We start from the raw sequence: 56,636 nt of genomic DNA, 5'->3' as shown, positions 1-56,636 counted from the left end.
GTTCCGCACCGGCGACGACCTGATGCGCCAGTGCCGCGAACACGGCCTGTCGATCGCCGAACTGATGCTGCGCAACGAAAGCGCGCTGCGTCCGGCCGACGAGGTGCGCGCCGGGCTGCTCGCGATCTGGCGCACGATGGCCGCGTGCGTGGAGCGCGGCTGCAAGGTCGAAGGCGAACTGCCGGGCCCGATGCGCGTGAAGCGCCGCGCGGCCGAACTGAACGGCCGCCTGCGCGCGCGTTCGGAGGAGTCGCTGCGCGATCCGCTGTCGATGCTCGACTGGGTCAACCTGTATGCGATGGCCGTCAACGAAGAGAACGCCGCGGGCGGCCGCGTCGTCACCGCGCCCACCAACGGCGCGGCCGGCGTGATTCCCGCCGTGCTGCACTACTACGTGAAATTCGTGCCGGGCTCGGGCGAGGCCGGGATCGTCGAATTCCTGCTGACGGCCGCGGCGATCGGGATCATCTACAAGGAAACCGCGTCGATCTCCGGTGCGGAAGTCGGTTGCCAGGGCGAAGTGGGCGTCGCGTGCTCGATGGCCGCCGCCGCGCTCGCCGCGGTGATGGGCGGCACGCCCGACCAGGTCGAGAACGCCGCCGAGATCGGCATGGAACACAACCTCGGCATGACCTGCGACCCGGTCGGCGGGCTCGTGCAGATCCCGTGCATCGAACGCAACGCGATGGGCGCGATCAAGGCGCTGAACGCGTCGCGCATGGCGCTCAAGGGTAACGGCCAGCACTACGTTTCGCTCGATTCGGTGATCAAGACGATGCGCGAGACGGGTGCCGACATGAAGACGAAATACAAGGAAACGTCGCGCGGCGGTCTTGCCGTGAACGTCATCGAATGCTAACGAAGGATCACTAACATGAGCCGCTACTCGATATTCAGCCTGTTCCGCAACGGCCTCTCGTATCACGAGAACTGGGAAAAGCAGTGGAAGAGCCCGGAACCGAAGAAGGAATACGACGTCGTGATCGTCGGCGGCGGCGGCCACGGCCTCGCGACCGCGTATTACCTCGCGAAGGAGCACGGGATCACGAACGTCGCGATCCTCGAGAAGGGCTGGATCGGCGGCGGCAACACCGCGCGCAACACGACGATCGTGCGCTCGAACTACCTGTGGGACGAATCGGCCGCGCTGTACGAGAAGGCGATGAAGCTGTGGGAAGGGCTGTCGCAGGATCTCAACTACAACGTGATGTTCAGCCAGCGCGGCGTGATGAACCTCGCGCACACGCTGCAGGACGTGCGTGACACCGAGCGTCGCGTGAACGCGAACCGGCTGAACGGCGTCGACGCCGAATTCCTGACGCCCGCGCAGATCAAGGAAATCGAGCCGACCATCAACCTGAACAGCCGCTACCCGGTGCTCGGCGCATCGATCCAGCGCCGTGCGGGCGTCGCGCGTCACGACGCGGTGGCCTGGGGCTTCGCGCGCGGCGCCGATCGCGCCGGCGTCGACATCATCCAGAACTGCCAGGTGACGGGCATTCGCCGCGAAGGCGGCGCGGTGGTCGGCGTCGATACGGTGAAGGGCTTCATCAAGGCGAAGAAGGTCGCGGTGGTCGCGGCCGGCAACACGACGACGCTCGCCGACATGGCCGGCGTGCGCCTGCCGATCGAAAGCCACCCGCTGCAGGCGCTGGTGTCCGAGCCGATCAAGCCGGTGGTCAACTCCGTGATCATGTCGAACGCGGTGCACGCGTACATCAGCCAGTCCGACAAGGGCGACCTCGTGATCGGCGCGGGTATCGACCAGTACACGGGCTTCGGCCAGCGCGGCAGCTTCCACATCATCGAAAGCACGCTGCAGGCGATCGTCGAAATGTTCCCGGTGTTCTCGCGCGTGCGGATGAACCGCCAGTGGGGCGGCATCGTCGACGTGTCGCCGGACGCCTGCCCGATCATCACCAAGACCGACGTGAAGGGCCTGTATTTCAACTGCGGCTGGGGTACCGGCGGCTTCAAGGCGACGCCGGGCTCGGGCTGGGTGTTCGCGCACACGATCGCCCGCGACGAACCGCATCCGCTGAACGCCCCGTTTGCACTCGACCGCTTCTACACCGGCCACCTGATCGACGAACACGGCGCTGCCGCGGTCGCGCACTAACCCCCGCACTGAAGGAGAAAGAAACATGTTGCTGATCGAATGTCCGTGGTGCGGGCCGCGCGCCGAATCCGAGTTCACGTGCGGCGGTGAAGCCGACATCGTGCGCCCGGTTGCGAACGAGACCATGACCGACCGCGAATGGGGCGAGTACGTGTTCATGCGCGAGAACAAGCGCGGGCTGCACAAGGAGCAATGGCTGCACACGCAGGGTTGCCGCCGCTGGTTCAAGGTGACGCGCGACACGGTCACCTACGATATCAAGGGCTACGAAAAGTTCGGCGGGGCTGCCATCGGCGCCGCTGCCGGCAACGCACACGAAGAGGGCACGAGCAAATGAGCCAGAAAGACCGCCTCGGCACCGGTGGCCGCATCAATCGCGCGATTCCGCTGACGTTCACGTTCAACGGCCGCACGTATCAGGGCTTCCAGGGCGACACGCTCGCGTCCGCGCTGCTCGCGAACGGCGTGCACTTCGTCGCGCGCAGCTTCAAGTACCACCGTCCGCGCGGGATCGTGACGGCGGACGTCGCGGAACCGAATGCCGTCGTGCAGCTCGAAACCGGCCCGTATACGGTGCCGAACGCGCGCGCGACCGAGATCGAGCTGTACCAGGGCCTCGTCGCGACGAGCGTGAACGCCGAACCGTCGCTCGAGAACGACAAGTACGCGATCAACCAGAAGCTGTCGCGCTTCATGCCGGCGGGCTTCTACTACAAGACGTTCATGTGGCCGCGCAACATGTGGCCGAAGTACGAAGAGAAGATCCGCGAGGCCGCCGGCCTCGGCAAGGCGCCTGAAGCGCTCGACGCCGATCGCTACGACAAGTGTTACGCGCACTGCGACGTGCTCGTGGTCGGAGGCGGCCCGTCGGGCCTCGCCGCCGCGCATGCGGCCGCCACGGCGGGCGCGCGCGTGATCCTCGTCGACGACCAGCGCGAACTCGGCGGCAGCCTGCTGTCGTGCCGCGCGGAAATCGACGCGAAGCCGGCGCAGCAGTGGGTCGAGAAGATCGAAGCCGAACTGCGCAAGCTGCCCGACGTGACGATCCTGTCGCGCAGCACCGCGTTCGGCTACCAGGACCACAACCTCGTGACGGTCACGCAACGCCTGACCGATCACCAGCCGGTGTCGATGCGCAAGGGGACGCGCGAACTGCTGTGGAAGATCCGCGCGAAGCGCGTGATCCTCGCGACCGGCGCGCACGAGCGTCCGATCGTGTTCGGCAACAACGACCTGCCGGGCGTGATGCTCGCGGGCGCGGTGTCCACCTACATCCATCGCTTCGGTGTGCTGCCGGGCCGCAACGCGGTCGTGTTCACGAACAACGATCGCGCGTACCAGACGGCGCTCGACCTGAAGGCATGCGGTGCGAAGGTGACGGTCGTCGATTCGCGCGCATCGTCGAACGGTGCGCTGCCGGCGGCGGCAAAGCGGCAGGGCGTGACGGTGATGAGCGGTGCGGTCATCACCGCGGCTTCGGGCAAGTGGCGCGTATCGTCGGTCGACGTCGCGTCCTACTCGAACGGCAAGACGGGCGGCAAGATGCAATCGCTGCCGTGCGATCTCGTCGCGATGTCGGGCGGCTTCAGCCCGGTGCTGCACCTGTTCGCGCAGTCGGGCGGCAAGGCGTGCTGGAACGACGAGAAGGCGTGCTTCCTGCCGGGCAAGCCCGTGCAGGCCGAGGCGAGCGTCGGCGCGGCCGCGGGCGAGTTCGGTCTTGCCCGTGCGCTGCGGCTCGCGCTCGACGCGGGCGCCGAAGCGGCGAAGGCCGCGGGCTACACGGCCGCGCAGCGCCCCGTCGCGCCGCAGGTCGCTGAAACCGTCGAAGGCGCGCTGCAGCCGTTGTGGCTGGTCGGCAGCCGCGAGGCCGCGCCGCGCGGGCCGAAGCAGTTCGTCGACTTCCAGAACGACGTGGCCGCCGCCGACATCCTGCTGGCCGCTCGCGAAGGTTTCGAGTCGGTCGAGCACGTGAAGCGCTACACGGCGATGGGCTTCGGCACCGATCAGGGCAAGCTCGGCAACATCAACGGGATGGCGATCCTCGCGCAGGCGCTCGGCAAGACGATTCCGGAAACGGGCACGACGACGTTCCGCCCGAACTACACGCCGGTGTCGTTCGGTACGTTCGCCGGTCGCGAAACGGGCGACTTCCTCGACCCGATCCGCAAGACGGCCGTGCATGAATGGCACGTCGAGCACGGTGCGATGTTCGAAGACGTCGGCAACTGGAAGCGGCCCTGGTATTTCCCGAAGAACGGGGAGGATCTCCATGCGGCCGTGAAGCGCGAATGCCTCGCGGTGCGCAACAGCGTCGGCATTCTCGACGCGTCGACGCTCGGCAAGATCGACATCCAGGGTCCGGACGCGGTGAAGCTGCTGAACTGGATGTACACGAACCCGTGGAACAAGCTCGAAGTGGGCAAGTGCCGCTACGGGCTGATGCTCGACGAAAACGGCATGGTGTTCGACGACGGCGTGACGGTGCGCCTCGCCGACCAGCATTTCATGATGACGACCACCACCGGCGGCGCGGCGCGCGTGCTGACGTGGCTCGAGCGCTGGCTGCAGACCGAATGGCCCGACATGAAGGTGCGGCTCGCGTCCGTCACCGATCACTGGGCGACGTTCGCGGTGGTCGGCCCGAAGAGCCGCAAGGTCGTGCAGAAGGTGTGCCAGGACATCGACTTCGGTAACGAAGCGTTCCCGTTCATGAGCTACCGCAACGGCACCGTCGCAGGCGCGAAGGCGCGCGTGATGCGGATCAGCTTCTCGGGCGAACTGGCCTATGAAGTGAACGTGCCGGCCAATGCGGGCCGCGCGGTGTGGGAAGCGCTGATGGCGGCCGGTGCCGAGTTCGACATCACGCCGTACGGCACCGAGACGATGCACGTGCTGCGCGCGGAGAAGGGCTACATCATCGTCGGCCAGGATACCGACGGGTCGATCACGCCGTACGACCTCGGGATGGGCGGCGTCGTCGCGAAGTCGAAGGACTTCCTCGGCAAGCGCTCGCTGTCGCGCTCGGATACGTCGAAGGAAGGCCGCAAGCAGTTCGTCGGCCTGTTGACCGAAGACGAACAGTTCGTGCTGCCGGAAGGCGCGCAGATCATCGCGAAGGACACGCAGGTGTCGGCGACCGATCCGACGCCGATGCTCGGCCACGTGACGTCGAGCTATTACAGCCCGATCCTGAAGCGCTCGATTGCGCTGGCCGTGGTGAAGGGCGGTCTGAACAAGATGGGTGAGAGCGTCGTGATTCCGCTGGCCAACGGCCGCCGCATCACCGCGAAGATCTCGAGCCCGGTTTTCTACGATACGGAAGGGGTGCGCCAGCATGTGGAATGAAACGAGAAACCAGACGCCGGTGGCGGGCGCGGGCGTGACGCTTGAATCGCCGTTCGTCGGCGCGGCCGATGTGCTGAAGCAGCACCAGGCGCGCGTATCGAAGAAGTTCACGCTGCGCGAGCGGCCGTTCCTCGATCTCGTGAACGTGCGCGGCGAGCCGAGCGATCCGGCCTTCGTCAGCGCGTTCGAGCGCGTGGTCGGCTGCCGGCCGCCCGCCGCGCCGAACACGGTGGCGCGCGGCGCGGAGTACGACGTGCTGTGGCTCGGTCCGGACGAGTGGCTCGTGCGCTCGAACGGGCCGGTGCAGGCCGGCGTGCTCGAAGGCCAACTCGCGGAGGCCGTGCAGGGTCTGTATGCGGCGGCCGTCGACGTCGGCAGCGGCTACACGGTGGTGGAAATCAGCGGCGAACGCGTGCGCGACGTGATTGCGCGCGGCTGCCCGCTCGATCTGCATCCGCGCGTGCTCAAGCCGGGCCAGTGCGCGCAGTCGCACTACTTCAAGTCGCCGATCACGCTGATCCCGACCGGCGACGAGTCGTTCGAGATCGTCCTGCGTCGCAGCTTCGCCGACTATTTCGTGCGCATCATGCTCGACGCCGCGGCGCCGCTCGCATCATGAAGCCGTTCGACGAACCGTTCGTGGCGATCGAATCGCCGCGCCTGCGCGGGCGCGGCTGGAGCGTGTTCGTCGACGAATTGAAGGTGCCCGCGCGGATCGGCATCCATGCTCACGAGCACGAGGCGCCTCAGCCGATCGTGATCGATGCGCGGCTCGGGTATCGCTGCGAGCCGAGCGAGCAGGGCGAGTGGATCGACTACGACGGCTACTGCGCGCGTCTCGCGTCGTTCCTGTCGCACAAGCCGCATACGCGGCTGCTCGAAACGCTGGTTGCCGACATCGCGGTGCTGTCGTTTCGCGAATGGCCGGCGCTGGAGTCGCTGACGCTGTCGGTGTACAAGCCGAAGATCCGGCCGGGCACGAAGCGCGTCGGCGTGTCGCTCGACTGGACGCGCGGGGATTACCTGCGATGGACGGGGGCGGCGGGGCAGTTGTAGGCAGAGGGGGCCGGATCGGTGCAGGTGATCCGGCAACCGGGCGGACACGGCGGCGCGGATGCGCCGCCGTGTTCGTTTATAGTTCCTGAAATATGCGATCAATAGGTTGTTGCTGCCTGTTCGGGTATTTGTTCCTGAAATAGCAGAATTATCGACGGCCGGGCTTGCGAGCCACTATAATTCCGATATTCTCGCAACTATGCCGGTCGCCCGCTGGCGTCGGCGCTTTGTTCCTGAAACTCCGGAATTATGGCCCGTACCTTACCGCAACCCATCGCCACCCCCGATCCGCTCGCCTCCGACCTGGCCGCACTCGGCGCGCTCGTGCGCAACCGGCGCGCGCAGGCCCGGATGCGGATCGACGATGCTGCCGATATGCTCGGCGTGTCGAAGGATGTGCTGTCGCGGCTCGAAAACGGCCGCGCGGTGAGTCTCGACAAGCTGTTCAAGGTACTGGACGGCTTCGGCCTCAATCTGCTTGTCGTGCCGAAACGCGATGTACAGACGGCGCGCAGCGTATTGCACGATCAGGCGACGATACGCGCCGGCTCGTCCGGGGGCGCGTGATGATTCATCGCCTGTGCATTTCGGCCGACGGCTCGCCGGTCGGGCAGTTGACTTACGATGCCCGCCGCAACGACTACGGTTTCTCGTACGATCCGGCGTGGCTGGCGCGCGGCGATGCGTTTGCGTTGTCGCCGAGCATTCCGCTTGACGTCGGTACGCCGCCGGAGGGGGCAATCCAGCGCTTCGTGGGCAACCTGCTTCCCGAGGGCCGCGCACTCGACGTGGCCGCATCGATGTATCAGATATCGAAGGACAACGTCTTCGGCCTGATCCGGATGCTCGGCAAGGAGCCCGTCGGCGCGTTGAGCTTCGTCCCGGCCGACGGCTCGTCCGTGCGAGCGCCTGACACCCTCGAACCCGTACGGCGACCGATCTCGGCGGAAGAGTTGACCGACCGTATCCGCAAGCGCGATGCGATTCCGTTTTCCGTCTGGGACGATCGGGTACGCCTGTCGATCGCCGGCCATCAGGACAAGCTGCAGGTGCTCGTCGAAGGGGAGCGGTATGCGCTTGTCGACGGGGCGCTCAGCAGCTCGCATATTCTGAAGCCGGAATCGCGCAGCCCGAATGCGCCGTTCATGGTGGCCAACGAGCATTTCTGCATGACGCTGGCGCGCCACATGGGAATGCCGGTCGCGCATGTCGAGATCCGGCGCATTCCCGAACCGATTCTGCTGATCGAACGATTCGACCGGCTCGTGACGACCGAACCGGGCGATCCGCAGCGCGTGAGCGCGGTGCGGCGATTGCATGTCATTGATGGATGCCAGGCCCTCGACTTGCCGGCGACGCTCAAATACGAACGCAATCTTGGCAACAACGAGGATGTCCGCAATATCCGCGAAGGCGTGAGCTTCGAGAAACTGTTTTCGCTGACACCGTCGCTCGAGACGCCCGCCGCCGCACGTTCAATGATGTTGCGCTGGGCGCTGTTGCAACTGCTGATCGGCAACAGCGATGCACACGGCAAGAACATTTCGTTTTTCGTCAGCAGCGGCGGGCTCGATCCGGCGCCGCTTTACGATCTGGTGTGCGTGAACGTATACGGCGCCGCTTACGTGCAGGACATGGCGATGGCCTATGGGGATGTGTTTCGCATCGAGGAACTCACCGCTTTCGCGCTCGCGGACTTCGCGCATCGTGCGCAGATCCGGCCGGCGCTCGTTGCGCGTGAAATGACGCGGATGGCGGCGCTGGCTGCGAAACTGGCACCCGGGCTGGCGGAGTCGGATGTTTATGCAGGCGACGAGCGTGCGTGGGTGCATCGTATTTCGGAATACGTCCGTGCTCAGGCCGAGCGAATCCTTCGCATTGCGCCCATGGTACCCAAGGTCGACGTCGCGCTGCTCTGATCTCGCGCTTCGCCGACCCTCGCCGCGGCACCGATCCGGCAGGTCACGGCGAGGGCCCTGAGGCATGCCGTCAGCCCGCGGCCGCGCCGCTCAACGCCGGGGAGTCGATATACGTGCGCGCATCGTCGCCGAAGAACGTGTCGCGCGGCGCATCGTTCAGCGGCGCGCCCGTCTTCACGCGCGTCACGGAATCCGGATCGGCGAGCGCCATCTGGCCGCACGCTTCGAGATCGGCCGCACCGGACGCTACGTCCGCACCGATCGCGACCCGTGCGCGATTATCGATCGACCCGCCGTATTCGTCGCTGCGCGTCCATGCGATGACGGAAACGCGGCTGAGGTCTGCGAAGATGCGGACTTCATCGGGTTTCTGCGCGCGCATTTCACGCGCGAATGAAGGGGAGGCTCTTCGTCCCGCTGCTCAGGGCGACGCGTCCAGTTGCGCTTCCCACTTCTTCAGGATGCGCACGCGCGCGTCGCTGAAATCGACCCGGCAGTTCATCCACGCATCGTCCGGCATCATCCGCTGCGGATTCGCGGCTTTCACGTAATCGCAGGTGTCGCCGGCGAAGCGGGTCCAGCTCGTCTGCGATTTCGCGAGTCGGCTGGCCGCATCGGGGTTGCGTCGCTGGAGCTTGCGCTGGAGCGACCGGTACGCCCGGTCGACTTGCTGTTCGCGCGCGTCGAGCACGCAGCGGCGCACGGCGTCCATCGTCGGCCCCTGTTGTTCGCAGTCGACGGCGGCGAATGCCGCGACGGCATGAGCCGTCAGCGCGGCGATGACGAGCAGGCGGACAGGGTGGCGCACGGGCGAGTGAACAGGAAAGCGGCGCTTACTTCACGTTGCGGGCCGTGGCGGGCGTCGCGGTCGACGGATCGCTGACCGGCACCAGATGCGCTCTGCCGTCGCCTGCATGTTGCGTGCCGTCTTCGGCGTCGAGCACGAACCGGAACGTGTCGACGCGCTGCAGCACCTTCGCCGCATACGCATTCGATCCGCCGTAGCTCTTCAACCCGGCCTGCACGTTGCCGCCGGCCGCCCGCACGTAGCCTGACAGGATCGCGGAACCGGCCTCGACGTTGGCGTTCGGCTCGGTCAGATCCTTCACGTTGCGCAGCAGGCCGCGGTGCGCGGCCGGCACGACCTGCATCAGCCCGGTCGCGCCATGCTGGCCGCGCGCCTTCTCCTGGAAGCGCGATTCGATCGAGATGATGGCGTAAACGAGTGCCGGAGGCAGCGAGTATTTCGTCGCAGTGACGCTCACGATATCGGCGAGCTTCGCAGCCCGCTCTTTTGCGACGCCGAATTTCTTCGTCAGGTAGGACGTGATGCGACGGTTTGCTTCGTTCGGCTGATCGTTCGCGACCGGTGCGGATGCATCGATCGGCGCCGATGCGATCGCTCCCGGGGCGGGCGCAGGCAACACGGCCGCCTGCTGCGCGGAGGCCTGCTGCGCAATGCCGAGCGAAAGCACGATCAGCCAGAAAAACCGTCGTCGCATGGTGAAGGGCAGGGAAATGGGAGGCGCATAGTATATCGGCCAATCACGGCGCGCGTTCGAGCGCGGCTTCGAATGAAAGCGCGATGTAGGCTTGTGACGCACCGCGCCATGCCGGGCGGGGCGTTGCGCGCAGTCGTTGCACAAACACGCATCGGAGTCCGGACGAACCCGCATGATCGAATTTCCGCCCCGATCCTCATTTCCGCGCCCGAGCGTCCGCGGCTGCACGGCGCGCACGCCGCCGGTCGATCTTTTTTACGTGTGCCGCGCGCTCGCCATTCGCGCAAGCGCGCCGATCGCATCGCTGACCAGCACCGCGAGCAGCCCGACGATCACGCCGCCCTGCAGCACGAACGCGGTGTTCGACGTCTGCAGCCCCGCGATGATCACGTCGCCGAGCCCGCGTGCGGCGACCGTCGAGCCGATCGTCGCGGTGCCGAGATTGATCACGACCGCGAGCCGGATGCCGTTCACGATCACCGGGAACGCGAGCGGCAGCTCGACCGACACCAGTTGCTGCCAGCCGCTCATCCCCATCCCGCGTGCGGCTTCGACGACGTCGCGCGGCACGTCCTCGAGCCCCGCGATCGTGCTCTCGAAAATCGGCAGGAGCCCGTACAGAACGAGCGCGATCAGCACGGGCTTCAGTCCGAAGCCGACGGCCGGCACCGCGAGTGCGAGCACGGCGACCGGCGGAAAGGTCTGGCCGATGTCGACGACGCTGCGCGCGACCGGCAGAAAATCCGCACCGGACGGCCGCGTGACGGCAATGCCGGCCGCGACCGCGAGCAGCGTGCCGATCAGGCTCGACAGTGCGACGGTGCCGAGATGCGCGAGCGTGAGGTCGAGCAGGCTCGCGCGGTCGTAGATGACCGGCGCGCCGTTGTCCGCGAACGGCGCGAATACGCCCTGCAGCCATGCGGGGCGCAACAGCAGCACGAGCAGCAGCGCAACCGCGGCCGCGCGCGCCACATAGGCGGGCAGCCGCCGGGGCAGCGACGGTCGTGCAGCGTGCGCCGTCATGCGGGCTTCCTCGCATGCGCGCGGATCGCGTCGAGCGTGATGCGGCGCGTGCCGCGCCCGTGGCCGTCGTCGACGGGCAGTGCATCCGTCCCGCGCCACAGCAGCTCGGACACCGCATCGCGCAGCGTGCGGGTCGCGGCGATCGGCTCGCCGTCCGCGAGGCCGGGTTCGGCCACCGCGTCGATCGGCGTCAGCGCGAGCAGGCGCAGCGGCCGGTCGACGCCGGCGACGAGCTGTTCGACGACGCCCGCCGCCGGCTTGCCGAGAATCTCGGCGGGCGACGCGACCTGCAGCAGCCGGCCGCGGTCCATCACCGCGATCGTGTCGCCGAGCTTCAGCGCTTCCTCGATATCGTGCGTGACGATCACGACCGTGATGCCGAGGCGGCGCTGCAGCGCGTACAGATCGTCCTGCGCCTTGTTGCGGATGATCGGATCGAGCGCGCCGAACGGCTCGTCCATCAGCAGCATCGCGGGCTCCGCCGCGAGCGCACGCGCGACGCCGACGCGCTGCTGCTGGCCGCCCGACAGTTCGTGCGGCAGCTTGTCCGCGAATTCGGACGGCGCGAGGTGAAACAGTTCGAGCAGTTCGCGCACGCGCGCGTCGATGCGCGCGGCCGGCCAGCCGAGCAGGCGCGGCACGGTCGCGATGTTGCGCGCGACGCTCCAGTGCGGAAACAGGCCGTGCCCCTGGATCACGTAGCCGATGCGCCGCCGCAGTTGCTCGGGCGGCACGCTGGCGGTGTCCACGCCGTCGATGCGGATCGTGCCGCTCGTCGGCGCGATCAGCCGGTTGATCATCCGCAGCAACGTCGACTTGCCGCTGCCCGACGCGCCGACGAGCGCGGTGATCGTGCCTTGCTGCATCGTCAGCGACACGTCGTCGACGGCGGCGACGTCGCCGAAGCGTTTGCCGATGCGTTCGATCTCGATCATGCGGTGCGTCCCTTCGCGAGCGTGGTCGCGGCTTCGAACACGACGGCGGCCGCCAGCGCGAGCGCGATCGTCGGGATCGCGCCGAGCAGCACGAGATCGGCGGCCGATTGCCCGATCCCCTGGAAGATGAAAGTGCCGAACCCGCCGCCGCCGATCAGCGCGGCGACCGCGGTCAGCCCGATGTTCTGCACGAGCACGATGCGCACGCCGCTCAGGATCACCGGCAGCGCGAGCACGAGGTCGACGCGCAGCAGCCGCTGCGCGCGCGTCATGCCCATCGCGCGCGCCGCTTCGCTCACGTGCTCCGGCACCTGCGCGAGCCCGACCACGACGCTCGACGCGATCGGCAGCAGCGAATAGAGGAACAGCGCGAGCGCGGCCGGCGCGACGCCGATGCCGCGGATGCCGAGCGCGGCCGCGAGCGGCACGCGCGCGGCGAGCAGGCCGAGCGGCGCCATCATCAGCCCGTACATCGCGATGCTCGGGATCGTCTGCACGATATTGAGCACCGGCATCACGACGGTGCGCACCGGCGCGACGCGCGCGCAGGCGATGCCGAGCGGCAGGCCCGCGACGAGCGCGGCCGCGACCGAGCCGCCCGCGAGCGACACGTGGCGGATCGCTTCGCGCCAGAAGTCGTCGCTGCGCACCGCGTATTCGCGCATCACGGAAAGGCCGTCCCACCCGCCGCTCGCCAGCGGCACCGAAATCGCCGCGATCGCGACGACGAGCGCGGCAAGCCGGCGCCACGGGCCGAACGCGAGCCGCGCGAGCGCATCCGCGACGAGCACGGCCCATGCGAACAGCAGCAGCCACACGCCAGCGGCGGGCGACACGCGCGCGAGCATGTCGTCGGGCGCGACGACGTGCGCCGCCGCCGCGCCGACGGCATACGCAAGCGTCGCGAGCCATGCGCAGCCGGCCGCGAGCCGCCACGCGGGGCGGCTCGCCGTCATCGCCCACAGCGCGCCGGCGATCCACAGCGCGGCGAGCGCGGCGCCGTGCACCGCGGGCAGCGCGGCGAACACCGACAGCCCGGTGCCGGCCGCGATGCGGTTCGGGCGCAGCACCATGAACGGCAGGCCGAACACCGCGACGATCGTCAGCACGCCGATCAGGATGCCGACCTTGTCGAGCGTCACGCGCCGCGCGGACACCGCCGCGCGATCCGTCATCGAATGAAGCCCTTCGACTTCAGGTAGCTCTTGGCCACGCCGGCCGCGGGCTCGCCGTTGATCTGGATGCGCGCGTTCAACGTCTGCAGCGTCTTCAGGTCGAGGCTGGCGAACACCGGCTTCAGATAGTCGGCGATTTGCGGATGCGCCTTCAGCACGGCTTCGCGAATCACCGGCGTCGGCGCATAGACGGGCTGCACGTGCTTGTCGTCGTCGAGCACGACGAGGCCGCTCGATGCGATGCCGCCGTCGGTGCCGTACACCATCGCCGCGTTCACGCCGTCGGTCTGGTTCGCGGCGGCCTTGATCGTCGCGGCCGTGTCGCCGCCCGACAGCACGACGAGCTGGTCGGGCTTCAGCTTGAAGCCGTAGGCCTTCTCGAACGACGGCAGCGCGGACGCGCTGTTCACGAATTCGGCCGATGCCGCGAGCTTCACCTTGCCGCCGCCCGCCACCCACTTGCCGAAGTCGGAGAAGGTCTTCAGATGCTGCGACTGCGCAACCGGCGCGAGCACGGCGACGCCCCATGTGTTGTTCGCGGGCGCCGGTGCGAGCCACACGAGATGGTTCGCCGCGTAGTCGAGCTTCTTCGCGGTGTCGTAGCCCTGGGCCGCGTTCTTCCACACGGGATCGTCGGCCTTGTTGAAGAAGAACGCGGCGTTGCCGGTGTATTCGGGGTAGATGTCGATCTCGCCGCTCGTGAGCGCCTTGCGCATGATCGGCGTCGTGCCGAGCGCGATCTTTTCGGTGACGGGGATGCCGTGGGCCTTCAGCACCTGTGCGATGACGTTGCCGAGCAGGTTGCCTTCGGTGTCGATCTTCGACGACACCACGACGGGCGTGTCGGCGTGCGCGCCGGGTGCCACGACAGCGGCGGCGAACGCGAGGCCCAGGATCCGGGCGGGCAGGGCGAGCTTCATCGGGGCCAATCTCCAGAACGGGGACGTACGCCGAAAGTTACTTGACTGAGTCGGCTTTGGCAAACCGCGTGAGGCCGCGCGTCCACAGTGCGTGTGGGGGTAACCCGCGTGCGTCACGCGCCGTTGTTACACTGGCACGCATTCCCGCCTGCGGACATTTCCTGACATGAAACCCGAGTTGCTGGTCCTCATCGCATTGCGCGGCGACGCGCATCGCCTGATCGCCGCGTCATACGACGTGCACTACGCGCCGACCGCCGACGAACGCGAGCGCGCGATCGCCGCACACGGCGGCACCGTTCGCGCGGTGCTGACCAACGGCAGCACGGGCCTGGCCGCCGCCGACATCGATCGCCTGCTGCAACTCACGTTCGTCAGCGCGCTCGGCGCGGGCTACGAGCACATCGACGTCGCGCACGCGAAGGCGCGCGGCATCACCGTGGTCACGGGCGCGGGCACCAACGACGATTGCGTCGCCGATCACGCCTTCGCGCTGCTGCTCGCCGCCGTGCGCGGGGTGGTGCGGCTCGATGCGGCGACGCGCGACGGCGTGTGGCGCGATGCGCTGCAGATGCCGCCGAACGTGTCGGGCAAGAAGCTCGGGATCGTCGGCCTCGGCAAGATCGGCGAGAAATGCGCGCGTCGCGCGGCCGGCTTCGACATCGAGATCGGCTATCACAACCGCTCCGCAAAGCCCGTGCCTTACCGCTTCTTCGACCGGCTCGACGCGCTCGCGCAGTGGGCCGATTTCCTGATCGTGGCGACGCCCGGCGGCGCGGGCACGCGCCACCTGATCGACCGCGCGGTGCTCGATGCGCTCGGGCCCGGCGGGTTTCTCGTCAACGTGTCGCGCGGCAGCGTTGTCGATACCGCTGCTTTGGCGGATGCGCTGCGCGAGCGGCGCATCGCGGGCGCCGGGCTCGACGTGTACGAAGGCGAACCGGAGCCGCCGCGCGCGTTGATCGAGCTCGACAACATCGTGCTGACCCCGCACATGGGCGGCTGGTCGCCGGAGGCGCTCGATCGCTCGGTGCGGCAGTTTCTCGACAACGCCGCGCGGCACTTCGCCGGGGAGCCGGTGCTGACGCCGGTGTAAGCAGGGGCCGTGCGCGTCGTCGCGGGGTGGGCCGGCGACGAACGCGATCTGATACGCATGTGTCGCGGCCGGCCCGCGAAGATGAGAAAAAATTGCATCGAAGCGGTCAATTGAGAGCCGAAATATCGATCGGCCTGAAATAACATTTCACTCCATCAAGCCCGGCAATCGGCCGGGCGCGTGCCGCGCATGGAGACGATCGATGAAACCCCCCGCAGGACAGCAGCCGGCGCTCGCGCTGGATGGCGCACTTCTTCTCGACCAACTGCGACGACTTGGCGACATCGGCGTCGACGCCGACGCGGGTGGCCGCACGCGGATCGCGCTGACGGATGACGAGCGGGCCGGGCGCGATCTCGTCGTCGAATGGATGCGCGAGCTGGATCTCGACATCCAGGTCGACCGCATCGGCAATATTTTCGGCACGCTGCGCTCGGCAGCCGACGACGGCAGCGAACGCCCGCTGATGATGGGCTCGCATATCGACACCGTGAAAAACGCCGGCGCGCTCGACGGGTGCTACGGCGTGCTCGCGGGCCTCGCCGTCGCGCGGGCCTTTCGCGATGCAGGGATCAAGCCGCGCCGCTCGATCACGGTCGGGGCATTCACCAACGAAGAGGGCATCCGATACCAGCCGGACATGATGGGCTCGCTGGTTCATGCCGGCGGCATGTCGGTCGACGCGGCACTGGATACGGTCGGCATCGACGGCACGCGCCTGGGTGACGAACTTGCCCGGATCGGCTATGCCGGCGCACTCGAACCCGGCGCAATCGTGCCGCATGAATATCTCGAACTGCACATCGAACAGGGGCCGATTCTCGAGGCCGAGCGCATCCGCATCGGCGTGGTCGAGAACCTGCAGGGCATTTCGTGGCAACAGGTCACCGTGCAGGGCAATGCGAACCATGCCGGCACGACGCCGACGCATCTGCGGCACGACGCCGGCTGGGCCGCCGCCGCGATCGCGACTTTCCTGCGCGAGCTGACCGTGACGAGCGGCACGACGCTGGCGACGATCGGCATGCTGCGCATCGAGCCGAACGTGATCAACGTGATTCCGCGCAAGGCCGTGTTCACGGTCGACCTGCGCGATCCGGACGAACTGCGCCTGCAGGACGCGGAGAAGCGCCTCGCCGAATTTCTCGACAAGGTGGCCGGGCAAGAGGGCGTGCGGATCACGACCGAGCGCCTCGTCCGTTTCGAGCCGGTCGTATTCGATGCGGGCCTGGCTGCCGAAATCGAGGCGTCGGCCACGCGGATGGGCTTCTCGAACCGCCGCATGACGTCGGGCGCCGGCCACGACGCGCAAATGATCGCGCGCATCGCGCCGGCCGCGATGATCTTCGTGCCGAGCCGCGGCGGGATCAGCCACAACCCGCGCGAACATACCGACGACGACCAGCTCGTCGATGGCGCGAAGGTCCTGCTGGACGTCGTGCTCAGGCGCCTCGCCGCGGACTGAGCGTCCGTTTGATCGATTCCGTTTTCCCGCTTATCTCTGCCCTGGAGCACCCTGGTCATGTTGACTGCCAATCCGCGCGCGACGCGTACGTCCTATCCTGCCGAACTGAAGCGCATCCTGAGCATCGATGCCGCCGAGGAAAGCCGCAAGTGGCTGTCCTGCTGGGACAAGATCGAGCCGCAGGCTACGCCGCTGCTCGACCTTCCCGGCGTAGCCAGTAAAATTGGCATTGCCGATCTTTATGTCAAGGACGAGTCGAAACGTTCCGTGCTCGGAAGTTTCAAGGCGCTCGGCGCCCCGATTGCGCTGGTGCGGCTGATCCTGCGGATGTGGCCCGGCCACGATCTCGATCCGGCTGCGCTGTTCCAGGGCCGCTATCGCGATCTGCTCGCGCATTTCACCGTGATCAGCGCGACCGACGGCAACCACGGGAAGGGGCTGGCCGCTGCCGCGCAGACGCTCGGCTGCCGCTGCGTGATCGTGCTGCATGCCAACGTCAGCGTCGAACGCGAGCAGGCGATCGCGGCGTATGGCGCGGAGATCGTCCGGATCGCCGGCAACTACGACGAGTCGGTCGAGGAGGCCGCGCGGCGCGCGGCCGCCAACGGCTGGCATGTCGTGTCGGATACGTCGTACGACGGTTACGAGGACATTCCGCGCGACGTGATGCAAGGCTATGGCACGATCGCGGCCGAAGTGGTCGAGCAGCGCGATAGCCGGCCCGACCGGTGCGCGTTCACGCACGTCTTCCTGCAGGGCGGCGTGGGCGGGATGGCGGCCGGCCTTGCCAGCTATCTGTGGGAATTCCACGGCGCGCATCGTCCGCGCTTCGTCGTCGTGGAGCCGCAACAGGCCGACTGCCTGTACCAGAGCGCGCTGGCCGGCCGGCCCGCGCGCGCGACGGGCTCGGTCGATTCCGTGATGGCCGGGCTCGCATGCGGCGAAACGTCTCCGCTCGCGTGGAAGATCCTCGAACCCGTCATCGACGATTTCATGACCATTTCGGATGACGATGCGGTACAGGCGATGCGGGTGCTCGCATCGGGCAGCGAAGGCGACGAGCCGATCGTCGCCGGCGAATCGGGCGTGGCCGGGCTGGCCGGTCTCGCGGTGCTGCTGCAACATCCCGATCTCGCCCGGCGGGTCGGGATCGACGGCACGTCCCGCGTGCTGCTGGTCAATACCGAAGGCGCGACCGCGCCGGCGACCTACCGCGAACTCGTCGGCGAAACGGCCGAGGCGGTGCTGGCGCGGCAGTCCGCGTGGCGCGCCAGCGCGGCCCGCTGACCGTCGCCCGTCGCCCGTTCGTCGCCGGGCGCATGAGTCCGGCGACGGCATTCCTCTTTCCGGCATCGCGCTCGTGTTCATGTTCTTCTTTCGCGGCTGGGGCACGCTGGCCGTCGTGATTTCGGTCGCGACGGTCATCTCGTTCCTGACCGGGCCGGTGAGCGTGATGGCGCTGCGCACGCATGCGGCCGATCTGCCGCGACCGCTGCGCGTCGCGTGCATGCCGGTCGTCGCGCCGTTCGCGTTCGTCTGCGCGTCGCTGGTGCTGTACCGGGCGTGCTGGCCGTTGACGGGGCAGATCATCCTGCTGATCGGCGTCGTGCTTATTACCAGTCGAAGAACGGTTGGGCCGACTTCCGCGCGGCACTGCGCCCGGCGCGTGGTGGCTGGTGGCGTACCTGCTGGTCATGGCGTTGCTGTCGCGATGCGGCGGGCGCGAGTTCGGCGGGTACGGGTTCATCGCCGACGGATGGGATCCGGTCGCGGTGGTGATCGTTGCGCTCGCGTTCTATCGCTGGGGTGTCGCCAGCGGGTGGCACAGGCGCACGACGTATCTGCGCGAATACGCGACGGAGCGGCCGGCGGCTGCGGCGGATGACGCGATACCGCTGCCGGCGACACACGCCGGCTGACGCGCGGCGGCACGCGGCGCGGTGTCGTGTACGTGCGCGTGCGGTCGTTTTCGACCGCACGCGCATCATCCGGAAACGTGCACCGCGTGCGCGGTTTCGATCAGGACGACACCAGCGGCACCGTGACCGACGTGCCGGCCGGATCGAGTGCGAGCCCCGTGCCCGGCGTCGGCCGCAGCGTCGCCTCGTTGTCGCTCGACAGCACGACGAGGCCCAGCCGATGGCCGGCTTCGAGCGTGTAGTCGCGTGGCATGAACGTCAGCTTCAGGTCGTACGGCATGCCCGGAAGCACCGGCTGCGACAGCCAGTCGGACACGCGGTTGCGCGGATCGGTCCAGGCGCGCGTGACGATCGTCGCCGTGCCGTCCGGCGCGCGATCGACCAGCAGCGCGGTCACGTTCGCGGCGCCGCTGAAGGTCAGGCGCACGCGTGCGGTCGCACTGCCCGAGAGGCGCGTTGCGGCCGTGAGCGGGGCGGTTTCGAAGCGGCTGCGATGCGCGCCGGTCGCCGTGTTGGCCAGCGTGAGCGCGGGGATCCGTGCGTCGTCGGTGAAGCGCGCGAGCGGGCCGCCGCTCGGCATCCGCAGCAGCGTGCCGGTGCCCGCGCCGTCGCCGCCCGCGAAGTAGGCAACCGGCGTCGCGTGCCGCGCGGCCCAGTCCGCTTCCTTCAGCAACGTGCCGTCCGCCTGCTCGATCACCGCGCGCGGATCGCGTTCGACGCCGTTGTCATAGCCGACCAGATAGCGCGTGAACCAGCGGTTCACCTCGGCGGTCCACGCATCGGCCATCGCCGGCACGCGGGTCGGGTCGGTGTGCTTCAGGCGATGCAGCCACAGCTGCGTCGGCACGCCCTGGCGCCGCATCGCGAGATGCCATGACGTCGACTGGTCGACGCGCACGTTGTCGTCGGTCAGCCCCTGCGCAACGAGTGCCGGCGCGACCGCGCGCGCGGTCGGGATGTCGCGTGCGGCCCAGAACGGCGAATAGTCGCCCGTCGTGCGGTCTTCCTTCTGCAAGGCCTCGTCGATCAGGTGCGTGCAGCGCTCCGGATGCGCGTTCGTGAGCAGCGCCTTGATGTAGACGTCGACGTCCTCGCCCTGATAGCCCTCCGGCGCGCGAACGAGGCCGCCCGAGCGGTAATAGCCGTACATGTTCGACAGCCCGGCGACCGGCACGATCGCATCGAGCCCGCGCGTGCGCAGGCTCGCGACCATCTTCGGCAGCGTGCCGTCGTACGACACGCCGTACATGCCGACGTGGCCCGTCGACCAGCTCGCGACGATGTTCTTGCCGTTTGCATCCTTCGCCGTCGCATCGCGGCCGAGCCAGCGGATCACCGACGCCATCGCGACCGATTCGTCGCGCGTGAGGATAGTCGGGCAGCCGTCGGAACCGGCGGTGCCGAGCGAATCCGCGTAGACGATCGTGAAGCCGCGCGGCACGAAGTAGGTTTCGATCCATGAACGGCCGGCGGCGGCCGCTTCGAGCTGCTGCTGAATGCGGACCTGCGGCGCGGCGGCCATGATGTGCGCGGACGCAGCGCCCTCGGCGGCTGCCGCGGCATGCGGCGTGCCGTCGAGTTCGACGTCGACGTCATGGTCCGGACTGTCGGCGAGCCCCGCGTAGTAGGGGCTTGCGAGCACGATCACGGGCGTGCGCGCGCCGTTGGCGGTTTCGGCCGGACGCACGATGCGCACGTGAATGCGATCGCGTTTGCCGTCGCCGTCGGAGTCGACCGGCGTGTCGACCCACGCGTTGTCCTCGATCGTGCCGCCCGACAGCGACGGCTGTACCTGACCGTTGTCGATCACGGGCCGATAACGTCCGCCGCTGGCCGGGTTTGCATACGGGACGCCGGAAGGAGAAATACGCGACGCGAGCGATGGGGCACTGGCTGCCGCAGCGGCCGCTTCGTCCTGCTGGCCTTGTGCGAGCGCGGATACGCCCGCGACGCTGCCGCCATCGTCACCGCCGCATGCGGCGAGCGTTGCGGCTGCAACGAGCGCGGGTAGCCATGCGCGGCGCGCGCCGATTCGATGAAAGTTCAATGTCGACCTCGTTTCTTGTGATTGTCCGGAACCGGCCGACCGCGATATGCCCCCTGCGGCCCGGCCGGGTGCTGCATCGGATGAAGCGGAACTGCACCATCAAAGGCGCGGGCGAGATGCCCGCGTGTCACGGCAATCGCGTTGCTGTCGGGCGGCACTCGTTACCGCGGCGGCGGTGCGATCAGAGAAAAGGAGTGCGAATCAAATACGAGCATGCCTGGGCGACCTTCAGGTTTCGGATGAAACGGAACGGCACGATGCGATGAGGCGGGGATGTTGCGAACGGCGGTGCTGCAACGGCAGGAAAGCGCGACGCGAGTCGGCATGGCTGGCCGGATTGCTTTCCGGAAGCTTGCGCAAAAGTTATCTCAGTGAAATGTTCGTGTCAAACTTTTTTAGTCTCGATCAAACAATGTTTCCTTCAGACGCCAACACGGACGCTCAACTTTCCCGGAATCGATCCGTAAACAAATAAAAATAATCTGAAAGGAGAGAGGGCAATGACGATGTCGGTCACGGCGGCAGGCAGCCTGTCGCTCGCGCAGATGGCGCAGGCGGCGCTCGACGGGCGCCGGGAAACGGGCGCGGCGGCGTCCGGGGCACCGCAGGACGCGCCGCTGACGGTCCGGGAGCTGGATCCCGTGGCGATGCAGGCGGCGTTGATGAAGCAGTTCTCGATGGTCGGCGATCTGACGATGAAGCTGCGTGGCGTGGCCGACTCGCTTGCGACGAGCATGCAGGAAATCATCGCGAAGCGCCCGGATCTGGCGGACGCGCAATTCGACTTCATGACCGACAACGGCCAGATCAAGGTCGTGTCGAAGACCATGAAGGACAGCGATCGCGCGTGGGTCGAGTCGACGCTGAATGCGAACGCGGGCCTCGTGCGCGCGACACGCGATTTTCACAAGCAGGCGGTCGATCTCGCCGCGCAGGGCGCGGCCGTGCGCGGCGAGACGTTCACGGACGACGATCGCGCGGCGGTCAGCCGCGGCGCCGATGCGCGCTATCAGTTCATGAGCATGCTCAACACGTCCGTCGCACGCAATCAACCGCTGTTCTCCGGCCAACGCGTCGTCGCGCAGGATGGCACGCTGCTGAAGGTCGAAGCGTCGGCCGGCACCGCGAGCGGCACGCTCTCGCTGCTGAATACCGTGCATCAATTGTCGTCGGGCGCGGCGATCGTCGTCGACAAATCCGGCCACAAGACGTACGGCATGCGTGTGGAACTCGTCGGCCTCAATTTCGACGTGCTTGCCGATTACACGCCTGATGGTAGCAACAGCATCGGTTTCCACGAGACTGCGTAACGGCGTGCTGCTTGCGCTACCTGTGCCGATTGCGCTTATTCGTCGCGCAGCGTTTCGGCCGGCCGCACGCGTGCGGCGCACCGGCTCGGGTATAGCGTCGCGACGCACGACATCAGGAATGCGGCCGCGGCGATCGCGATTACGTCGGCCGTAGCGAGTGTCGACGGCAGCGTGCTGACGAAATACGCGGACGGCGTCAGGAAGTGGATGCCGGGCAGCCGCGCACGGCCGGCAGCTATACGGTGCGGGTCGTCGACGATCACGGGCGCAGCGATCAGCGGCCGCTGGGGGTGGGGTTGGAGCAGTAGGCGGGGAGCGCGCCGTGACGGTTGCCGCCGCGTGACCGAGATGTCGCGGCTCGGTCGCGCGTGTTCGCCGATGTCGTTTGCGGACGATCGATCAGGCCGGCCCGTCCGCGCCGTCATCCCAACTCGAACGACGTCACGCCGAACACGCGATCGATCGCAATCGCGGGTGCGTGTTGCGTGTACATCCGCGCGGTTTCGAACACGCTCGTCATGCCGTGCCGTTCCGCCAGCGCGACGGCCGCGGGGTTCGCTTCCGGTACGTCGAGCACGACGACCTCGCCGGGCATGCGTGCCGCCAGCGCACGCAACAGCCCGGTCGCGACGTCTGCATCGTCGGCGAAGAGCGGGCCGATCTTGCAGCCCGCGTTGCAGCGGCGCACGACACCGTATCCGGCGACGCGGCCGGCATCGAGCGCCGCGAGCGCGACGGCGTCGGGCTGGGCGATCCACGCGGAGACGAAGCGCTCGCGCGCGGCGGGGAAACACTGGCGATCGTACGCAAGCAACTGCTCGAACGGCACGTCGGCCGCTGCCGCCACCTGCGCGCATCCGATGCCGCTGACATGCCCCTGATAGCGAATGTTGCGGTACGCGAGCCGGAAGCCGGACTTCCTGTAGTTCGCCTGCTGGGCCACGACGCCGTCGAGCCCAATGTTGCGATCGCCAAGGTAGCGCATGCCGTGCCGCCAGATTCGCATGCCCAGGCCTTTGCCGCGATACCCGGGTTTGACGATGTAAAGACCGAGGAAGCCGAAGTGTTCGTCGTACGCGACGGTGGCGATGCACGCGACCGGCTCGCCGCGCCACACGCCGACGAAGAAGCCGGCCGGATCCGCTTCCCTGAAACAGGGCGGGTCATGCCGGCCGGGGTTCCACCCTTCGGCCGCCGCCCATTCGACCGACATGGCGACGTCGTCCGCCGACATGGTGCGCACGATGAAGTCTTCGTCTCGATCCACGGTTCGCCCCGAGGCTGCTGACCGGACCATCATAGTCCCGGCGACGGGTATCGGCACGGTCATTTCGTGCAGTCATAGGTGCGCGCGTTGCCGGCCGGCGCGGACGGCGCTTCGTTCCCGCTGCACCGTCATCCGTCGTCCGCCTTCGCCTGCAGATCCTTCAATCCCTGAATCACGACCAGCAGCGCGCGGCCGTGCTCGTCCGAGCCGTCCCACGCGTCGACGATCGCGTCGCGCAGCAGGTCGTTGTAGCGGCGGCGCGTCGGCGCGGTATCGACGCCATAGAAACTGCATAGCTTGTTGAATGGCGCGCTGCGCCGCAGCCGATGCCCGTTCGACAACCGCAAACGCGACACGGTCGGCTGGCTGACGCCGGAAAGCCGCGCGATTTCGCTGGACGAGCGCGTGTCCGCCATCAAGCGGCGCAACAGGTCTTGAACAGGAAAATCGTGATCCGGGGCTTCCATGCGATGCATTATACCTATACAGTTACGGTTGTTGAATGGGCTTGCTGTCACCGGCGAGGCTGTATTCCGAGAAAGTTGATGACACTGAAACACCTCCCTCCCACCTTCTGCTGGACGAAGATCGGTACCGAGTCCGGCGAGGAACTGCCGACCGTCGTGCTCCGCAAGGAATGGGAGCGCCGGCTCGGGGGCGGGCGTTTTCTGTGGGGGATCAACCAGCCGCTCGGCAGCAGCGCGGAAGTCGCCGCGCATCGCACGGGCTCGCTGCTCGCGCTGTTTTCGCCGGTCGCGTCGCGCGCGCGGCCGGGCGAGCGCAAGCGCGAGGACGCGCTGCTGTGGAATGCATGGGTCGACGCAAGCGGCCAGGTGCGGCCGTTGCCGCCGCACACGTTCATCGCGAGCCGCTCGACGCTGCCGTCGGGCCGGCGTCGCGAACAGCACTACGCGCTGGTGTGCGCGTCATCCACCGCGCTGACGGTCGGCACGCAACTGCGCGTGTTCCCGGATCACCTGCGCAGCGTGAGCACGGGCAAGCCGCTCGGCGTCGCGCAGGGCGCGGCCGTGGTCGACTGCATCGGGCGTGCGAAGGAACAAACGGGAAAGAGCTATCCGCTTGCGCTGTCGGTCGAACTGGAGGCACCGTATTTCGTGCGGCTCGCACAGCCGTGCGTGCTGAAGGCGCGCGATCTCGCCGACGTGAACAAGGCGACGCGCGCCGGCGATTTCGATCGCTTCGTCGAACTGGTCGCGCGCCTGCGCGGCCGGTCACCGACGGATGCCGTGCGCGGCGTCACGCGCGATCTGTTCGACGTGCCGCCGATCGAAACGGCGGCCGCCTATGTCGCGCCCGCGCATGTGGCGCGGTTGCGCAGTCGGCCGGCTGCCGAGCACCCGCGCGAGCCCACCGGCGATCTGTTCGATCTGTCGTCCGGTGAAGCGGCGGCGTTCGGCGGCTTGACGCATCCGCGCATCGGGCGCGCATGACGTGTGCGCCGCTGAGGTGCGGCGTGTGCATCGGCAGCGAAACCGATGCGCATGCAACGCACGCGCCGGTGCGGCCGTCGTCACGGCGCGCGCAAGAATTTGTTGCAATCTCGCCATAGCGGATCCGCGAACCCGGAGCGACAATCGGCTCGAAGCACGCCGTGCGGCGGCCGATGCGCCGGCAGGCGGTTGGCGATCGTTCACGCCGTCGACATGCGCGCGACGCACACTGGGCGCCGGCTTGCTTCACACAGCAACCCTGAGGGAGAAGTGTCGATGTCGACCCATATCTGTTCGCAGGAAGCCCGGGCCGCGCAACGCTTCGTCGAAGCGACGCGCAATGTCGATCAGGCGTTTCGCGCCGTGCGCGGCGAAAGCGACGACGATATCTCGTCGGCCGAATATGCACGCGCGATGTCGCGCCTCGATCGCGCGCTCGACGAACTGGCGCAAGCGCAGGAATTTTTCGATCGCGTGGTGAGCGCCGACGCGGCACGCGGCAACTGAGTTCGCCGCCGCCGCCGCCGTCGCCGTTTTCGTTGCTCGCTTTTCGTTTTCTGTTTTTCGCCGCGTCGCCCGACGCGCACTGCCTTAGTTCATCCGCTCACCCGCTTGCCGGACGACACCGTCCGGCCCGTCAGTCGTACATCCTTCGCGCGCCTGCAATCGCGATCGCCGCATCATGCCGGCGGGCAGCGGGCATCCCGCTTCAATCTCCCGACGTCAAACCTTCCGCCCTTCGACTGGATAGCCGGGATCCGTATAACCGTGCGTCGACGCATGCCCGGGCGGCACCAGCGCGTCGACGAAGCGCTCGTCGTCGGGGCCGAGCTCGAGCGTCAGCGCATCGACGTAGCTGTCCCAGTGCGCCTCGGTGCGCGGGCCCGCGATCGTCGAGCTGACGATGCGGTTCTTCATCACCCAGGCGAGCGCGAACGCGACCGACGTCGTGCCGCGCGCAGCCGCATGCGCGGCCACCTGCTGCGCGATGTGCAACGATTCGGGCCGCCATTCCGTCTGCCGGATGCGCCGGTCGCCGCGGCCCGCGCGCGAATCGGCGGGCGGCTGCGCATCGGCCGCATATTTGCCGGTCAACACGCCGCGCGCGAGCGGGCTGTACGGCACGACGCCGATCCCGTAATGCGCGGCGGCCGGAAGCTGTTCGACCTCGGCCGTGCGATCGACGAGGTTGTACAGCGGTTCGCTCGCAACCGGCCGATCGATGCCGAGCTGATCCGCGAGTCGCACGATCTCGGCAATGCGCCAGCCCTTGAAGTTCGACAGTCCGATGTAGCGCACCTTGCCTTGCCGGATCAGGTCGGCCACCGCGCGCATCGCTTCGTCGAGCGGCGCGTCGGTCAGCGCGCGATGGAAATAGAGGATATCGATGTAATCGGTTCCGAGCCGCTTCAGGCTCGCGTCGACCGATTCGAAGATCCACTTGCGCGACTGGCCCTGACGGTTCGGCCCCGCGTCCGGTCCGGCCGGATAGCCGAATTTCGTCGCGACGACCCAACTGTCGCGATGTCGTGCGATCGCGCGGCCGACGATTTCTTCCGAGCGTCCGGCGTGATAGACGTCGGCCGTGTCGATGAAGTTGACGCCCTGGTCGAAGGCCTTGCCGATGATGCGCGCCGACGTCGCTTCGTCGGTTTCCCCGCCGAACATCATCGCGCCGAGACACAGCGGCGACACCTTGAGCGCGCTGCGCCCGAGATAGCGGTAATCCATATGCGGACTCCATGCGGACATACGCCCGCGTCGGTTCAAGTCGGTTGAACGGGAACGTGCCGGCCGTGCGTCGTGTTCACACGCCGGCTTCGTCGAAGATGCGTTGCGCGATCGGCAGCGCCGAGCTTGCGGTCGGCCAGCCGGAGTAGAACGCGAGGTGGGTGATCGCCTCGATCAGCTCGTCGCGGGTGAGGCCGTTGTCGAGCGCTTTCTTCAGATGGAACGGCAGCTCGTTCACGCGATACAGCGCGACGAGGCTCGCGACGGTGATCAGGCTGCGATCGCGCGGCGACAGGCCGGGGCGCTGCCACACGTCGCCGAACAGCACGTTGTCGGTGTAGTCGGCGAGGGCCGGCGCGATGGCGCCGAAGGCGCGGCGCGCGGGGGAAGTCGGTTCGGACATCGATGGCTCCGGATGACGTTGAAGACACCAACGATGGTAGCTACCGAAACGCTTATCGATAATCCCCAATAATTCGCATGCACTTATCGAGCGGGTTCATGAATGAGCCGGATGGCGCAGCGCGTCGACGATCAGCGCGAGCGCGCGCGACGACTGCCGCCGGCTCGCGTAGTACAGGTGATGACCGGGGAACGTCGGGCACCAGTCGTCGAGCACGCCGACGAGGCGGCCGGCATCGACATGCGGCGCGGCGAGTTCGGCCGGCACGTACGCGAGGCCGTAGCCGGCGAGCGCCGCGTCGAGCATTTCATAGGTGCCGTTGAACGTGACCTGGCCGTCGACGCGCACTTGCAGCGTGTCGTCGCCGCGCGCGAGTTCCCATGCGTACAGCGCGCCGTGCGTCGGCAGGCGCAGGTTGATGCAGTCGTGCGCGACGAGATCCTGCGGCGTCGTGGGCCGCTCGCGTTGCGCGAAATACGCGGGCGCGCCGACGATCGCCATTTTCAGGTCGGGCGAGATGCGCACCGCGATCATGTCCTTCGCGACCTGGTCGCCGAGCCGCACGCCGATGTCGAAGCGTTCCGCGACGATGTCGGACAGCCCGTAGTCGGTCACGAACTCGACCTTCAGGTCGCGATAGTCGCGCAGCATCGGCGACAGCTTCGGCCACAGCAACGTGCGGATCACGTAGTCCGTCGCATTGATGCGCACGGTGCCGGCCGGCTTGTCGCGCAGCTCGGCGAGCGCGGACAGCTCGGCCTCGATTTCGTCGAAGCGCGGCGCGAGGTTCAGCAGCAGGCGCTCGCCGGCTTCGGTCGGCGACACGCTGCGCGTCGTGCGCGTGAGCAGCCGCACGCCGAGACGCGTCTCGAGCGAGCGGATCGTATGGCTGAGTGCGGATTGCGATACGCCGAGCCGGGCGGCCGCGCGCGTGAAGCTGCGCTCGCGTGCGACGGCGATGAAGGCAAGCAGGTCCGCAAAGTTGTCGCGCGGCATGGGAAAACGTGGGTGGTCGATGCCAGCGCATCGTACCACCGGGTTCGCTGCACGGCAGTGCCGCGCGTCAGCCCGCGTGCGTCATGCCCGGCGCATGGGGCGCCGGATGGTAGGCATAGCCGCCGTGCTGGAACGACATCGCGAAGAACCGCATCTGGTAGCGGATCGCCTGCGCCCAGTAATCCCACGTGTGGCCGCCGGGACGTTCCGCATAGTCGTGCGGCACGCCGAGCGCGACGAGCCGCTCGTGCAGCGTGCGATTCGAGCCGACGAACGCGTCGTCGCGGCCGCAGTCGATCGTCAGGTCGAGATGCGCGCGGACGAACGCGCGTGCGCTTTCGACGATCGCGTTGCGGTTCCAGAACGACGAATGGCGGACGGGGTCGCCGAACACGTGGTCGATGCCCGGCTCGTCCTCGCAGCAGCGCGGGTCGACCGCGCCGCTGATGCTGCCGACCGCGCCGAACGTGTCGGGCCGGTCGAGCGCGATGCGCAGCGCGCCGAAGCCGCCCATGCTGAGCCCGGTGATCGCGCGCGCCGGTTTGGCGGCGATCGTCCTGAAGTGATCGTCGATATAGGACACGACTTCGTCGCCGACGAAGGTTTCGTAGCGGCTGCCCGAGTCGAACGGACTGTCGATGTACCAGCTCTCGTGCCCGCCGTCGGGCATCACGAGGATCGCGTGATAGCGGTCGGCGAGCGCGGCGATGTGCGTGTTGCTGGTCCAGTCGGTGTGGTCGCCGCCGGAGCCGTGCAGCAGGTAGACGACCGGAAAGCGTTCGACGCCGCGTTCGGCGCCGCTGTGTTGGCGTGCGTAGTCGTCGGGCAACACGACGGTCGCCTTCAGCGTTTCGCGCATCGCCGCGCTCGGGATTGCCACGACCCGCGTCTGGAACGCGAGGGCGGGGCCCGCAACGGCGAGCAGCAGGAGCAACCAGAATGCACGTACCAGGTTCATTGATCGTCGCATGTATCGCCTCCGTCCGGCGGTCGGGCGCCAGGACAACCCGGTTCGGCGACTCTAGCAACCGCGCCTTTCAACCATATTTCGGCGAAACCTACGGGTTGTCAGGCGGGCGGCGTGCAGCCGGCGGCTGCATGCGTCAGCCGAGACAGCGCGCGAGCGTGTCGCGAAACGCGGTCTCATGCGGCGACATCGCGATGTCGCGATCCATCAAGTGCGGGCCGGCGGGCGCCCATAAAGTTCGCTTCATGGTGGATGGCCAGCCGGACCGGGCCGCCACCTTCCGACGAACGACAGAACAGGGAAAACGCCCATGCAACCGATCTCCGTTGTGAAGAAGCAAGACATCGTCGCTGCCGACCGCTGGATGCAGCAACGGCCCGAAAGCGCGCTGACGCTGCCGTCGCGCTATTTCTATGACGATGCGGTGTTCGCGGCCGAGCGCGACCGCATCTTCATGTCGGCGTGGCACGTGATCGGCCACAAGTCGGAACTGAGCACGCCCGGGCAGTTCGTGATGACCGACGTGTTCGACCAGAGCGTGATCGCCGCATGCGGCCGCGACGGCCAGGTCCACGCGTTCCACAACGTTTGCCAGCATCGCGGCAACCGCCTCGTCGAAGCGCGGCGCGGCGTGCAGAAAGGGCTGTTCCGCTGCGCGTACCACTCGTGGTGCTATGGCGCCGACGGCAGCCTGCGCGGCGCGCCGCGCACCGATCGCATCGAGGGTTTCGATATTTCGGACTACAACATTCCGAAGGTGCGCGTCGAGGAACTCGGCGGGTTCTACTACTTCAACCTCGATCCGAATGCGCCGTCGATGCGCGACCAGTTCCCTGGCGCCGACGCGGAGATGAAGCGCGTGTTTCCGAAGCTGGACGCGTACCGGCTGATGGAGGAGAAGGACGTGATCGTGCCGGCGAACTGGAAGGTCATCATGGACAACTCGATCGAGGGCTATCACTTCTCGCTGTCCGGCCCGCATCACGTCGAGCTGGCCGGCCTGATCGACTTCGACGGATACCGGCTCACGCAGCACGACAAATGGTGGACCTACACGGCGCCGGCCAATCTCGGCGCGACCGCCGCGTACGGCGTGCCGCTCGGCGACAAGAATCCGGACGAGTGCTTCTTCAACATCGGGATCTGGCCGCACAACACGTTCTACACGTTCCCGTACTCGGAATTCCTCGCGACGTTCCTGATCATTCCGCTGGAACCGGAGAAGACGCTGCTGCGCTTCGGCTACTACTCGACGCACGACGAGATCCCCGCGGTGACGAAGGCGTGCATGGACTGGATGAACACCGATCTCGGCCCGGAAGACATCCGCCTGAACATCTCGGTACAGAAGGGGCTGCATTCGGTCGGCTACAACCAGGGCCGCTACGTGATCGACGCCGAGCACAGCAACGAGAGCGAACACCTCGTGCATCACTTCCACACGCTCGTGCACGACGGCATTCACGGCGCGTGAGCGGCGGGGAGCGCCGCTCCCCGTTGCGTCTCCGGCGAGGACGACGGCGCCGATTCGCCCGTTCGACCTTCATGATCACGATCAACTGCATGCATGCGATGAAGAAATCAGACGCAATCGACGCTGTGCGTCGCGACTACGACTATGTGATTGTCGGTGCGGGATCGGCCGGCTGCGTGCTGGCCAACCGGCTCGGGCAGGATCCGAACGTGCGGATCCTGCTGCTCGAGGCCGGCCCCGCGAACCGGCACTGGTCGATCGACATGCCGTCCGCGATGGGCATCGTGGTGGGCGGCAACCGTTTCAACTGGCAGTACCGGTCGGAGCCGGAGCCGTTCCTGAACCGCCGCCGCATCGCGACGCCGCGCGGGCGCGTGCTCGGCGGTTCGTCGTCGATCAACGGGATGGTCTATATCCGCGGCCATGCGCGCGACTACGACGGCTGGGCCGAGCAGGGCTGCACCGGATGGAGCTACCGCGAGGTGCTGCCGTATTTCATCCGCTCGGAACGGCACGAACTGGGCGCCGATGCCTATCACGGCGACAGCGGCCACCTGCGCGTGACGGCCGGCCGCACCGACACGCCGCTCACGCGCGCGTTCATCGCATCGGGCGTCGATGCGGGCTACGCGCATACCGACGACGTGAACGGCTATCGGCAGGAAGGTTTCGGCCGCGTCGATCGCACGACGTGGAACGGTGCGCGCTGGAGCACCGCGCGCGGCTATCTTGCGCAGGCGCTCGAACGCGGCAACGTCACAGTGCTGACCGGTGCGCTCGTGCTGCGCGTGCTGTTCGACGGCAAGCGCGCGACCGGCATCGAGTATGCCTGCGACGGCGCCACGCACGAAGTGACGGCGAACGCCGAAGTGCTGCTGTGCGGCGGCGCGATCAATACGCCGCAACTGCTGATGCTGTCCGGCGTCGGGCCGGCCGGCGAACTGGAACGCGCCGGCGTGCGCACGCGGCACGATCTGCCGGGCGTCGGCCGCAGGCTGTCCGATCACCCGGACACCGTGGTGCAGTATCTGTGCCGCAAGCCGGTGTCGATCTATCCGTGGACGGTCGCGCCGCGCAAATGGTGGACCGGCGCGAAATGGTTCGCGCAGCGCGAAGGGCTGGCCGCGACGAACCATTTCGAGGCCGGTGCGTTCATCCGTTCGCGCGCGGGCGTCGAGCACCCGGATCTGCAACTGACGTTCATGCCGCTCGCGGTGCAGCCGGGCAGCGTCGACAGCGTACCCGCGCATGCATTCCAGGTGCATATCGACCTGATGCGCCCGACGAGCCTCGGCGCGGTGACGCTGACGTCCGGCGATCCGCGCCAGCCGCCGAAGATCCTGTTCAATTACCTGAAGACCGAACGCGACCGGGCCGACATGCGCGCCGGCGTGCGCCTCGTGCGGGAGATCCTCGCGCAGCCGTCGTTCCGCGACCTGTGCGGCGACGAGCTTTCGCCGGGTGCGGGCAAGACCGACGACGCGTCGCTCGACGCGTGGGCGCGCGACATCACCGAGACGGGCTACCACGCGGCGGGCACCTGCAAGATGGGCCCGGCGTCCGATCCCGAAGCGGTGGTCGGCCCCGACCTGCGCGTGCACGGCCTCGAGCGGTTGCGCGTGATCGACGCGTCGGTCATGCCGACGATCGTCAGCGGCAACACCAATGCGCCGACCGTGATGATCGGCGAAAAGGGCAGCGATCTCGTGCTCGGGCGCACGCCGTTGCCGCCTTCGTCGGCGCCCGTCTGGGCGCAGCCTGAATGGCGCACGCGTCAACGGTGAGCACGATGGAGCCGATCCTCTCGATTCCGGCCGTCGCGCATATCGACGCGCGTGTCGTCGACGCGACGATGCTTACACCGGAGATCCGCGGCGTCGTGTTCGCGTCGGCCGACGGCGCAGCGCTGCCGCCGGCCGAGCCCGGCGCGCATGTCGAGCTGCGCCTGCCGGGCGGCATCGTGCGCCAGTACTCGATCGTCGAACGCGCGGCCGACGGATCGACCTACCGGATCGCGGTGCTGCGCGAGCCGCGCTCGCGCGGCGGGTCCGCGTATGTCGTCGAGCGGCTGGCGCCGGGCGACGCGGTCAGCCTGAGCGCGCCGCGGAATCATTTCGTGCTCGACGAGCACGCGAGCGACTACGTGCTGATCGCGGGCGGCATCGGCATCACGCCGATCCTGCCGATGGCGCGCCGGCTCGAGGCGCTCGGCAAGCCGTTCACGCTGTGCTGCCTGGCGCGATCGCGCGAGCGGATGGCGTTGCTCGACGCGATCGAAGGCGGCGCGCTGCGACCGAACACCCGGCTGCATTTCAGCGAACGGGACGGCGAGGTCGATCTGCGCGCGCTGCTGGGCACGCCGCGCGCGGGCACGCAGGTGTATGTCTGCGGCCCGGCGCGGCTGATCGACAGCGTGCTCGACGCGGCGCGCGACTGGCCGGCCGGCGCGATCCGCTTCGAGCGCTTCGCGGCGCCCGCGGCGCCGTGCGCGCCACGCGACGACGCGCGGGCGTTCGAGGTCGAGCTTGCCAGCACCGGCCGCCGTATCGCGATACCCGCGGAGCGGTCGATTCTCGACGTGCTGCGCGACGAGCGGATCGCGGTCGAATCGGTTTGCGCGGAAGGCATCTGCGGCACCTGCGCCGTCAGGCTGCTCGACGGCGAGGCCGACCATCGCGACGGTCTCCAGACGGACGAGGAGAAGCGCGCGAACAATCTCATCTATATCTGCGTGTCGCGCGCGAAGTCGTCACGACTCGTGCTGGATCTTTAGTTGTCCTTCAACCTGTCTGGAGAAATCACGATGAACGTCGTCAGGAAAACCCTCGGGTGTATCGCGCTGGCGGGCGTCTGCGCGGGTCATGCGGTCGCACGGGAACCGGCAACCTGCCGCGTCGTGCGGTTCGCGGAGATCGGCTGGACCGATATCGCCGCGACGACCGCGCTCGCGTCGACCGTGCTGTCGAGTCTCGGCTATCAGCCGACCAGGACGATGGCATCGATTCCGATCGCGCTGGCCGGGCTGAAGGCGCGCCAGATCGACGTGTACCTCGGCGACTGGCGGCCGTCGATGGATGCGACGAGCGAGCCGTTCGTGAAGAGCGGCGCCGTGAAGGTGCTGGACCGCCCGAACCTCGTCGGCGCGAAGTACACGCTCGCGGTTCCGGCGTATGCATACGACGCCGGCCTGCGCTCGTTCGGCGACATCGCGAAGTTCGCGGACAAGCTGCAGGGCCGCATCTACGGGATCGAGCCGGGGAACGACGGCAACGAGCTGATCCGCAAGGCGATCCAGGGCAATCAGTACGGGCTCGGCAAGTTCAAGCTGATCGAATCGAGCGAGGCCGGCATGCTGGTCGAGGTCAAGCGGGCGATCCGCGATCATGCGTGGATCGTCTTTCTCGGCTGGGAGCCGCATCCGATGAACCTCGACTTCAACATGCGCTATCTCGGCGGCGGCGACGCGCTGTTCGGCCCGAATTACGGCGAGGCGAAGGTCTATACGATGACGGCGCCCGACTACGCGGCGCGCTGCCCGAATGCGGCGAAGCTGGTCGCGAACCTGCAGTTCACCACGGACATGGAGAACCAGGTGATGAAGGCGATCGCCTCCGGCAAGCAGCCCGAGGTCGCGGCGAAGGCGTGGCTGCAGCAGCATCCGGGCGTGCTGAAGGACTGGCTGGCCGGCGTCACGACGGCCGACGGACGCGATCCGCGCGCGGCGCTCGACGTCGCGCTGGATCTTCACTGAGCGTGCGGCGCGCATCGTGTGCGCCGTGGCTCGTGCCGGCCCACACGATGGCGAACCGGAACCCATCGGAGCAAACGACGATGAACGAGAACCAGGCCGGCCGGCTGGCCGGCAAGGTGGCCGTGGTGACGGGCGCGGCGAGCGGAATCGGCAGGTGCATCGCGCTGCGATTCGCGCGCGAGGGCGCCCGCGTGATCGCGACGACGAGCCGCAATGTTGCGCAGCTCGACGCGACGTGCGCGATGGCGCGTGACGGCGCGATCGTCGGCAGGCAGGCCGACGCGCGTTCCGCCGAGCAGGTCGGCGAGCTGGTCGATTTCGTGGAACGCGCGTTCGGCCGGCTCGACATCCTGTGCAACAACGCGGGCGTGATCCGCGAAGCGATGCTCGTCGACACGACCGAGGCGGACTGGGACGTCGTGATGGACGTGAACCTCAAGGGCGTGTTTCTCGGCTGCAAATACGCGATTCCGGCGATGATCCGCAGCGGCGGCGGCGCGATCGTCAATCTCGGCTCGACGAGCAGCTTCGTCGGCGAACCGCTGCATGCGGCCTACTGCGCATCGAAGGGCGGCGTGCTGATGCTGACGCGCTGCGTGGCGATCGAGCATGCGAAGGACCGCATCCGCGCCAATGCGGTGTGCCCGGGCTGGATCGATACGCCGATGAATACGCCGTTCATCGACGCGCTCGGCGGTCGGCAGCGGATGGATGCGCTGCTCGACGCGGTTCAGCCGCTCGGGATGGGCACGCCGGAGCAGGTCGCCGACGTCGCGCTGTTTCTCGCGTCCGACGAAAGCAGTTTCGTCACCGGCACGTCGGTTCTCGTCGATGGCGGGTTGACCGCACAATAACGCGCGTCGACGGACGATTCGCGCCGCGTCGCGCGAATCGTCCGTGCGCGCGGGCATGCCTGCGCATGCCGCCCCGCGCGCCGCGCATCGCTACCACGCATACGATGGCGACTCGTCGTCGAGAATCGCGCGGAGTTCCGCCAGATGCTGCGCCGCGAATCCCGCATAGTCGTCGCGCCACTGGATCATCGTCTTGCGCGCGACCTGTTCGGTCGCGATCTTCAACGGCTGGCCGGTTTGCAGCGCGCTCACGTAGGTCTCGCACGCGCGCTCGAAGTAATACAGATCGTCGAACGCCTGCGCGACCGACGACGCGACGACGATCACGCCGTGCTGGCCCATCAGCAGCACGGGCTTGTCGCCCAGCGCGTCGGCGACGCGGCGCGCTTCGTCGCCGAGCCCCATGCCGTCGAATCCGGTATCCACGGCGACCCGTTCGAAGAAACGCATGCAGTTCTGGTCGAGCGGCGGCAGCGCGGGCTGCGCGAGGCACGACAGCACCGTCGCGTATTTCGAATGCACGTGCAGCACGCAGCGTGCATGCCGGTGACGCTTGTGGATTTCCGAATGGAGCGCCCACGCGGTGAGGTCGGGCGCGTCGTCGCGGCGGATCGTGTCCGCGTCGTCGGCATCGACGAGCAGCAGTTCGCTCGCGCGCACCCGCGAGAAATGACGTCCGCGCGGGTTGATCAGGAATTGCCGGTTGTCGTCGGATACGGCGGCGCTGAAGTGGTTGGCGATCGATTCGTGCATGCCGAGGCGCGCGGTCCAGCGGAACGCGCACGCGAGATCCGCGCGTGTCGCGCGATGCGTCTGGTCGGGTTGCGTGGCAGTGAGCATGTCGGGTTCCCGTGTCGGTGGAGATCAGAACCAGCGTTGCGGGCTGGCTTCGAAGTTGACGTACGCGTGCTTCAGTTCGGTGTATTCGTCGAGGCCGCTGCGCGACAGCTCGCGGCCGATGCCGCTGGCCTTGTAGCCGCCCCACGGCGCGCCCGGCAGCGTCACGTTGTAGTCGTTGACCCACACGGTCGCCGCCCGCAACCGGCGCATCACGCGGTTGGCGCGCGCGAAGTCGCGCGTCCACACGGCGCCGGCAAGGCCGAACGGCGTGTCGTTGGCCAGCGCGAGCGCGTCGTCCTCGCTGTCGAACGTCTCGACGGTCAGCACCGGGCCGAACACCTCGTCGCGCGCGATCGCCATCGTCGTGCGCACGTCGGCGATCAGCGTCGGTTCGATCCAGAAGCCGGTCGCGAACGCGTCGCCCGCGGGCGCGCGGCCGCCGCATACGATGCGCGCGCCTTCGCGCGCGGCGTCGCCGATCAGCGCCAGCACGCGATCGCGCTGCTGGGCGGAAATCACCGGGCCCATCCGCGTGGCCTCGTCGACGCCGTGGCCGAGCCGGATCGCCGCGATGCGTTCGGCGAGCGCATCGACGAAGCGGTCGTGCAGCGCGCGTTCGACCAGCAGCCGCGAGCCGGCCGAGCACATCTGTCCGGCGTTGAAGAACGCGGCATTCAGCGCGTAGTCGAGCGCCGTGTCGAAATCGGCGTCGGCGAACACGATGTTCGGGTTCTTGCCGCCGAGTTCGAGCGACACGCGCTTGAAGTTCGACGCGGCCGCGCGCATCACGCTGGCGCCGGCCGCGTTGCTGCCGGTCAGCGAGATCAGGTCGACCTCGGCGCTCGACGCGAGCGTGTCGCCCACGTCGGCGCCGCCCGTCACGAGATTGAGCACGCCGCGCGGCAGGCCCGCGTCGTGCGCGAGCTCGACCAGGCGATGCGTGGACAGCGGCGTCAGCGACGCGGGCTTGATGACGACCGTGTTGCCGGCCACGAGCGCCGGCGCGAGCTTCCACGCGGCCTGCAGCAACGGGTAGTTCCATGGCGTGATCAGCCCGCACACGCCGACCGGCTCGCGCAGCGTGACGCTGAGCGCGTGCGGCTGCGTGGCGTTCACGCTCCCCGATTCGGTGACCGCGAGGCTCGTGAAATAGTCGAAGGCCGCGGCGGCGTCGTGCACGTCGGACGCCGATTCGGCCAGTGTCTTGCCGGTGTTCGCGGTCTCGATGCGCGCGAGCGCGCTCGCTTCGCCGCGCAGCGCATCGGCCAGCGCGCGCACGCAGGCCGCGCGCTCGCCTGCGGGCCGGCGCGGCCACTCGCCGTGATCGAACGCGGTGCGCGCCGCGCGAATCGCGTGTTCGGCATCGGCCGTCGTGCCGTACGACACGCGCGCAATCGTTTCGCCGGTGCCGGGATCGACGATGGCGCGCTGTCCGCCGGCGGCGGCGGGTTGCCACGCGCCGTCGATATAGAGCTGTTTGATGTGCATGGAGCAGGTTCCCGGAAGTCAGTGGATACGCGTGCATCGCCCGGATGCGGGCGGAACGCGAGCCGACTATAAGGGGCGTGCGCGGCCCGCACTTGATCGATTGCGACGGCGCGTGACGTACTGCGGCGGCGCGTGCGGGGCGGGCGCCGCCGGTGTTGCGACCCTGCGGAAAGCGACAGCGTAATGTCGCTTTTCATCAAGTACCGAAAGGCGGCGGGCGGCACAGTCGGGGTTGAACGGATGGCGCGTCGGAGACGCGCCGCCTACGATTTCCCGCCAGGCGGCCCCTGTATCCGGCCGGATCGAAACTGCCATGACTTCACGGAAACTGCCTTTGCCGGCCGGGCCGGCGGCCACGCACGCACCGCGCCAGGTCGGCTTGCTCGTCCTGCCGCAGTTCTCCCATCTGGGGCTCGCGCTGCTGATCGAGGCGATGTCGCTCGCGAACTGGCTCGGGCAGCGCACGCTGTACGCGTGGACCGTGCTGTCGGCCGACGGCGAACCGGTGCAGGCGACCAACGGCATGTCGACGCCGACCCGGCCGATCGGCGACCAGCGGGGCGCGTTCGCGACGATCTTCGTGGTCGCGAGCTTCGAGGCGCAGCAGCACGGGAAGCACCGCGGCGTGAAGACGTGGCTGCAGAACCAGATGGCGTTCGGCACGCAGATCGGCGGCGTCGAGACGGGGACCGAACTGCTCGCCGCGGCCGGCCTGCTGCACGGGCGGCCGTCGGCCGTGCACTGGGACAACGTCGAAGGATTTCAGGAGGCGTATCCGAAGGTCGGCGCGACCACGCGGCTCTACACGATCGAGCCGCGCCTGATCACGTGCGCGGGCGGCACCGCGATCATCGACATGATGCTCGACTGGATCGGCCGCGAACACGGCGCCGAGCTCGCGCGGGAGATTGCGCGGCATCTGCTGCATGCGCGGCCGCGCGGCGCGGACGAGGCGCAGTTGTCGGACCGCGAGGCGGAGCCGGAGGCGATGAGCGCGTCGGTCGCGAAGGCGATCCGGCTGATGCGCGAGTCGATGGCGGAGCCGATGTCGTGCGAATCGGTCGCGCAGGCGGTCGGGCTGTCCAAGCGCCAGCTCGAGCGGCAGTTCAAGCGGCATACGGCGACCGCGCCGCTGCAGTACTACCTGAGCCTGCGGGTCGCGACCGCGCACCAGTTGCTGCAGCAGACGGAACTGAGCGTGTCGCAGGTTGCGGCAGCGACCGGCTTCGAATCGGTCGAGCATTTTTCCCGCGTGTACAAGTCGCGGTTCGGATGCCCGCCGAGCCGCGATCGCCTGCAATCGTGGGGCGCGCCGGTGATGCGTCATCCGGTGCCGGCGGCGTAGCGCGCCGCGGTTGTGCGACGGCGCTTCGATGTGCTGCACGACAGCGGTCGAAACGGACAGGCATGGCGGCGCGATCTCGCCGGGTAACGTATCGAGGCGATGCATTACCCGGCGAGACCGCGCCGTCGATCCGTTTGTTCCGAGGATTGGGCCGCGCCGGCTTACGCGCTGCGCTTGCCGTCCATCTCCGCGCGCAGTCGCGCTTCCTGTTCCTGCAGTTCCGGCGTGAAGGCGTCGCCGAAGTCCTCGAGCGAGAAGATCCCGCGGATCTCGATGTCCGAATCGGTCGGCATCGGGTTCGGGCAGCGCTTGACCCACTCGACGGCTTCCTCCATCGACTTCACTTCCCACAGCCAGTAGCCGGCGACGAGCTCCTTGGTCTCGGCGAACGGGCCGTCGACGACGGTCCGCTCGTTGCCGGAGAAATGCACGCGCTTGCCGCGCGAGCTCGGATGGAGCCCTTCGCCGGCGAGCATCACGCCGGCCTTCACGAGTGCCTCGTTGTACTGGCCCATTGCCGCCAGCAGTTCGGTATCGGGCATCGTGCCCGATTCGGAAGAGGCCGTTGCCTTGACGATCACCATGACGCGCATTGTTGCTGCTCCTTGAACGGTAAAAGGGAGGGCGGCCGGCCGCGCGGACGGCAAAACGACCGGTTACGACACTACGACGCGCGACGATCGCGTCGATCGACATCGCCTGCGAAAAAATTTCGAAGACCGATGACGGGGCGGGCGGTTCTCGGCAATACGCGCGGGCCGGGCAGGTTCGCGGTCGGCCGCATATGCCGCCTTGGCGGGCGCATCGAACCTGGTGCCTCGACGAGGCTCGCCGGCCAGCCGTCGGGCGGCCCGGACCGGAGTGCCGGTTCAAAACTGGTATGCTGACCGGCATTACGTTCGCGTGGAGGGCGCCATGGCAGCGAAGGAAGTGTCGAAGAAGAAGTACCTGAAAATTCTGAACAAACGCTTGCGCGCGGAGCCGGATGCGCCGGCCGGCGCGTCGTTCGTGTTCTTTCCGCTCGGCGCGAAGGCCAAGCATGCGACGGGCGTCGTGTCCGGCGAGCCGCGCAGCAAGCGCGAGCTCGCGTTGATGGCTTCGATCCAGAGCAAGGCGGCCGACGAATTCGTCGTCACGGGCGCCTGAGCGCGCCAGCCGGCCGCGCGCGGCGCGCTTGCGCTACGCGGTGGCCGCCTCGCAGTGGGCGATCACCCCGGCGATCACGCGCGGAATGTCGTGCGTGATCGCCGGGCCGTGCATCGGCAGGATGATGTCGAGGTCGAGCGCCTGGATGCGGCGCAGCGCGCTCGCCATGTGCGCGAGCGACGGCAGGTAATCCGAACGCGTGATCGAATCGAGGATCGCGGGCAGCGGGTCGTCCGTTTCCGCGTTGCCGAAGCGCATCAGGATGTCCGACGACAGCAAGGCCTTGTACGCCGGCAGATATACGACGAGCGCGTCCCATTGATGCACGTGCTTCGTGAAGACCGGCACGACGTCGATGCCCGACAGCGTCGCGGGCACGCCATCCTTCAGCGGAATCGCGCGCACGCCGAACACGTCGGCGAGCCCCCACGTGCACATCGGATGACCGTACGCGACGAGCGCCGGATTGGCCGCGAGGAAATCGGGCAGCGCGCCCATTTCGTCGGCCTCGAAGTGCGGAACGATCACGCTGCTCACCATCGACGGCGCGATGCCGACGGTGTCGAGCGCCGCGCTCAGTTGCGTGAAATTGGAGCGGGTGCCGGTTTCGACACACAGCACGTCGCCGTGCGGCGAGCGGATGAAGAACTGGCTGAAGCCCAGGTTCAGCGTATCGACGAACGTCGTGGCGCGAAACAGGCCGTCGCGGACGGCATCGATCCGGGAAGCGCTCATCGGGAGATCCTCACGCAGGAAGTGGGGCCGCGCGGCCCGCGCCTGTCGGGCGGCAGCGGCCGGTCTTCCGATCCAGTCTAGCAGCGCCGGTCCGGTTGCGCGAACCGGGCCGATGCGGCCGCGACTGCGCGCACCGCGTCAGTTCTTCAGCTTGTAGCCGGTGCGGAACATCCACGCGACGATCGCGAGCAGGATCGCGAGGAACAGCGTGGTCGCGGCGAGGCTGATCCACACGTGCACGTCGGCCAGCCCGTAGAACGACCAGCGGAAGCCGCTGATCAGATACACGATCGGGTTGAACAGCGTGATGATGCGCCACACGGGCGGCAGCATGTCGACCGAGTAGAAGCTGCCGCCGAGGAACGTGAGCGGCGTGATGATCAGCAGCGGCACGAGCTGCAGTTTCTCGAAGCTGTCGGCCCAGATGCCGATCACGAAGCCGAACAGGCTGAACGTGATCGACGTCAGTACGAGGAACAGCACCATCCAGAACGGATGCAGGATGTGCAGCGGCACGAACAGGCCGGCGGTGGCGAGGATGATCAGCCCGAGCAGCAGCGACTTCGACGCGGCCGCGCCCACGTACGCGATCACGATTTCCCAGTACGACACGGGCGCGGACAAAATCTCGTAGATCGTGCCCGTGAAGCGCGGGAAGTAGATGCCGAACGACGCGTTCGAGATGCTCTGCGACAGCAGCGACAGCATCACGAGGCCCGGCACGATGAACGATCCGTAGCCGATCCCGTTCACGTCGCTGATGCGCGAGCCGATCGCCGAGCCGAACACGACGAAGTACAGCGACGTCGAGATCACCGGCGCGATGATGCTCTGCATCAGCGTACGGCGCGTACGGGCCATTTCGGCACGGTAGATCGCGCGGATGCCGTGGAGATTCCAGTTGGCCATGTGCGTTACGCCCCTTGTGTGCCGTTGCGGCGGTTGTCGATCAGGCTCACGAAAATGTCCTCGAGCGAGCTCTGCGTCGTATGCAGGTCGCGAAAGCCGATGCCGGTCGCGCCGAGCGCGTTGATCAGTTTCGCGATGCTCGCATCGTCACGCTGCGAGTCGTACGTGTAGACGAGCGCGGTGCCGTCGTCCGCGCGTTCGAGGCCGAACGGCGCGAGTTCGGCCGGCACGGCAGCCAGCGGCTGCTCGAGCTGCACGGTCAGCTGCTTCTTGCCGAGCTTGCGCATCAGCTCGCGCTTCTCCTCGACGAGCACGAGCTCGCCGCCGAGGATGATGCCGATCCGGTCGGCCATTTCCTCGGCTTCCTCGATGTAGTGCGTGGTGAGCAGGATCGTCACGCCGCTTTCGCGCAGCGAGTCGACGAGCTTCCACATGTCGCGGCGCAGCTCGACGTCGACGCCGGCCGTCGGCTCGTCGAGGAACAGGATGCGCGGCTCGTGCGACAGCGCTTTCGCGATCATCACGCGGCGCTTCATCCCGCCCGACAGCGTCATCAGCTTGTTGTCGCGCTTGTCCCACAGCGACAGCGCCTTCAGCGTCTTCTCGATGTGCGCGGGATCGGGCGCCTTGCCGAACAGGCCGCGGCTGAACGACACGGTCGCCCAGACGGATTCGAACGCGTCGGTCGTCAGTTCCTGCGGCACGAGGCCGATCATTTCGCGCGCGGCGCGGTATTGATCGCGGATGTCGTGGCCGCCGACCGTCACGCGGCCTTCGGTCGGCGTGACGATCCCGCAGATCGAGCCGATCAGCGTGGTCTTGCCCGCGCCGTTCGGCCCGAGCAGCGCGAAGATCTCGCCGGGGCGGATGTCGAGGGTCACGTGCTTCAGCGCCTGGAAGCCGGACGCGTAAGTCTTGGAGAGGTCGGAAACGGAAAGGATCGGTTGCATGCTCACGGATGGCACGGCCGGTCGGTCCGACGCTGCGCGCCGCGCGTGCCCGGCGCCGCCGCTGCGGGGCGGCCGGTTGCGGGTGCGGCATGGCGAGCGTGCGTCATGTCGAACGGCGTTGTGGTGCGGGATCGCAGGATCGCCATATTAGCAATCGGTAGATGGAAATGCATTCTGGTGGAAAGGCCGGGCGATGTCGGCGCCGGATTTGCGTCCAATGTGCAGGCATTGCCCGACAACGCGGCACTTTATTTGAGATAAGCAAACAATCCGCATCGTTTTCGGCAATGCGGGCGCCGATCGCGCATTCGCGCGGCGGCACGACGGCGGGGCGGCGAACTGTGCCGCCCGGACACCGCCGCGCCGTACCGGGACGCCACGCGCGGCGCTCGCGATAATGCGTTCCTTTCACGTCTGCGGAGCGGTGCGCATGTCTCTGGTCGATTTCAAGTCCGTTGCGGCCGCGCAGGCCGCCGCGTGGCAGTCCACGATCGTCGGTGAAGTCGGGCCGGCCCGGATCAAGGTGTTGCGCATGGATGCGCAGCCGTACGAAGCGGAAGTGCACGACTACAACGAAGGGCTGCTGGTGCTCGACGGCCGGCTGATGCTCGAGGTCGATGCGCAAACGATCGTGGTGGAGGCCGGCCAGATGTATCTCGCGCTCGCCGGCACGCGCCACGCGGTGCTGCCGGGCAGCCACGGCACGCTGGCGATCATCGACGTGTGACGTTGCGCCGCAGCATCCCTGCCGGTCGCGGCAGGCCGTCCCGCCGGCTTTCGCGCGGGTCGACCGCGATCGTTCAAACGCGCGTTATATCGTCCGGGTATTTGTCTGAGCAAGGAAAATGAAGGCTGTTTGAAAAACTGTCAAAGACCCTGCAAGCGCTACGATCACGCGGCGCGGCCCGTTTGGAACTCTGCATCCATTTACTTGTGCGGATTGTCCGCTCATAGTCTCGACAAACGACGCATCACGATAACGAATCAAGCGTACGTATGGAGACCACATCATGAGACGCCTATCCGCGGGGCTAGCCGGACTGCCGTTTCCCTGTTTTTCGCCGGACGCCGGCGCGACGCGAGTCGCGCGCGAGCGCTATCGCATTGCGTTGCCGCTGTAGCGACGCATCCCATTCCGTTTCGTTTTTCCCGACGGCGCCGTGCCGCATGACGGCGCGGCCGGATCGCGCTTGCCTGCCGCGGCGGTTCCGATCGCATTAGCCTGACCGGCCGCGCGGCGCGCATTGCGCGCATCGTCATGCGCCGCGTGCCTGCACGACGGCGCGATACCAACCGGCGGGCCACGCAGCCCGTCCGGACGAGACTTGTCGTACCTGAAAAGGAGGGGTTGATGGTTTGCATTCCTGAATGGCGGAAGGCGGTCCTGTCGTGCGCCGTGCTGGCGCTGCCGTTCGTCGCCGGTTGCGGCGGCGGCGACGATCCGGGGCCGATCAACGTGCCGCAGTGCTCGGGCAGCGCATGCGGGCCGAGCGGTGCCGAAACGACGCCGCCCGTCGTGACGAAGCTGTGTCCGGATTCGCTCGACTACACGACGACCTACACGGGCGGCTCGGGCAGCGGCGAATACGTGAAGGTGAAGTTCGACACGACCAGGCTCACCTACCAGATGCAGTTCATCGAATCGTCGGTGCCGACCTCGGCGGGGCAGGTCAACGACACGCGCGCGGGCCTGACGATCAGCGGCGCATTCCATCATCCGACCAATCTGCCGACCGCCGAGCAGAACCGCTGCGCGTTCGTGCTCGACAGCGGCGCGACGAGCGACGGCGCGTATGCGGTGACGATCAAGCGCAGCGATCCGCCGATGCTGTTCGTCGGGAATGGTGTGGTGGGTGGCGGAATTCCGGGCGCGACGATCCAGTTCGACGGCATTCCGCTCGCGCCGGGCGTCTTTATCGGGACCGTGCCGTCGCGCACGTTCGATTTCTATCCGTTTATCGGCTTTACCGACACCGAGACCGATTTCGCGAAGGTGGCCGGCGTCTACAACGAGGTCGGCATTCATCTGTCGCCGACCGGCAGCAGCTATCAGACCGCCACCCCGCAGGGCTGGCAGCCGGATGTCGTGAACTGGAACCAGACACTCAATGCGGACGGCACGTGCACGATTACTCCGGGCAGCGACTACTCGTGCCAGACGACCGGCACGCCGTGGACGCTGCGCAAGAACATGGACGGCAGCGCCGATAACGTGTTCGTCAGCGGCGCGAATCCGGGCATGCCCTATCCGTCGGCCGGCCAGGAGCAGCCGCTCGTGCTGCTGTCGCCGACCCAGGCGCGTGGCGTGATGATCGTCGGCAAGCTGAACGGCGTGCTGGTGCCGATCGTGATTCGCGTCGGCTACTCGCATGCCGACGCGAGCAACCTGCTGGCGTCGGTCGCCGACGCGGAAGTCGGCATCTCGATGCTGTCTCCCGCGCAGTCTGTCGCGACCAATGCGCTCAAGGGCGGTTTCATCGGTGCGACGAGCGCGTCCGCATGCGGGGTGGTGACGTCCAACGGCGTGTATGGCGCACCGGGGAATGCGGGGCCGAGCTTCAATAACGCCATACCGCATCCCGACCTGCCCGGCACGTTCAACGGCACGTTCTTCATGCCCGAGGCCGGAAATTGCACGGACGGCACCGCCGTGTCGACGATGGCCGCGAACTACACGTCGACGCTGTTCCAGGGCGCCACCGCGGCATTCATCGACCCGCAGACGTCGTCGGTTACCTCGCAGTTCGCTCTCGACTATACGCAGGCGACGCCCGGCAAGATCAAGGTCACGGCCTCGCAGGACTTCAACGCGAAGGGGGCGGACGGCAACGTGGCGATCTTCAGCAAGGGCGACACGGGCTGGATCGTGACGGCGGGGAGCGTCTACGCGATGGTCGTCAACAACAGCAAGGTCAACCCGTTCTTCACGGTCGGCGCGTTCGTCCAGTGACGGCGGACTGAACACGGAACACCGGCGGCGCACGCGTCGCCGCCGGCGAATCGAAATTCAAGAGGATTCCTATGAATGTGAAGCATTGGATGGCCGCGGCGTCGCTCGCGCCCGTGCTGGTCGCCTGCGGCGGCGACGGCGACCCGCCGCCCGCGCCGGTGGTCCGGCTGTGCCCGCAGACGATCGACTACGACACGGTGTTCATCGGCGGCTCCGGTTCGGGCGAACTGGTGAAGGTGCAGCTCGACACGACGAAGATGACGTACCGGATGACCTATCTCGCGTCGCCGGTGCCGATCACCACCGGCACCGTGCAGCCGACCCGCGACACGGCGCCGGCCAACGTGGTCGACGGCACGCTGGTCGACGAAACCGGGCTGCCGACCGTGAAGCTCAATCAGTGCACGTTCCGGATGCAGAACGCGAGCCTCGACCCGAATCGGCCGGCACGGCTGTTCCTCGGCGAAGGCGTGCTGGGCGGTGCGATTCCCGGTGCGACGATCCAGTTCGACGGCGTGATCGGTGTCGGCAAGATTCCGCAGACGACGTTCCCGTACTACCCGTTCATCAGTTTCTCGTCGCTCGAAACCGATCTGTCGAAGATCGCCGGCACGTACAACCAGCTCGGCTATCACCAGGTGCCGTCGCAGAACTTCCAGCCGGTGGCGCTCGACCAGCAGGTGACGATCAACGCGGACGGCAGCTACGTCGAGACCGACAACTTCGGCAAGAAGAACGGCGGCCAGCCGCTCGCATCGAGCGCGACCGTGAACCAGCCGTTCACGCCGCGCCCGGATGCGCCGGCGTTCCAGTCGCTGAACTACCAGCCGCAGATTCCGCCGACGCTCGCTGCGCTCGATCCGGCGAAGGCCGGCAAGGGGATCCTGATCGTCGGCAAGCTGCGCAATCAGCTCGTGCCGATCTTCATCCGCACGGGTGCCGCGAACGCGGACCTCACGCAGGGCCCGCCGAGCGCGGACGACGAATCGGGCATCTCGTTCCTGAGCCCGCAGGCGGCGATCGCGCCGGGTTCGCAGAACGGCGAGTACACGGGCGTCGACAGCGCGTTCAACTACCGCGCGACCGCGCTCGTCGATGCGCAGGCCACGCTGCTCGATCCGTTCAACGCGTCGCAGGCCGCGCTCACGCGCGCGTTGAATCTCGACTACATGCAGAAGGTGCCGGGCGTCGTGACGACCGTGCATGCGGATGCGGCGTCGGGGCCGGCGACCGGCAAGTTCGTGTTCACCGGCGGCGTGTTCGGGTTCCTCGACATGGCCGATACGAGCAATCCGTACTTCACGGTCGGCGCGTTCGTGCAGTGACCGCGCAGGGCAGGAGACACGATGGCGCCGCGCGCGGGTGCGCGGCGCCCGGACAGAATGAGGGGGAGACTGATGAAGAAGCTGATTGTCGCGGGTGTCGTCGCAGGCGTGTCGACGCTCGCATCGGCCCAGCAGGCGGGCGACAACGTCGCGACGCTGGGCTGGCTGCACATCGCGCCGATGGATTCGACCAACGGGTTGACGACGAATCTCGCGAGCATGCCGATCAACGGGCCGCTGCGCCTGCCCGGGTCGTTCACGTCGCCGGGCACGAGCCTGACGGTCAACAATGCCGATACGGTCGGCCTCACGCTCACGCACTTCTTCACCGACCACATCGCGGTGACGTCGGTGCTCGGCGTGCCGCCCGAGTTTACGCTGACCGGGCACGGCGTGATCCGGCCGCCGGGCCCGGCCGGCGCGCTCGGCAGCGTCAACATGGACAATCCGTCGAACCAGCCGGCCGTGAAGAATGCGCGGCAATGGAGCCCGACGATCATTCTGCAGTACTACTTTAATGCACCGACGGCGAAATTCCGTCCGTTCGTCGGGATCGGCGTGGCGTACAGTTGGTTCAGCAACATCGAACTGAACGGCAATTTCGCGAAGGACATCAACGAGAATCTCGGCAGCGTGCTCGCGGCCGGTGCCGGCAAGCCGGGGCCGACGTCGGTGGAGGGCAAGGCATCGTCGTCGTTCACGCCGGTCTACAACGTCGGTGCGAGCTATGCGATCGACAAGCACTGGGCGCTCACGGCGACGTTGACCTACATGCCGCTGAAGACCTACTCGTCGCTCGTGATCAGCGCGGCGGACGGCACGACGCTCGCCACGACGCGCACGCGGCTGAAAGCCGATCCGCTGATCTCGTTCGTCGGGATTTCCTACAAGTTCTGAGCCGTCCGGCGCGCGGTACGCGCGCCGGCGGCTTCCTGCGACCGGGCGGCCGGGGCGATCCGGCCGGCGCGTCGCGTTCCTGGCGGCATGCCGCCATTTGTGAAGAGAGAGGGGGCAGTTCAAATGAGCATTCGCAAAATCGTATCGCTTGTTGCTGCAGTGGCATTCACCGCGGTGTCGGCCGCGCCTGCTTTCGCCGTGACCGTGACGCGCGTCGACGGCCAGGCCATGAATCCGGGCGGGGAGCCGTTCTCCGCGACGGGCCTCACGGTGTTGGCCAAGGGCGCGATCAACGCGAGCTGCAACGCGACCTTCAACGGCACGATCTCCTCGACGGGCATCGTCAACATCACGTCGACGACGTTCACCGGCGGCGCGACGTGCGGCCTGATCAGCGGCAGCGCCAGCAGCGCGTCGCCGTGGACGGGGCAGGCCGACAGCACGACGCAGCTGTCGATCAACAACGCGAAGGTGACCGTTACGCTGCTCGGCACGTGCGGGCCGAGCAAGGTGGTCACGACGTGGAGCGATCCGAACTCGTCGCTCACGTTCAACAACGCGGTGCTGACGCCGGACTGTACGGTCAGCGGCACGGTTGCCACGTCGCCGAAGTTCCACGTGCAGTAAGCGCCGTGTGATCGAGGCCGGGGCGCTCGCCGGATACGAAGACCGTGCAAGGATGCGCGGCGGGCGTTCCGGTTTCGCGACGGCGACGCGTCGTCGTGCGTATCGGCACGACGACCGGCTGGCCGCCTGCTTCGCGATCCGGCGCGGGCGGCCATGCAGCGGACGGTACGGTATGCCGTACCGTCCGGTTCGACCGGCACAAAACGACTCCTTGATTTGCCAGACCATGTCCGGACCCCCCATGCTCACCGACCCAGCGAAGTATGGCGATGCCCGCGGTGCGACGCCCGACCGGTTGCGCACGGCTGCGTGGCTGCAGTACCTGATCGACTCTCTCCACGAAGCCGAAGCCGCCCGCGCGATGGCGGCCGAAACCGGCGACACGGCCGTCGTGCCGTCGCGTGCGGGACCGGGGATGAACCTGTCGCGCGACGCGATTGCCGTGCTGCACGAACTCGCGCCGTGGACCGCCACGGACGGCGGCGGTTGCGTGTGCGATGCGGGCGATTCGCGCAATGCGTGCATGCACGTTCCCGATGCGTGGCAGCTCGCGCATGCGGAGCGGCGCTGCCCGGGGTCGCGCGATGCATTCGAAGCGGCGCACGGCATCGTCGACGCGTGGGCGTTCGAGCATCCCGATGACGGCTGGGCCGCGCTCGAGCGAATCGCGACCGGCATCGAAAACGACGACGAGGCAGGAACGTACCCAGCGCCGGCGCCCGAAGCAGGCGGCGTCGATGCGCGGCCTGCGAAGAACCTGGGAGAACGACACGCGGCCGTGGCTGCCGCATGCGTGGCACCGTCGGCCCGGCCGGGTGCCGTCATCGACGCGATCGTGCTGCGCGTCTGCGGGCCGCGCGACGATGCGGCGCGTATCGACGAGCTGGCCGCGCTCGCGATGTTCAGCGCGGAACTGGCTGCCGGTAACGGCGTATCCGTTGCCGCGTATGGCGGCCGACACAATATCGTCGCGCGCGCGATCCGCGAACGACGCGCGGATCTCGCATCGGTGGACGGCCTGCTCGCCGCGGTGTCGGTGTGCCGGCTCGACCGGATACTCGCCGCGGGCAGCTTCTGGGCGTATTACCTGCTGGCGGGCATCGTGATCGCCGCACCCGACGTGGTGCACGCATTCGCGCGCCGCTTTCATGGCGATGCGTGGCGGACGTGGCTCGACGCCATGCTCGCATGGCCGGCCGCCAGCCGCTTCGGGGCGCAGGAGGACGTCGCGTTCGAGCGCTTGCGCGGCACGATGAGCCTGACGTCGCGCGCGAATCCGATCGTGCGCGCGAAACGGATGCGACGAAAGGGCGCCGCGATCACGCGGTTCAGCACGGGCGGCGAAAGCACGCCATGAAAAAAAACGGCCCGCGGCGAGAACGCCGCGAGCCGTGGATGTTGCTGCTGCGTGCCGCGAAGGGCGCGCGTCCGGTTACACCGTCTCCGGCTGCCGTACCGCCTTCGCGACGTTCCTCGCCATCGCGCCGTTCGCGACGAAGTAGGGCACGTCCACGCGCGCGAGCGGCTTGCGGCCGCGGATCTTGTCCGCGATCTTCTCCGCGATCATGATCGTCGGCGCGTTCAGGTTGCCGGTCGTGATGATCGGCATGATCGACGCATCGACCACGCGCAACCCTTCCAGCCCGTGCACGCGGCCTTCTTCGTCGACTACGGCCATGTCGTCGTAACCCATCTTGCACGAGCACGACGGATGGAATGCGGTTTCCGCGCGCGCCCGCACGAACGCGTCGAGCTCCTGGTCGCTCTTGCAGTCGGCGCCCGGGTTCAGTTCGCGGCCGCGATAGCGGTCGAGCGCCGGCTGCCGCATGATCTCGCGCGTCGCGCGGATCGCATCGCGGAACTCGCGCCAGTCGAGCGCTTCGGCCATGTAGTTGAACAGGATGCTCGGATGATCGTTCGGATCGCGCGAGCGCAGCTTCACGCGGCCGCGGCTCGGCGAGCGCATCGAGCCGACGTGCGCCTGGAAGCCGTGCATCTCGATCGCGTTCGAGCCGTTGTAGTTGATCGCCACGGGCAGGAAGTGATACTGGATGTTCGGCCACGGGTCGTCGTCGCGCGTGCGGATGAAACCGCCCGCCTCGAAGTGGTTGCTCGCGCCGAGGCCGGTGCCGTTCAGCATCCATTCGAGACCGATCTTCGGCTGGTTCCACCACTTGAGCGCCGGATACAGCGACACCGGTTCCTTGCACTCGTACTGGATGTACATCTCCAGGTGATCCTGCAGGTTCTGGCCGACGCCGGGCAGGTCGAGCACGATCGGGATGTCGAGTTCCTTCAGCCACGCGCCGGGGCCGACGCCCGAGCGCTGCAGCAATTGCGGCGATGCGATCGCGCCGCTGCACACGAGCACTTCGCGGCGCGCATGCGCGGTGGCGCGCTCGCTGCCGCGCAGGTACGTGACGCCCGATGCGCGCTTGCCGTCGAACAGGATGCGATCGGCGAGCGCGTGCGTGACGATCTCGAGGTTCGGCCGGACCTTCGCCTGGTCGAGGTAGCCGCGCGCGGTGCTCGCCCGGCGGCCCTTCGGCGTGACGGTGCGGTCCATCGGACCGAAGCCTTCCTGCTGATAGCCGTTCAGGTCGTCGGTGCGCGGATAGCCGGCCTGCACGCCCGCATCGACCATCGCCTCGAACAGCGGATTCACGCCCGGCTTGCTGGTCGTGACCGACACGGGGCCGTCGCCGCCGTGGTAGTCGTTCGGGCCGACGTCGCGCGTCTCGGCCTTCTTGAAGTACGGCAGGCAGTCGAGATACGTCCAGTTCTCGAGCCCCTTGTGCGTCGACCAGTTGTCGTAGTCGAGCGCGTTGCCGCGGATGTAGCACATCCCGTTGATCAGCGACGAGCCGCCGAGCCCCTTGCCGCGGCCGCACTCCATCCGGCGGTTGTCCATGTGCGGCTCGGGGTCGGTCTCGTAGGCCCAGTTGTAGCGACGGCCCTGCAGCGGATAGGCGAGCGCCGCCGGCATCTGCGTACGGAAGTCGAAGCGGTAGTCGGGGCCGCCCGCTTCGAGCAGCAGCACCGTGACATTCGGATCTTCCGTCAGGCGCGTCGCGAGCACGTTGCCCGCGGAACCGGCGCCGCAGATGATGTAGTCGTATTCGCGTGTCGTCATGACGGGGTATCTCCTCTCGTTCTCAAAACACCGGGTTGTAGCGGCCGAGCTCGACCTGCACCGACTTGATTCGAGTGTAGTGTTCGAGCGTCGTGATGCCGTTCTCGCGTCCGACGCCGGATTGCTTGTATCCGCCAACCGGCATCTCGGCCGGCGATTCGCCCCACGTGTTGATCCAGCAGATGCCGGCTTCGAGGCGGTGGATCGTGCGGTGCGCGCGCGACAGGTTCTCGGTCACGACGCCGGCCGCGAGGCCGTAGTGCGTGTCGTTCGCGCGGGCGATGACTTCGTCCTCCGATTCGAAATCGAGGATGCTCATCACCGGCCCGAAGATTTCTTCGCGGACGATCTTCATGTCGTCGCGGCAGTCGCCGAACACGGTCGGCGCGACGTACTGGCCGCTGCCGAAGTGGCCGTCGGTCAGGCGCGTGCCGCCGGCGAGCAGCTTCGCGCCTTCGGCCTTGCCGCTCTCGATGAAGCCGAGCACCTTGTCGAGCTGCGCGGCGGAGACGAGCGGGCCGAAGTTGGTGTCGGCATCGGTCGGCTTGCCGACGCGGATGCGCTTCACGCGTTCGAGCACCTTCTGCGTGAACGCGTCCTTGACCGAGCGGTGCACGAACACGCGCGTGCCGTTCGTGCAGACCTGGCCCGAGCTGAAGAAGTTGGCGGTCACGGCGATGTCGGCGGCGCGATCGAGATCGGCATCGTCGAACACGATCAGCGGCGACTTGCCGCCGAGCTCCATCGTCACTTCCTTCAGCGACGAGGCGCCGGCGAGCGACATCACCTTCTTGCCGGTCTCGACGCCGCCGGTGAACGACACCTTCGCGATGTCCGGATGGCCGGTGAGCAGTGCGCCGACCGAGCCGTCGCCCTGCACGACGTTGAACACGCCGGCCGGCACGCCGGCTTCCGTATAGATCTCGGCGAGCTTGAGCGCGGTGAGCGGCGTGACTTCGCTCGGCTTGAACACCATCGCGTTGCCGGCCGCGAGCGCGGGCGCCGTCTTCCAGCACGCGATCTGGATCGGGTAGTTCCATGCGCCGATGCCCGCGCACACGCCGAGCGGCTCGCGACGCGTATAGACGAACGACTCGGCGCGCAGCGGCACCTGCAGCCCTTCGATCGCGGTCGCGAGGCCCGCGTAGTACTCGATCACGTCCGCGCCGGTGACGATGTCGACCGCGAGCGTCTCGCCGATCGGCTTGCCGGTGTCGCGCGTCTCGATCGCCGCGAGCGCGTCGTTGCGTTCGCGCAGCAGGTCGACCGCGCGGCGCAGGATGCGCGAGCGCTGCATGGCCGTCATCGCGGCCCATTCGCGCTGGCCTGCCTGCGCCGATGCGACCGCGCGGTCGACGTCGGCCGCGCTCGCCTGCTGCACCTGTGCGAGCAGTTCGCCGGTGGCGGGGTCGACGGTGTCGAAAGTCTTGCCGCTGGTGGCGTCGACGTAACCGCCGCCGATGTAGAGGCGCTGCAAACCGTATACGGACATGAGGATCTCCTTGAGGGCGAGTGCGTGACGCGTCAGTCGGACGCGAGCAGCAGGTCGATGTAATCGTGGGCGAGCTTCAATGCCGCCCGGGTGTCGATCGGGCCGCCGGCGAGCGCGCCGCGCAGCCACAGGCCGTCGATCAGCGCGGCGAGGCCGCTGGCGGCTTCGCGTGCTTTCGCACGCGGCAGCGTCTTCGCGAATTCGGCGCACAGGTTCGAATGGAGGCGCCGCGTGTTGACGTGCTGCAGGCGCTTGAGCATCGGGTCGTGCATGCTCTGCGACCAGAACGCGAGCCAGGTTTTCATCACGGGCGCGCTGACCTGCGTGTCGTCGAAGTTCGCGGCGACGACCGCGCGCAGCCGGGAGCGCGAGTCCTTGCGCGCGGCGACGCGGCGGCGCGTGGTGGCCGCCCACAGATCGCGCAGCACGTGCCGCATCGTGGCTTCGAGCAGGCCGTCCTTGTCGCCGAAGTAATGGCTGACGATGCCCGTGGAGATGTTCGCGCGCTGCGCGACCGATGCGAGCGTCGTGCCGGGCAGGCCGGCTTCGTCGATCGAGCGCAGCGTCGCGTCGATCAACTGTGCGCGACGAATCTCCCGCATTCCGACTTTCGGCATCGCGACTCCCTTCGCCCGGACGGGCCGTTCCTGGAAGTCGAAGCTTAGCGGTTTTTTATTGATCGTTCAATCAACAAAAAATCGGGGTCCGACGATGGATCGTCACGCCGGCGGGGTAGGGGAGTCCGCCCGGCGCAATTGTGCAGGTGCGGGAAAACCGTTTGAAAGCTGGTTAAATAAAATTAAGTTTGTTTAAAACGATTTCCGAAAAGGCGGCGTAATCGTTGCCAAGGTTTTCGGATTGTTTTTATTACATGCCGAAAGAATGTCGAGGTCTGTGAGATTCGATGTGATCTGAGAATTCAAGCATCCGATGGCAATCCGGGTAATTTCCGGAAATTCGTTTCAATCGGGCGATTGAAATGCTGTAAGTCGTTGAATTGTGACGATATATGTGAATTTCATGCCTGCTGAAAGAGGTTTGCGCAAACGATTGCGATCGTCTTTCAATCGACTCTGCCTACCATAAAAAACGCTAAAAAAATTCGAATCGGTCGTATTTCCCGCTGGAGTAGAGGGGATCGTTGAGATGACTTGAGTAAGTAATATTGGCCGTATTAGTATGGCGCCGCACTACAAGGAATGAATCGGCGCCGCGCGTCATTGTCGCGGTGCGTCGGCCATGCGCGCGCTCGGCGATCGCGCATGCGGCCGGCGCCAGCCATTGCGCACCTGCAGCATGCCGCGACGCCGAGATGCCGCATCCACCGGAGAACGACGATGCCGACCGAAAAACACGTGGTCCCGCTGCCGAATGGTCTGAAGGTCTACGTCGAACGGAACGTGTTCGATCCGTCCTTCGACACGGCGATGCTCGTCAACGGCGCGCTCGCGACCACCGCGTCGTTCGGGCAGACCGTCCAGTATCTCGGCGAGCGGATGAACACGATCTGCTTCGACCTCCCGTATGCGGGGCAGTCGCGCCAGCACAATCCCGGCTGCTTCATCCTGACGAAGGACGACGAGGCCGCGATCCTCCAGCATCTGGTCGAGCGCTTCGCGCCCGCGTTCCTCGTGTCGGTGTCGTGGGGCGGCGTCGCGTCGCTGTTCGCGCTCGCGCGCGGCTGCCCGAGCGTGCGGCGCGCGGCGATCTGCTCGTTCTCGCCGTTCCTGAACGATGCGATGGTCGACTACGTGACCCGCGCACGCGACCACATCTCGGCCGGCGAGAACCTGAAGGCCGCGCAGTTGCTCAACGATACGGTCGGCCGCTACCTGCCGCGCATCATGAAGCTGTACAACTACCGGTATCTGACGCGCCTGCCGCGCGACGAGCAGGACCAGGTCGCGTTCCACGTCGACCAGATCCTGTCGCTGCAGCCGGAGCGCTATCTGAGCGAGTTCTCGAACATCGGCTGCGAGCTGCTGTTCCTGAACGGCGAGCGCGACGAGTACACGACGCCGGCCGACGTCCGCCAGCTTGCCGCGCACGTGCCGCGCGCGCGCTTTACGACCGTTCCCGACGCCGGCCATTTCCTCGACATCGAAGGCCGCGCGCAGCGCGAGACCACGCGGGCGGCGCTGCTCGACTTCTTCTGCGACGCGCCGCCGGCCGCCGCGGGCATCACGCTCGGCGCCGCGCACGCATGCGTGTCGGCACCGATGCCGGCGATGTCGTGACGCAGCACGTCGCGCATCGGGCACACCGGACGTATCCACGCCGGACGTATCCAAATTCCTATCCATACGAGGCAGGCCAGCCGTGAATATCGTTCAGAGCATCGCTATCGTCGTTCCGTGGGCCATCTGGCTCGCCTACTGGATCGCGACGTCGCAGGGCGTAAAGACGACCGTGCGCAAGGAGGCGTCGCGTTCGCGCACGCTGCAGTCGATTCCGCTGATCGTCGGCGGCGCGCTGATCATCCTGCCCGATCCGTCGTGGCAGGCGCTCGTGCCCGACTGGCAGCGCTTCGGCCTGCTCGCGCAAGGCGGGCTCGCGGTGCTGGTCGCGGGGTTGCTGTTCTCGGTGTGGGCGCGGCTGCACCTCGGCACGAACTGGAGCGTGTCCGTCACGCTGAAGGAAAACCACGAACTCGTGCGCACCGGCCCGTACGGCCTCGTGCGTCATCCGATCTACACCGGCTGCCTGATCGCGCTGGTCGGCGCCGCGCTGATCGGCGGCGAATGGCGCGGCGCGCTCGGCGTCGTGCTCGTGTTCGCGTCGCTGGCGTACAAGGTGCGCGTCGAGGAGAGCTGGCTGACCGGCTATTTCGGGCCGGCGTATACGCAGTACCGCCGCGAGGTCGCGGCGCTGATCCCCGGCTTCTACTGATCCCCGCGAGGCGCGCGATGGCGAAGGTGATCGTGACCGCGATCGGCTCGGCGGGCGACGTGCATCCGCTGCTCGGCGTCGCGCGCACGCTCGCGATGCGCGGCCACGACGTCGTGTTCTGCACGCATCCGCCGTTCGAGGCCGCCGCGCGCCGCTTCGGCTTCGCGTTCGTGCCGGTCGGCACCGCGGCCGAGTATGACGCCGCGATGGCGAACCCGGCGTTGTGGGATCCGCGCACGTCGTTCCGCACGTTGTGGCAGGTGATCGCGCCCGTGGTGCGCCCGCATTACGACGCGCTGCGCGCGCTGACCGATCGCGACACCGTGCTGGTCGGCACGCTGTGGGCGTTTTCCGCGCGGCTGATGCAGGAGTTGCACGGCACGCCGTACGTGTCGGTGCAGGTGTCGCCGTCCACGCTGCTGTCCGCGCAGGTGCCGCCGACGCACCCGCGCCTGACGATCCCCGCGCGCTGGCCGCTGCCCGTGAAATCGGCGCTGATGACGCTGATCGAGCGGCAGGTGCTCGACCGCGTGTGCGGCCCGGCGCTCAATGCGGTGCGCCGCGAACTGGGGCTGGCGCCCGCGCGGCGCGTGCTCGGCCGCTGGCTGCATTCGACGGACGGCGTGCTGTGCCTGTTTCCCGACTGGTTCGCGCCGGCGCAGCGCGACTGGCCGGCGCGTCTTCTGCAAAGCGGCTTTCCGCTGTTCAACGACGTCGCCGCGCCTGACGACGATCCCGCGCTCGATGCGTTTCTCGCGGCGGGCGAGCCGCCCGTCGTGTTCACGGCCGGCTCGACGCTGATCGATCACGCCGCGTATGCGCGCGCGGTGTCGGATGCGCTGCGTGCATCCGGCGCACGCGGCATTCTGCTGACGCCGCACGATGCGGCTACGGCCGGCGAGCGGCTGCTGGTGCGCCGCTTCGTGCCGATGCGTACGCTGCTGCCGCGTTGCCGCGCGCTCGTGCATCACGGTGGAATCGGCACCGTGGCGCTCGCGTACGAAGCCGGGATCGTGCAAGTCGCGACGCCGTTCGCGCACGACCAGTTCGACAACGCGCAACGCGTGGCCGCGAGCGGCTGCGGGGTGCGCGTCGATGGCCCGGTCGACGGCGCGCGTCTCGCCGCGGCGCTCGCGCGCGTGCTCGCCGAGCCCGCCTTCGCCGAGCGGGCGGCCCGCGTGCGCG

53 protein-coding genes and 2 pseudogenes (1 of these 55 running past the window's edge) are annotated in these 56,636 nt (G+C 67.6%); 31 read left to right on the top strand and 24 right to left on the bottom strand.

Annotated elements, in window-relative coordinates; all coding sequences use genetic code 11:
- From BME24068_RS29205 to BME24068_RS29170, 8 genes are all read left to right on the top strand, one after another.
- Positions 1-859: the 3' portion of an L-serine ammonia-lyase gene (locus tag BME24068_RS29205; protein ID WP_096501951.1), read on the top strand. Its footprint begins 527 nt before the window's first position; only the last 859 of its 1,386 coding nucleotides appear in the window; its start codon lies off the left edge, out of view; it ends in the stop codon at positions 857-859.
- Between the two features lie 15 nt (positions 860-874).
- Positions 875-2,119: a sarcosine oxidase subunit beta family protein gene (locus BME24068_RS29200; protein ID WP_006480591.1), complete on the top strand. Its 1,245-nt coding sequence runs from the start codon at positions 875-877 to the stop codon at positions 2,117-2,119.
- Positions 2,120-2,144: 25 nt separating this feature from the next.
- A complete protein-coding gene (locus tag BME24068_RS29195; RefSeq protein WP_096501949.1) occupies positions 2,145-2,456 on the top strand; it encodes a sarcosine oxidase subunit delta in 312 nt (103 codons plus the stop codon).
- Positions 2,453-5,464 carry a sarcosine oxidase subunit alpha family protein gene (locus BME24068_RS29190; protein ID WP_174928139.1) on the top strand — a complete coding sequence of 1,004 codons (3,012 nt, stop codon included), beginning with the start codon at positions 2,453-2,455 and terminating at the stop codon, positions 5,462-5,464. The genes BME24068_RS29195 and BME24068_RS29190 overlap by 4 nt, the downstream gene beginning before the upstream one ends.
- Positions 5,454-6,083 carry a sarcosine oxidase subunit gamma gene (locus BME24068_RS29185; RefSeq protein ID WP_174928138.1) on the top strand — a complete coding sequence of 210 codons (630 nt, stop codon included), beginning with the start codon at positions 5,454-5,456 and terminating at the stop codon, positions 6,081-6,083. Before BME24068_RS29190 ends, BME24068_RS29185 begins: the two co-directional genes overlap by 11 nt.
- Positions 6,080-6,520 (top strand): dihydroneopterin aldolase, encoded by a 441-nt coding sequence (locus BME24068_RS29180; protein WP_096501943.1) that lies wholly within the window; start codon positions 6,080-6,082, stop codon positions 6,518-6,520. Before BME24068_RS29185 ends, BME24068_RS29180 begins: the two co-directional genes overlap by 4 nt.
- A 249-nt stretch (positions 6,521-6,769) precedes the next feature.
- A complete protein-coding gene (locus BME24068_RS29175; RefSeq protein ID WP_096501941.1) occupies positions 6,770-7,087 on the top strand; it encodes a helix-turn-helix domain-containing protein in 318 nt (105 codons plus the stop codon).
- Positions 7,087-8,439 carry a HipA domain-containing protein gene (locus BME24068_RS29170; protein WP_174928137.1) on the top strand — a complete coding sequence of 451 codons (1,353 nt, stop codon included), beginning with the start codon at positions 7,087-7,089 and terminating at the stop codon, positions 8,437-8,439. Before BME24068_RS29175 ends, BME24068_RS29170 begins: the two co-directional genes overlap by 1 nt.
- 70 nt (positions 8,440-8,509) lie before the next feature.
- Here BME24068_RS29170 and BME24068_RS29165 read toward each other — a convergent pair.
- From BME24068_RS29165 to osmF, 7 genes and pseudogenes are all read right to left on the bottom strand, one after another.
- A pseudogene (locus tag BME24068_RS29165) lies at positions 8,510-8,716 on the bottom strand (alkene reductase); the annotation flags it as partial.
- Positions 8,717-8,860: 144 nt separating this feature from the next.
- Entirely contained in the window at positions 8,861-9,247 is a 387-nt protein-coding gene (locus BME24068_RS29160) for a lysozyme inhibitor LprI family protein (RefSeq protein WP_174928136.1), read from the bottom strand.
- 25 nt (positions 9,248-9,272) lie between these two features.
- The gene (locus BME24068_RS29155; RefSeq protein WP_096501935.1) at positions 9,273-9,941 is read right to left on the bottom strand and encodes a lytic transglycosylase domain-containing protein; all 669 of its coding nucleotides are present in this window, start codon (positions 9,939-9,941) and stop codon (positions 9,273-9,275) included.
- Between the two features lie 255 nt (positions 9,942-10,196).
- A complete protein-coding gene (locus BME24068_RS29150) occupies positions 10,197-10,964 on the bottom strand; it encodes an ABC transporter permease (RefSeq protein WP_174928135.1) in 768 nt (255 codons plus the stop codon).
- Complete coding sequence (locus BME24068_RS29145) at positions 10,961-11,899, bottom strand: ABC transporter ATP-binding protein (protein ID WP_174928134.1); 939 nt, start codon at positions 11,897-11,899, stop codon at positions 10,961-10,963. The genes BME24068_RS29150 and BME24068_RS29145 overlap by 4 nt, the downstream gene beginning before the upstream one ends.
- Positions 11,896-13,074: an ABC transporter permease gene (locus BME24068_RS29140; protein ID WP_174928133.1), complete on the bottom strand. Its 1,179-nt coding sequence runs from the start codon at positions 13,072-13,074 to the stop codon at positions 11,896-11,898. The genes BME24068_RS29145 and BME24068_RS29140 overlap by 4 nt, the downstream gene beginning before the upstream one ends.
- Entirely contained in the window at positions 13,071-13,994 is a 924-nt protein-coding gene (osmF, locus tag BME24068_RS29135; RefSeq protein ID WP_174928132.1) for a glycine betaine ABC transporter substrate-binding protein OsmF, read from the bottom strand. Before osmF ends, BME24068_RS29140 begins: the two co-directional genes overlap by 4 nt.
- Before the next feature lie 166 nt (positions 13,995-14,160).
- Here osmF and BME24068_RS29130 point away from each other — a divergent pair, with 166 nt between their 5' ends.
- From BME24068_RS29130 to BME24068_RS29115, 4 genes and pseudogenes are all read left to right on the top strand, one after another.
- Positions 14,161-15,090, top strand: a complete 930-nt coding sequence (locus tag BME24068_RS29130; RefSeq protein WP_174928131.1) for a 2-hydroxyacid dehydrogenase — start codon at positions 14,161-14,163, stop codon at positions 15,088-15,090.
- A 202-nt stretch (positions 15,091-15,292) separates the two neighbouring features.
- Positions 15,293-16,555, top strand: coding sequence for a Zn-dependent hydrolase (locus BME24068_RS29125; RefSeq protein WP_174928130.1), 1,263 nt, complete (start codon positions 15,293-15,295; stop codon positions 16,553-16,555).
- Between the two features lie 57 nt (positions 16,556-16,612).
- Positions 16,613-17,842: a diaminopropionate ammonia-lyase gene (locus BME24068_RS29120; protein WP_174928129.1), complete on the top strand. Its 1,230-nt coding sequence runs from the start codon at positions 16,613-16,615 to the stop codon at positions 17,840-17,842.
- A 64-nt stretch (positions 17,843-17,906) separates the two neighbouring features.
- Positions 17,907-18,474: pseudogene (locus BME24068_RS29115) on the top strand (APC family permease); the annotation flags it as partial.
- Positions 18,475-18,574: 100 nt separating this feature from the next.
- Here BME24068_RS29115 and BME24068_RS29110 read toward each other — a convergent pair.
- Positions 18,575-20,521, bottom strand: a complete 1,947-nt coding sequence (locus BME24068_RS29110) for a Xaa-Pro dipeptidyl-peptidase (RefSeq protein ID WP_174928128.1) — start codon at positions 20,519-20,521, stop codon at positions 18,575-18,577.
- 500 nt (positions 20,522-21,021) lie between these two features.
- On the opposite strand from BME24068_RS29110, the gene BME24068_RS29105 reads away from it, so the two are divergent.
- Positions 21,022-21,831, top strand: a complete 810-nt coding sequence (locus BME24068_RS29105; protein ID WP_174928127.1) for a hypothetical protein — start codon at positions 21,022-21,024, stop codon at positions 21,829-21,831.
- 35 nt (positions 21,832-21,866) lie between these two features.
- On the opposite strand, the gene BME24068_RS29100 is transcribed toward BME24068_RS29105, so the two are convergent.
- The 3 genes from BME24068_RS29100 to BME24068_RS29090 all read right to left on the bottom strand — a co-directional run bounded on the left by BME24068_RS29100 (position 21,867) and on the right by BME24068_RS29090 (position 23,565).
- Entirely contained in the window at positions 21,867-22,094 is a 228-nt protein-coding gene (locus BME24068_RS29100) for a hypothetical protein (protein ID WP_239007810.1), read from the bottom strand.
- A 158-nt stretch (positions 22,095-22,252) separates the two neighbouring features.
- Positions 22,253-23,098 (bottom strand): GNAT family N-acetyltransferase, encoded by an 846-nt coding sequence (locus BME24068_RS29095; protein WP_244110701.1) that lies wholly within the window; start codon positions 23,096-23,098, stop codon positions 22,253-22,255.
- 128 nt (positions 23,099-23,226) lie between these two features.
- The gene (locus BME24068_RS29090) at positions 23,227-23,565 is read right to left on the bottom strand and encodes a helix-turn-helix domain-containing protein (protein WP_174928126.1); all 339 of its coding nucleotides are present in this window, start codon (positions 23,563-23,565) and stop codon (positions 23,227-23,229) included.
- Between the two features lie 78 nt (positions 23,566-23,643).
- Between BME24068_RS29090 and BME24068_RS29085 the strand changes: the two genes are divergently transcribed.
- Together BME24068_RS29085 and BME24068_RS35440 are read left to right on the top strand one after the other, a co-directional pair.
- Positions 23,644-24,549: a hypothetical protein gene (locus BME24068_RS29085; protein ID WP_174928125.1), complete on the top strand. Its 906-nt coding sequence runs from the start codon at positions 23,644-23,646 to the stop codon at positions 24,547-24,549.
- Positions 24,550-24,825: 276 nt separating this feature from the next.
- On the top strand, positions 24,826-25,056 hold the full coding sequence (locus tag BME24068_RS35440) for a hypothetical protein (protein ID WP_096502047.1): 231 nt from the start codon (positions 24,826-24,828) through the stop codon (positions 25,054-25,056).
- A 216-nt stretch (positions 25,057-25,272) separates the two neighbouring features.
- Here the strand turns inward: BME24068_RS35440 and BME24068_RS29075 are convergent, their stop codons facing one another.
- From BME24068_RS29075 to BME24068_RS29060, 4 genes are all read right to left on the bottom strand, one after another.
- Positions 25,273-26,280, bottom strand: a complete 1,008-nt coding sequence (locus BME24068_RS29075) for an aldo/keto reductase (RefSeq protein WP_174928124.1) — start codon at positions 26,278-26,280, stop codon at positions 25,273-25,275.
- 76 nt (positions 26,281-26,356) lie between these two features.
- On the bottom strand, positions 26,357-26,683 hold the full coding sequence (locus tag BME24068_RS29070) for a carboxymuconolactone decarboxylase family protein (protein ID WP_096501907.1): 327 nt from the start codon (positions 26,681-26,683) through the stop codon (positions 26,357-26,359).
- A gap of 96 nt (positions 26,684-26,779) precedes the next feature.
- Entirely contained in the window at positions 26,780-27,679 is a 900-nt protein-coding gene (locus BME24068_RS29065) for a LysR family transcriptional regulator (protein WP_174928123.1), read from the bottom strand.
- Between the two features lie 67 nt (positions 27,680-27,746).
- A complete protein-coding gene (locus BME24068_RS29060; protein WP_174928122.1) occupies positions 27,747-28,637 on the bottom strand; it encodes an alpha/beta hydrolase in 891 nt (296 codons plus the stop codon).
- A gap of 319 nt (positions 28,638-28,956) precedes the next feature.
- Here BME24068_RS29060 and BME24068_RS29055 point away from each other — a divergent pair, with 319 nt between their 5' ends.
- The 5 genes from BME24068_RS29055 to BME24068_RS29035 all read left to right on the top strand — a co-directional run bounded on the left by BME24068_RS29055 (position 28,957) and on the right by BME24068_RS29035 (position 34,725).
- Positions 28,957-30,120, top strand: a complete 1,164-nt coding sequence (locus tag BME24068_RS29055; RefSeq protein WP_174928121.1) for an aromatic ring-hydroxylating oxygenase subunit alpha — start codon at positions 28,957-28,959, stop codon at positions 30,118-30,120.
- 98 nt (positions 30,121-30,218) lie between these two features.
- On the top strand, positions 30,219-31,904 hold the full coding sequence (locus BME24068_RS29050) for a choline dehydrogenase (protein ID WP_174928120.1): 1,686 nt from the start codon (positions 30,219-30,221) through the stop codon (positions 31,902-31,904).
- A 5-nt stretch (positions 31,905-31,909) separates the two neighbouring features.
- The gene (locus BME24068_RS29045; protein WP_174928119.1) at positions 31,910-32,893 is read left to right on the top strand and encodes a PDR/VanB family oxidoreductase; all 984 of its coding nucleotides are present in this window, start codon (positions 31,910-31,912) and stop codon (positions 32,891-32,893) included.
- Between the two features lie 30 nt (positions 32,894-32,923).
- On the top strand, positions 32,924-33,871 hold the full coding sequence (locus BME24068_RS29040; protein ID WP_096501897.1) for a choline ABC transporter substrate-binding protein: 948 nt from the start codon (positions 32,924-32,926) through the stop codon (positions 33,869-33,871).
- A gap of 80 nt (positions 33,872-33,951) precedes the next feature.
- The gene (locus BME24068_RS29035) at positions 33,952-34,725 is read left to right on the top strand and encodes an SDR family oxidoreductase (RefSeq protein ID WP_174928118.1); all 774 of its coding nucleotides are present in this window, start codon (positions 33,952-33,954) and stop codon (positions 34,723-34,725) included.
- Positions 34,726-34,815: 90 nt separating this feature from the next.
- On the opposite strand, the gene BME24068_RS29030 is transcribed toward BME24068_RS29035, so the two are convergent.
- On the bottom strand, positions 34,816-35,565 hold the full coding sequence (locus tag BME24068_RS29030; RefSeq protein WP_174928117.1) for a class II aldolase and adducin N-terminal domain-containing protein: 750 nt from the start codon (positions 35,563-35,565) through the stop codon (positions 34,816-34,818).
- A 24-nt stretch (positions 35,566-35,589) separates the two neighbouring features.
- Positions 35,590-37,053 (bottom strand): aldehyde dehydrogenase family protein, encoded by a 1,464-nt coding sequence (locus BME24068_RS29025; protein WP_174928116.1) that lies wholly within the window; start codon positions 37,051-37,053, stop codon positions 35,590-35,592.
- Positions 37,054-37,366: 313 nt separating this feature from the next.
- Here BME24068_RS29025 and BME24068_RS29020 point away from each other — a divergent pair, with 313 nt between their 5' ends.
- Positions 37,367-38,398: a GlxA family transcriptional regulator gene (locus BME24068_RS29020; protein ID WP_239007808.1), complete on the top strand. Its 1,032-nt coding sequence runs from the start codon at positions 37,367-37,369 to the stop codon at positions 38,396-38,398.
- Between the two features lie 161 nt (positions 38,399-38,559).
- On the opposite strand, the gene BME24068_RS29015 is transcribed toward BME24068_RS29020, so the two are convergent.
- Positions 38,560-38,991 (bottom strand): YciI family protein, encoded by a 432-nt coding sequence (locus BME24068_RS29015; RefSeq protein ID WP_174928115.1) that lies wholly within the window; start codon positions 38,989-38,991, stop codon positions 38,560-38,562.
- Between the two features lie 322 nt (positions 38,992-39,313).
- On the opposite strand from BME24068_RS29015, the gene BME24068_RS29010 reads away from it, so the two are divergent.
- Positions 39,314-39,544, top strand: coding sequence for a hypothetical protein (locus tag BME24068_RS29010; protein WP_096501889.1), 231 nt, complete (start codon positions 39,314-39,316; stop codon positions 39,542-39,544).
- 33 nt (positions 39,545-39,577) lie between these two features.
- Here BME24068_RS29010 and BME24068_RS29005 read toward each other — a convergent pair whose 3' ends face one another.
- The 3 genes from BME24068_RS29005 to BME24068_RS28995 form a co-directional block, all read right to left on the bottom strand.
- The gene (locus BME24068_RS29005; protein WP_174928114.1) at positions 39,578-40,279 is read right to left on the bottom strand and encodes an oxygen-binding di-iron domain-containing protein; all 702 of its coding nucleotides are present in this window, start codon (positions 40,277-40,279) and stop codon (positions 39,578-39,580) included.
- A gap of 138 nt (positions 40,280-40,417) precedes the next feature.
- A complete protein-coding gene (locus BME24068_RS29000) occupies positions 40,418-41,188 on the bottom strand; it encodes an ABC transporter permease (RefSeq protein ID WP_174928113.1) in 771 nt (256 codons plus the stop codon).
- Positions 41,189-41,193: 5 nt separating this feature from the next.
- Positions 41,194-42,138 (bottom strand): ABC transporter ATP-binding protein, encoded by a 945-nt coding sequence (locus BME24068_RS28995; RefSeq protein ID WP_174928112.1) that lies wholly within the window; start codon positions 42,136-42,138, stop codon positions 41,194-41,196.
- Between the two features lie 430 nt (positions 42,139-42,568).
- Between BME24068_RS28995 and BME24068_RS28990 the strand changes: the two genes are divergently transcribed.
- From BME24068_RS28990 to BME24068_RS28965, 6 genes are all read left to right on the top strand, one after another.
- Positions 42,569-42,865 carry a cupin domain-containing protein gene (locus BME24068_RS28990; protein WP_096501881.1) on the top strand — a complete coding sequence of 99 codons (297 nt, stop codon included), beginning with the start codon at positions 42,569-42,571 and terminating at the stop codon, positions 42,863-42,865.
- Positions 42,866-43,489: 624 nt separating this feature from the next.
- Positions 43,490-45,088 (top strand): DUF2957 domain-containing protein, encoded by a 1,599-nt coding sequence (locus tag BME24068_RS28985; protein WP_174928111.1) that lies wholly within the window; start codon positions 43,490-43,492, stop codon positions 45,086-45,088.
- A 71-nt stretch (positions 45,089-45,159) separates the two neighbouring features.
- On the top strand, positions 45,160-46,413 hold the full coding sequence (locus BME24068_RS28980; RefSeq protein ID WP_174928110.1) for a DUF2957 domain-containing protein: 1,254 nt from the start codon (positions 45,160-45,162) through the stop codon (positions 46,411-46,413).
- Positions 46,414-46,485: 72 nt separating this feature from the next.
- A complete protein-coding gene (locus tag BME24068_RS28975; RefSeq protein ID WP_096501875.1) occupies positions 46,486-47,310 on the top strand; it encodes an OmpW/AlkL family protein in 825 nt (274 codons plus the stop codon).
- Between the two features lie 123 nt (positions 47,311-47,433).
- A complete protein-coding gene (locus tag BME24068_RS28970; protein WP_096501873.1) occupies positions 47,434-47,937 on the top strand; it encodes an activator protein in 504 nt (167 codons plus the stop codon).
- 241 nt (positions 47,938-48,178) lie between these two features.
- Positions 48,179-49,294 (top strand): hypothetical protein, encoded by a 1,116-nt coding sequence (locus tag BME24068_RS28965; RefSeq protein WP_174928109.1) that lies wholly within the window; start codon positions 48,179-48,181, stop codon positions 49,292-49,294.
- A 75-nt stretch (positions 49,295-49,369) separates the two neighbouring features.
- On the opposite strand, the gene betA is transcribed toward BME24068_RS28965, so the two are convergent.
- The 3 genes from betA to betI are packed head-to-tail and all read right to left on the bottom strand — an operon-like array spanning position 49,370 to position 53,179.
- A complete protein-coding gene (gene betA, locus BME24068_RS28960; RefSeq protein ID WP_174928108.1) occupies positions 49,370-51,070 on the bottom strand; it encodes a choline dehydrogenase in 1,701 nt (566 codons plus the stop codon).
- 22 nt (positions 51,071-51,092) lie between these two features.
- Positions 51,093-52,562 (bottom strand): betaine-aldehyde dehydrogenase, encoded by a 1,470-nt coding sequence (gene betB, locus BME24068_RS28955; protein WP_096501867.1) that lies wholly within the window; start codon positions 52,560-52,562, stop codon positions 51,093-51,095.
- Between the two features lie 32 nt (positions 52,563-52,594).
- Positions 52,595-53,179: a transcriptional regulator BetI gene (gene betI, locus BME24068_RS28950; RefSeq protein WP_096501865.1), complete on the bottom strand. Its 585-nt coding sequence runs from the start codon at positions 53,177-53,179 to the stop codon at positions 52,595-52,597.
- 720 nt (positions 53,180-53,899) lie between these two features.
- On the opposite strand from betI, the gene BME24068_RS28945 reads away from it, so the two are divergent.
- From BME24068_RS28945 to BME24068_RS28935, 3 genes are all read left to right on the top strand, one after another.
- The gene (locus BME24068_RS28945) at positions 53,900-54,799 is read left to right on the top strand and encodes an alpha/beta fold hydrolase (protein ID WP_174928107.1); all 900 of its coding nucleotides are present in this window, start codon (positions 53,900-53,902) and stop codon (positions 54,797-54,799) included.
- Positions 54,800-54,881: 82 nt separating this feature from the next.
- Positions 54,882-55,451 carry a methyltransferase family protein gene (locus tag BME24068_RS28940; protein WP_096501861.1) on the top strand — a complete coding sequence of 190 codons (570 nt, stop codon included), beginning with the start codon at positions 54,882-54,884 and terminating at the stop codon, positions 55,449-55,451.
- 17 nt (positions 55,452-55,468) lie between these two features.
- Positions 55,469-56,636, top strand: a 1,168-nt coding sequence (locus tag BME24068_RS28935; RefSeq protein WP_174928106.1) for a glycosyltransferase, incomplete at its 3' end; no start/stop codon positions are given.

The sequence above is a fragment of the Burkholderia anthina genome, from assembly GCF_902498995.1.
GTDB lineage: Bacteria > Pseudomonadota > Gammaproteobacteria > Burkholderiales > Burkholderiaceae > Burkholderia > Burkholderia anthina.
Note: the sequence above shows the minus strand (reverse complement) of the source record. Positions and strands in the feature narration are given on the sequence as shown.

Coding starts and splice junctions, on each gene's coding strand:
- BME24068_RS29200 (WP_006480591.1), top strand. CDS start 875: ATGAGCCGCTACTCGATATTCAGCCTGTTCCGCAACGGCCTCTCGTAT.
- BME24068_RS29195 (WP_096501949.1), top strand. CDS start 2,145: ATGTTGCTGATCGAATGTCCGTGGTGCGGGCCGCGCGCCGAATCCGAG.
- BME24068_RS29190 (WP_174928139.1), top strand. CDS start 2,453: ATGAGCCAGAAAGACCGCCTCGGCACCGGTGGCCGCATCAATCGCGCG.
- BME24068_RS29185 (WP_174928138.1), top strand. CDS start 5,454: ATGTGGAATGAAACGAGAAACCAGACGCCGGTGGCGGGCGCGGGCGTG.
- BME24068_RS29180 (WP_096501943.1), top strand. CDS start 6,080: ATGAAGCCGTTCGACGAACCGTTCGTGGCGATCGAATCGCCGCGCCTG.
- BME24068_RS29175 (WP_096501941.1), top strand. CDS start 6,770: ATGGCCCGTACCTTACCGCAACCCATCGCCACCCCCGATCCGCTCGCC.
- BME24068_RS29170 (WP_174928137.1), top strand. CDS start 7,087: ATGATTCATCGCCTGTGCATTTCGGCCGACGGCTCGCCGGTCGGGCAG.
- BME24068_RS29155 (WP_096501935.1), bottom strand. CDS start 9,941: ATGCGACGACGGTTTTTCTGGCTGATCGTGCTTTCGCTCGGCATTGCG.
- BME24068_RS29150 (WP_174928135.1), bottom strand. CDS start 10,964: ATGACGGCGCACGCTGCACGACCGTCGCTGCCCCGGCGGCTGCCCGCC.
- BME24068_RS29145 (WP_174928134.1), bottom strand. CDS start 11,899: ATGATCGAGATCGAACGCATCGGCAAACGCTTCGGCGACGTCGCCGCC.
- BME24068_RS29140 (WP_174928133.1), bottom strand. CDS start 13,074: ATGACGGATCGCGCGGCGGTGTCCGCGCGGCGCGTGACGCTCGACAAG.
- osmF (WP_174928132.1), bottom strand. CDS start 13,994: ATGAAGCTCGCCCTGCCCGCCCGGATCCTGGGCCTCGCGTTCGCCGCC.
- BME24068_RS29130 (WP_174928131.1), top strand. CDS start 14,161: ATGAAACCCGAGTTGCTGGTCCTCATCGCATTGCGCGGCGACGCGCAT.
- BME24068_RS29125 (WP_174928130.1), top strand. CDS start 15,293: ATGAAACCCCCCGCAGGACAGCAGCCGGCGCTCGCGCTGGATGGCGCA.
- BME24068_RS29120 (WP_174928129.1), top strand. CDS start 16,613: ATGTTGACTGCCAATCCGCGCGCGACGCGTACGTCCTATCCTGCCGAA.
- BME24068_RS29105 (WP_174928127.1), top strand. CDS start 21,022: ATGACGATGTCGGTCACGGCGGCAGGCAGCCTGTCGCTCGCGCAGATG.
- BME24068_RS29090 (WP_174928126.1), bottom strand. CDS start 23,565: ATGGAAGCCCCGGATCACGATTTTCCTGTTCAAGACCTGTTGCGCCGC.
- BME24068_RS29085 (WP_174928125.1), top strand. CDS start 23,644: ATGACACTGAAACACCTCCCTCCCACCTTCTGCTGGACGAAGATCGGT.
- BME24068_RS35440 (WP_096502047.1), top strand. CDS start 24,826: ATGTCGACCCATATCTGTTCGCAGGAAGCCCGGGCCGCGCAACGCTTC.
- BME24068_RS29075 (WP_174928124.1), bottom strand. CDS start 26,280: ATGGATTACCGCTATCTCGGGCGCAGCGCGCTCAAGGTGTCGCCGCTG.
- BME24068_RS29070 (WP_096501907.1), bottom strand. CDS start 26,683: ATGTCCGAACCGACTTCCCCCGCGCGCCGCGCCTTCGGCGCCATCGCG.
- BME24068_RS29065 (WP_174928123.1), bottom strand. CDS start 27,679: ATGCCGCGCGACAACTTTGCGGACCTGCTTGCCTTCATCGCCGTCGCA.
- BME24068_RS29060 (WP_174928122.1), bottom strand. CDS start 28,637: ATGAACCTGGTACGTGCATTCTGGTTGCTCCTGCTGCTCGCCGTTGCG.
- BME24068_RS29055 (WP_174928121.1), top strand. CDS start 28,957: ATGCAACCGATCTCCGTTGTGAAGAAGCAAGACATCGTCGCTGCCGAC.
- BME24068_RS29050 (WP_174928120.1), top strand. CDS start 30,219: ATGAAGAAATCAGACGCAATCGACGCTGTGCGTCGCGACTACGACTAT.
- BME24068_RS29045 (WP_174928119.1), top strand. CDS start 31,910: ATGGAGCCGATCCTCTCGATTCCGGCCGTCGCGCATATCGACGCGCGT.
- BME24068_RS29040 (WP_096501897.1), top strand. CDS start 32,924: ATGAACGTCGTCAGGAAAACCCTCGGGTGTATCGCGCTGGCGGGCGTC.
- BME24068_RS29035 (WP_174928118.1), top strand. CDS start 33,952: ATGAACGAGAACCAGGCCGGCCGGCTGGCCGGCAAGGTGGCCGTGGTG.
- BME24068_RS29030 (WP_174928117.1), bottom strand. CDS start 35,565: ATGCTCACTGCCACGCAACCCGACCAGACGCATCGCGCGACACGCGCG.
- BME24068_RS29025 (WP_174928116.1), bottom strand. CDS start 37,053: ATGCACATCAAACAGCTCTATATCGACGGCGCGTGGCAACCCGCCGCC.
- BME24068_RS29020 (WP_239007808.1), top strand. CDS start 37,367: ATGACTTCACGGAAACTGCCTTTGCCGGCCGGGCCGGCGGCCACGCAC.
- BME24068_RS29015 (WP_174928115.1), bottom strand. CDS start 38,991: ATGCGCGTCATGGTGATCGTCAAGGCAACGGCCTCTTCCGAATCGGGC.
- BME24068_RS29010 (WP_096501889.1), top strand. CDS start 39,314: ATGGCAGCGAAGGAAGTGTCGAAGAAGAAGTACCTGAAAATTCTGAAC.
- BME24068_RS29005 (WP_174928114.1), bottom strand. CDS start 40,279: ATGAGCGCTTCCCGGATCGATGCCGTCCGCGACGGCCTGTTTCGCGCC.
- BME24068_RS29000 (WP_174928113.1), bottom strand. CDS start 41,188: ATGGCCAACTGGAATCTCCACGGCATCCGCGCGATCTACCGTGCCGAA.
- BME24068_RS28995 (WP_174928112.1), bottom strand. CDS start 42,138: ATGCAACCGATCCTTTCCGTTTCCGACCTCTCCAAGACTTACGCGTCC.
- BME24068_RS28990 (WP_096501881.1), top strand. CDS start 42,569: ATGTCTCTGGTCGATTTCAAGTCCGTTGCGGCCGCGCAGGCCGCCGCG.
- BME24068_RS28985 (WP_174928111.1), top strand. CDS start 43,490: ATGGTTTGCATTCCTGAATGGCGGAAGGCGGTCCTGTCGTGCGCCGTG.
- BME24068_RS28980 (WP_174928110.1), top strand. CDS start 45,160: ATGAATGTGAAGCATTGGATGGCCGCGGCGTCGCTCGCGCCCGTGCTG.
- BME24068_RS28975 (WP_096501875.1), top strand. CDS start 46,486: ATGAAGAAGCTGATTGTCGCGGGTGTCGTCGCAGGCGTGTCGACGCTC.
- BME24068_RS28970 (WP_096501873.1), top strand. CDS start 47,434: ATGAGCATTCGCAAAATCGTATCGCTTGTTGCTGCAGTGGCATTCACC.
- BME24068_RS28965 (WP_174928109.1), top strand. CDS start 48,179: ATGCTCACCGACCCAGCGAAGTATGGCGATGCCCGCGGTGCGACGCCC.
- betA (WP_174928108.1), bottom strand. CDS start 51,070: ATGACGACACGCGAATACGACTACATCATCTGCGGCGCCGGTTCCGCG.
- betB (WP_096501867.1), bottom strand. CDS start 52,562: ATGTCCGTATACGGTTTGCAGCGCCTCTACATCGGCGGCGGTTACGTC.
- betI (WP_096501865.1), bottom strand. CDS start 53,179: ATGCCGAAAGTCGGAATGCGGGAGATTCGTCGCGCACAGTTGATCGAC.
- BME24068_RS28945 (WP_174928107.1), top strand. CDS start 53,900: ATGCCGACCGAAAAACACGTGGTCCCGCTGCCGAATGGTCTGAAGGTC.